Genomic DNA, 57,449 nt, shown 5'->3' on the forward strand with positions numbered 1-57,449 from the left:
GCTGACGAACGTGGCAAACGGCGCGCTGAACGCAACGAGCCTGGACGCGGTGAACGGCCAGCAGCTCAATGCGACGAACACGAATGTGTCGAACCTCGCGGGTGATGTGACGAACATCTCCGGTGACGTTACGAAGATCAAGGGTCAACTGGCTGACGCGGTGATCTACGACTCGTCGGCGCACGATTCGGTCACGCTGGGTGGCTCGGGCACCTCGCACGCGCCGGTCAAGCTGACGAACGTGGCGAACGCCGGTCTGACCGTATCGAGCCTCGACGCGGTGAATGGCTCACAGCTCTATGCATTGGGCGCGAAGACCGATGCCTCGGGCAACATCAGCAACGCGTTCGTGGCGTACGACGGCACGTCGATGAACACCGTGACGCTGGGCGGCTTGGGCACGTCGCACGCGCCGGTCGTACTGACGAACGTGGCGAACGGCGGTCTGACCGTATCGAGCCTCGACGCGGTGAATGGCTCGCAGCTCTATGCACTGGGCGCGAAGACCGATGCCTCGGGCAACATCAGCAACGCGTTCGTGGCGTATGACAACACGTCGATGAGCACGGTGACGCTGGGCGGCTCGGGCACGTCGCATGATCCAGTCAAGTTGGCCAACGTGGCGGCTGGCGAGGCGCCTACCGACGCGGTCAACGTGAAGCAGATGCACGACGCCGTCTTGACGGGCAACCCGTACATCGGCGGTTTCGGCGCGACCTGGAACACGTCTAGCGCGGCGACGGCCACGGCTCCCTATGCGGTTGCACTGGGTCTCGGCTCGGTGGCGGACGTAAGGAATACGATCTCCGTGGGTAACAGCGCTACCGGTCTGACGCGTCGAATCACCAATGTGGCCGCCGGTGAGAACGCCAATGACGCAGTGAACCTCGGTCAGATAGACGACTTGCTGGGTGTCACCACGACGAATACGCAAGCGGCGCTCAAGCAGTCCAATAGCCAGATGCTGATGGCTATCCAGAATGTCGACAACCAGCTCCAGTCGGTCAGCAAGCAGGTTCAGGCGGTTCAGGCCGTTCAATCGTCGGGTTCGATGGTCGGATCCACGGTTGGCGCGGCTTCGGGCAGTCCGTACTTCCAGGCCAACGGTGCGGATGACGGGAGCGACAACGCTAACGCTGCGGCGGACTACAGCGTGGCGATTGGTGCGGCGGCCACGGCAACGGGCGCGCTGTCTACCGCAATTGGCGCAGCCAGTTCGGCAGCCACGTCCGGCGCAACGGCAATCGGCTCCGGCGCGACTGCAACCGGACAGCAAGCGCTCGCGCTCGGTAGCGCCCTGGCGCTGGGGAACAATTCGCTTGCGTTGGGTAACGGTGCTATCGGCTCGCAAAACAACGCGGTCGCGGTGGGTTCCAATGCGCGGGCATATGGTCTGAATTCGCTCGCCTTCGGCAATACCTCGATCGCCAACGCCACGGACTCCATGACGTTCGGTACGATGGCGCAGGTCAATGCGACGGCCACCAACTCCATCGCACTCGGTCGCGCGACCAACGTCCTCAGTGGCGTCACGGATTCGGTTGCGCTGGGCTCGAGTTCGGTCGCAGACCGCATGAACTCGATTTCGGTGGGCTCGGCGAGCAAGCAGCGCCAGATCATCTACGTCGCGAAGGGTACGGCTGGCACCGATGCGGTGAACGTCAGCCAGTTGACGGATGCCGTCAGCGTATTCGGCTCTGGTGCAACGGTTGGCGCGGATGGCTCGATCGTGACCCCGACCTATAAGGTCGGCGACAAGACCTTCAACAACGTGGGTGATGCGCTTGCCGCGCTGAACAACGGTGGTGGTGGTGGTGGCGGTACGGATCCCGATGCGGTTCACTATGACGACTCGGCGATGACGAAGGTCACGCTGGGCGGGTCGGGTACGTCGCACGCGCCGGTCGCGCTGACGAACGTGGCGAACGGTGGGATGACCGCTTCGAGCGTCGACGCGGTGAACGGCTCGCAGCTCTATGCACTGGGCGCGAAGACGGACGACTCGGGCAACATCACCAACGCGTTCGTGGCGTACGACGACACGTCGATGGGCAAGGTCACGCTTGGCGGCGATGCGGATCACGCACCGGTTGTGCTGACGAACGTGGCGAACGGCGGCATGAACGCGTCGAGCGTTGACGCGGTGAACGGCTCGCAGCTCTATGCACTGGGTGCGAAGACGGACGCTTCGGGCAACATCGCGAACAAGTTTGTGGCATATGACGACACGTCGATGAGTTCGGTCACGTTCGGCGAGAGCACGACGCACGCACCGGTCGCGCTGCACAACGTGGCGAATGGCGCGGTGAGTGTGGCGAGCTTCGACGCGGTGAACGGTTCGCAGCTCTACGGTCTGGCCGACTCGACCGCCAAGGCACTGGGCGGCTCGACCACGGTGGGCACGAACGGTTCGATCGGTGCTCCGAGTTACGTGCTGTCGGGCGAGACCTATAGCAACGTAGGTGACGCGCTTGACGCACTGAGCAAGAACGGTGGCGGTGGCAACGATTCGATGGCCGTGCACTATGACGACAATTCGCTCTCCAAGGTGACGCTGGGTGGCACGGATCATAGCGGCACGGTTACGTTGACGAACGTGGCGAACGGCGGCATGAACGCGTCGAGCGTTGACGCGGTAAACGGCTCGCAGCTCTATGCACTGGGCGCGAAGACGGACGCCTCGGGCAACGTCACCAACGCGTTCGTGGCGTACGACGATACGTCGATGGGCAAGGTCACGCTTGGCGGCGATGCGGATCACGCACCGGTTGTGCTGACGAACGTGGCGAATGGCGCGCTGAACGCCACGAGCCTGGACGCGGTGAACGGCCAGCAGTTGAATGCGACGAACACGAACGTGTCGAACCTGGCGGGCGATGTCACGACCATCAACGGTCAGATCACGAACATCAACGGTCAGTTGGCAGATGCGGTGGCGTACGACACGTCGGCGCACGACACGGTGACGCTGGGCGGCTCGGGTCATGACGCAGTCAAGCTGACGAACGTGGCGAACGGCGCGCTGAACGCCACGAGCTTGGACGCGGTGAACGGCCAGCAGTTGAATGCGACGAACACGAACGTGTCGAACCTGGCGGGCGATGTCACGACCATCAACGGTCAGATCACGAACATCAACGGCAAGCTGGCAGATGCGGTGGCGTACGACACGTCGGCGCACGACACGGTGACGCTGGGCGGTTCGGGTCATGACGCGGTTACGCTGACGAACGTGGCGAATGGCGCGCTGAACGCCACGAGCCTGGACGCGGTGAACGGTCAGCAGCTCAATGCGACGAACACGAATGTGTCGAACCTGGCGGGCGATGTCACGACCATCAACGGTCAGATCACGAACATCAACGGTCAGTTGGCAGATGCGGTGGCGTACGACACATCGGCGCACGACACGGTAACGCTGGGCGGCTCAGATCATGATCCGGTCAAGCTGACCAACGTGGCGAACGGTGCGATGAGCGCCTCGAGCGTTGACGCGGTGAACGGTGCGCAGCTCTATGCACTGGGCGCGAAGACGGATGCTTCGGGCAACATCACCAATGCGTTCGTGGCGTACGACGACACGTCGATGGGCAAGGTCACGCTTGGCGGCGATGCAGATCACGCTCCGGTTGTGCTGACGAACGTTGCAGTTGGCAAGGTGAATGCCTCGAGTGTCGATGCGGTGAACGGTACGCAGCTCTACGGTCTTGCAAGCCAGACGGCCGGCGCGCTGGGCGCTGGTTCGACGGTCGATGCGAATGGTGCGCTCGTGAACCCGACCTATACGGTCGCCGGCGGGACCTACCACAACGTGGGTGACGCGCTCGACGCGCTGGCCGGTGTTGGCCCGGGCACGGATCCGTTGGCGGTGCACTATGACAGCGGATCGTGGAATTCGGTGACGCTGGGCGGTTCGGGTCACGCTCCGGTCCTGCTGACCAACGTGGCGAACGGCGGGATGAACGCATCGAGCGTCGACGCGGTGAACGGTGCGCAGCTGTACGCACTTGGCGCCAAGACCGACGCATCGGGCAACATCACCAACGCGTTCGTGGCTTACGACGATACGTCGATGGGCAAGGTCACGCTGGGCGGTGCGGATCACGCTCCGGTCGTGCTGACCAACGTGGCGAACGGCGCGCTGACCGTCTCGAGCCTCGACGCGGTGAACGGCTCGCAGCTCTACGCACTGGGCGCGAAGACCGACGCATCGGGCAACATCATCAACGCGTTCGTGGCGTACGACGACACGTCGATGAACTCGGTGACGTTCGGTGGTTCGGGCCATGCGCCTGTCGTGCTGCATAACGTGGCAAACGGCGTGGACTCGAACGACGCGGTCAACGTTGCGCAGCTCGAAGCGATGGGCGCGAGGATCGACGGCTCGGGCAACGTGATGAACGGCTTCGTTGCCTACGACGATTCGACGATGAGCACGGTCACGCTTGGCGGCGGCAAGGACAAGCCGGCTGTTCTCATCACGAACGTCAAGGCGGGTCAAGTCTCGGCAAGCAGCAGCGACGCCGTGAACGGCGCCCAGCTCTACGCCGCGGGCTCCAGCACGGCCAGCGCGCTGGGTGGCGGTTCGACGGTCAACGCCGATGGCTCGATTTCGGCTCCGACGTATGCCTTGGCTGAAGGCACGTTCAACAACGTGGGTAGCGCGATCTCGAACATCGACGGCCGTGTGACGAACATCGCGAAAACGGTGACGAACATCGAAGGTCAGGTTGCGAACGCGGTCCAGTACGACTCGTCGGCACACGACAAGATTACGCTGGGCGGTACGGACTCCACGACTGCGGTTGCGTTGACCAACGTAGCGAACGGCGCGCTGAATGCCGACAGTCTCGACGCGGTGAACGGTTCGCAGCTCTACGCGACGAACGTCGAGGTCGCCAACCTGAACCAGCAGATCCAGAACATCAACGTCAGCGGTTCTGAGTATCTGTCGACCAACACGACGAGCGGTGCGGCTTCGGCCACGGGCACCAACTCGATCGCGGCGGGCGGTGGTGCGATTGCTTCGGGTGCGAGCTCGACGGCGATTGGCGACAGCGCGAAGGCCACGGGCAACAACTCGGTTGCGCTGGGTGCGAACTCGGTGGCGGACGAGGACAACACCGTGTCCGTGGGTTCGGAGGGCAACGAACGTCGCATCACCAATGTGGCGAACGGCGTCAACCCGACCGACGCGGCGAACATGGGTCAGTTGCAGAGCGGCTTGAATGCGCTCCAGAGCAACGTGAACTCCGTGGCGCGCACCGCATACAGCGGCGTGGCGGCGGCAACGGCGCTCACGATGATCCCGGACGTCGATCAGGGCAAGACCATCGCGGTGGGTGTCGGTACGGCGAACTTCCAGGGCTACCAGGCCGTGGCGTTGGGCGCATCGGCTCGCATCACCCAGAACCTCAAGGTGAAGCTGGGCGGTGGTTATGGTTCGAGCGGCGGCGCGACCTTCGGCGGCGGTATGTCGTACCAGTGGTAAGCGCCTGAGGGCGAACCGGACGCGGCGCGGTACGGCCGCTTCCGGTCAGCCGGAATCATGGTTTGCGTTCGGGCGTGTGGTTCGCGCCCGGACACAAAGCGACAAAGCGGACTCTTTCGGGAGTCCGCTTTTTTTGCGTCGACGCTTTTTAGCGCGAGAGAGGGCGCAGCGAATGCAGCGGTTCGGGTTTAGCCGTTCGGGTCCAGCCTTCGCCGCGCGATGATGTCTTTCGCGTCGGCGAGCTTTTCAGCGAGTTCGGGGCCGCGTTGGAGCGCCACGCCCACCGCGAGGATGTCGCCGATCGCGAGATGCGAGGTGCGTGAAGTCATCGGCGAAAAGACGTCGGTGTCCTCGTCGACGTTTGCGTGCAGGCCTACGCTCGCGAGCCGCGCGAGCGGCGATGTGCCATGCGTGATCGCGATGACCTTCGCGCCACGGCCGAGCGCCGTGCGCGCGGCGTCCACGATGTCGCGCGTACGTCCCGTGTTCGAGATCGCCACGACCACGTCGCCGGGCCCGAGCAGCGCCGCCGACATCAGGAACGTGTGCGGGTCGGCGTACGCGACGCTCGGCATGCCGAGGCGAAAGAACTTGTGCTGCATGTCCTGCGCGGCGATGCCCGAGCCGCCCGCGCCATAGAACTCGATGCGCGCAGCGTTGGCGAGCAGGTCGATGGCCGCGGCGAGCGAGTCGGTCGAGAGGTTGTTACGCACCTGCACGAGCGCGCCGATGGTCCGGTCCAGCACCTTCGCCGCGACGCCCGGCACCGGTTCGTTCGGACTCACGTCGCGATAGACGGCCGGATGTTCCGTTGGCAGGTCGGCGGCAACGGCCTGGGCGAGGCGGATCTTGAACTCCCGGAATCCCGAGAACCCTAGCGCATGGCAGAACCGCGCGATGGTCGGCTGGCTCACGCCCGCGCGCTCGGCGACCTCGGTCATCGAAAGGTCGAGCACCTCGCGCGGCGCTTCCACCACGTAATCGGCGAGCTTGCGCTCCGAAGGGCGCAATTGCTCGCGCATGGCTTTCACCTGGGACAGCAGCATCGGGAAACTCGCACTATGCTGAAAGATCCGTGGACTATAGCGGATCGGACGTTATGTACAAAAACTACAGGATCGTCGTTTGCTTCTCTCCGGGTTGGTTGTGCAGCGTCGCGCGAGTCCCGTCAGTAATAAGACTAGGCGTTCGTGTAACGTTGCGCCCCCAGGGTCTAACCGGGATTGTCTGCTTGTAGTTTTTCTACTAACATCGCGCCATCGCTGTCTGGAGCGCCGCAGGCGCGCCTGATCTGGCCCCGAGCGTCCCCGCCGAGACAAGAAGGAAGGAGATTCGATGGTTTCCCCGCATTCTCAGTTGATGAAGGTCACGCAGCGCGTGATCGAGCGCAGCAAGCCGACCCGCGAGGCCTATCTCGCGCGCATTGCCGCCGCTCAGGATCGTTTCCCGGCGCGTGGCGCGCTCTCGTGCGCGAATCTTGCGCACGGTTTCGCCGGCCTCGAAGGCCGCGACAAGATCTCGATCAAGTCGATTCGCGAGCCGAACATCGGCATCGTCTCGGCTTATAACGAGATGCTCTCGGCGCACGCGCCCTACAAGGATTTCCCCGACATCATCAAGAAGGCGGCCCGCGAAGGCGGCGGCGTGGCGCAGTTCGCGGGCGGCGTGCCGGCGATGTGCGACGGCGTCACGCAGGGCAACGCCGGCATGGAGCTGTCGCTGTTCTCGCGCGAGGTGATCGCGATGAGCACGGCCGTGGCGCTCACGCACAACATGTTCGATGCGGCGCTGTGCCTGGGCGTGTGCGACAAGATCGTGCCGGGCCTCGTGATCGGCGCGTTGCAGTTCGGCCATCTGCCCACCGTTTTCGTGCCCGCCGGCCCGATGACGAGCGGCATCTCGAACGACGACAAGGCCAAGGTACGCCAGCAGTTCGCCACCGGCCAGTGCGACCGCGCGGCGCTGCTCGAATCGGAGGCGGCCGCCTATCACGGTCACGGCACCTGCACGTTCTACGGCACGGCCAACAGCAACCAGATGCTCATGGAGATCATGGGCCTGCATCTGCCGGGCTCCGCTTTCATCCATCCCCATACGCCGCTGCGCGACGAGCTGACCGCCGCTGCGGCGCGCCGGGTGCTCGAACTCACCGTCGAGCGCGGCAACTACACGCCGATCGGTCACGTGGTTGACGAAAAGGCCGTGATCAACGGCATCGTCGCGTTGATGGCCACGGGCGGCTCGACCAATCACACGCTGCACCTCGTGGCGATGGCGCGGGCGGCGGGCATCATCATCGACTGGAACGATTTCGACGTGCTTTCGGACGCCGTGCCGCTGCTCGCGCGCGTGTACCCGAACGGCAAGGCCGACGTGAACCACTTCCACGCGGCGGGCGGCATCGCCTTCCTCGTGCGCGAACTGCTCGACGGCGGGCTGCTGCACGAAGACGTGAACACTGTAGCGGGCAAGGGCCTGCGTCATTACACCGAAGAGCCGAAGCTCATCGACGGCAAGCTCACGTGGGTTTCGGCCGTGGAAAAAAGCGCTGACGAGTCCGTTCTGCGTCCGCTCGCGACGCCGTTCCAGCCGGACGGCGGCCTGCGCCTGATGCAGGGGCGCCTGGGTCGCGGCGTCATCAAGGTGTCGGCCGTGGCGCCGGAGCGCCGCAAGGTGCGTGCGCCCGCCATCGTGTTCGATTCGCAGGAAGCCGTGCAGGAAGCGTTCGATCACGGCGAGCTGGAGCGCGATTTCGTGGCTGTCGTGCGCTTCCAGGGCGCGCGCGCGAACGGCATGCCGGAGCTGCACCGCCTCACGCCGCTGCTCGGCGTGTTGCAGGACAAGGGCTTTCATGTGGCGCTCGTCACCGACGGGCGCATGTCGGGCGCGTCGGGCAAGGTGCCGGCCGTGATCCACGTTTCGCCGGAAACGCTGCTGCACGGGCCGATCGGCAAGGTGCGCGACGGCGATATGATCGTGATCGACGCCGTGGAAGGCTTGCTCGACATCGAAGTGGACGCCGCCGAGTGGGAAGCGCGCCCGGTCGCGCAGCCCGCGCACCAGGATCTCAACGAAGTGGGCTTCGGCCGCGAGCTGTTTGGCGTGTTCCGCGCCGCCGCCGCACCGGCCGAGCTGGGCGCAACGGTGTTCGGGCCGCTCGTCGGCGAGCAGGCCGCGACTGCGCCGGCCGCACCGCTCACGCACGCGACGAACGCCGCGGCCCACGCCGCGAACTGATTTCATCATCAAGGAGCCTGAACATGGCAAATAGCACAGTGGCCGACATCGTCCGCCTGGGTCCCGTCATTCCGGTGCTCGCCTTCGACACGCCGGAGCAGGGCGAGCACGTTTCGCGCGCGCTGCATGCGGGCGGCGTGAAGGTGCTGGAAATCACGCTGCGCACGAAGGCCGGTCTCGAAGCCATCGAGCGCGCCGCGAAAATCGCGCCGGACATCGTCGTGGGCGTGGGCACGATCACGAAGCCCGAGCACTGCGCACTCGCGAAGCAGGCCGGCGCGCAGTTCGGCGTGTCGCCGGGCCTCACGCGCGAGATCCATCAGGCGTCGCTCGACGCGGGCCTGCCGCTCCTGCCGGGCGTGATGACGCCGACCGACATCATCGTCGCGATGGAGCTGGGTTACGAGATCGTGAAGTTCTTCCCGGCAGTGCCGGCCGGCGGTCTGAACATGCTGCAAGCGTTCCATGGCCCGTTCCCGACGCTCAAGTTCTGCCCGACGGGCGGCATCAGCGCCGAATCGGCGCCGACCTTCCTCTCGCTGCCGAACGTGGTGTGCGTGGGCGGTTCGTGGCTCACGCCGAAGGCGGCGCTCGCTTCGCAGAACTGGGACGAAATCACGCGTCTCGCGCATGCCGCGAGCGAGCTGTCGCGCCCGGTGCGCTGATACCGCTTCGCTTGACCCCGCGCCGCATGTTGCGGCGCAACGATGACCGGAACGCTGCGCCCGCGAGTCTGGGGGCATACGAGCCGCGCAAACGGCGCCTTTCAGGCGCGCCTTGCGCGGCTCGCTCGTCTTTCCAGCACGCTGCGCCAAAAGTCGTTATAACCTCTACAATCCCCGGCCCGGCGACGGCCGGCCCCTTTCGCACCGCGTGGATTCCACGTGTGCCGCCGCCGCGCACGCGTCACCGCACCGGGCGAAAGGACATCGAACAACTACCTGGAGAAGAGCCTCATGGGAGTGGCCCACGGCAGCATGCTGCTGATTTACGCGCTCGTCGCGATCGCTGCGCTGATCCTGCTGATCACGCGCTTCAAGGTTTATCCGTTTCTCGTCCTGATCATCGTTTCGCTGCTGCTCGGCCTGGCCGTCGGCATGCCGATGGATCAGATCGTCAAGTCGTTCGAAACCGGCAACGGCAACACGCTTGGCCACATCGCCATCGTGGTGGGCCTCGGCACGATGCTCGGCAAGATGATGGCCGAATCGGGCGGCGCCGAGCGCATCGCCACGACGCTCATCCGCTGGTTCGGCGAGAAGAACATTCACTGGGCCATGATGGTCGTCGCGATCATCGTCGGCTTGCCGGTGTTCTTCGAAGTCGGCTTCGTGCTGCTGATTCCGATCGCGTTCAACGTCGCCAAGCGCACCGGCAAGTCGCTGCTGCTGATCGGCTTGCCGATGGTGGCGGGTCTCTCCGTCGTGCACGGGCTGATTCCGCCGCACCCGGCCGCGCTCCTCGCCGTGCAGGCGTATCACGCCGACATCGGCAAGACCATCGCTTACGGCCTGATCGTAGGCGTGCCCACGGCGATCATTGCCGGGCCGCTGTTCGCGCTCTTCATTCACCGCTTCATCAAGCTGCCGGAGAGCAATCCGCTGTCCGAACAGTTCGTGAGCAAGGCCGATCCCAAGCCCGATAGTGAACTGCCGAGCTTCGGCGTGACGCTCTTCACGATCCTGCTGCCCGTGATCCTGATGCTGGTGGGTAGCTGGGCCGATCTCGTGTTCACGCCCAAGACGCTGCCGAACAATCTGTTGCACTTTATCGGCACCTCGGACGTCGCCCTGCTGATCGCCGTGCTGGTAAGCTTCTGGACCTTCGGCGCGCAACGCGGCTTCACGCGCGAGCAGATCCAGAAGTTCTGCGGCGACTGTCTCGCGCCGATCGCGGGCATCACGCTGATCGTCGGCGCGGGCGGCGGCTTTGGCCGCGTGCTGATGGACAGCGGCGTATCGAAGCAGATCGTCGAGCTGGCGCAGAACGAGCATCTGTCGCCGCTTCTGCTCGGCTGGCTCGTCGCCGCGCTGATCCGTCTTGCCACGGGTTCGGCCACGGTCGCCATGACCACGGCATGCGGCATCGTCGCGCCGATCGCGTCGGCCAGCGGCATGACAGTGAAGCCGGAGCTGCTCGTGCTCGCTACGGGCTCGGGCTCGCTGATCTTCTCGCACGTCAACGACGGCGGATTCTGGCTGATCAAGGAGTATTTCGGCATGACCGTGGGTCAGACGTTCAAGACCTGGTCGCTGCTGGAAACGATTATTTCGCTGCTGGGCCTTGGCCTCACATTTGCCTTGGCAGCGGTGGTGTAGAACTGGAGCGGTAAATGATCCTGATAGCGATGGGCGTGTCGGGCGCCGGCAAGACACGCATCGGCGAAATGCTCGCCGAGCGCCTCAAGTGCGACTTCACCGATGGCGACGCTTTTCACAGCGAAGCCAACAAGAAGAAGATGCACGACGGCATCCCCCTCACCGACGACGACCGCTGGCCGTGGCTGCGTACGATTCGCGCCGCGATCGAGGAGAAGCAGCGCGCGCACGAAACGGCCGTTTTCACGTGCTCGTCGCTCAAGCGCTCGTATCGCGACATCCTGCGCGGCAACGATCGCGACGTGTGCTTCGTGTACCTGAAGGGCTCGTTCGACGTGCTGCACGAGCGCCTCGCTTCGCGCACCGGCCACTTCTTCGACCCGTCGCTGCTGCAAAGCCAGCTCGAGACGCTCGAAGCGCCGGGCCCGGATGAGGCGATCGAGGTGAGCATCGAACTCTCGCCCGAGCAGATCGTCGACGAGGTGATGAAGCAACTGGAAGTGCGCCGCGCGCAGCGATAACGCGTTGGCGGCGGTAAACGAAAAAAGCGCTCGATTCAATCGAGCGCTTTTTTTATGGCCTGGCCGTATGGCGATTACGAAATGCGCTTCGCCAGTTCCACGGCCTTGCCGACGTACGACGCGGGCGTCATGTCGAGCAGACGCTTCTTCGCGTCTTCAGGAATCGCGAGACCGCTCACGAACGTCTGCAACGCTTCGCGCGTGATGCCCTTGCCGCGCGTGAGTTCCTTCAACTGCTCGTACGGGTTCTCGATGCCGTAGCGGCGCATCACCGTCTGCACCGGCTCGGCCAGCACTTCCCACGTTGCGTCGAGGTCGTCGTTCAGGCGCTGCGGGTTCACTTCGAGCTTGTCCAGGCCGCGGATCAGCGCGTCGTACGACAGCAGCGAGTAGCCGAACGCCACGCCGATGTTGCGCAGCACGGTCGAGTCGGTGAGGTCGCGCTGCCAGCGCGAGACCGGCAGCTTGTCGGCCAGGTGGCGCAGCGTGGCGTTGGCGAGGCCGAGGTTGCCTTCCGAGTTTTCGAAGTCGATCGGGTTGACCTTGTGCGGCATGGTCGACGAGCCGATTTCGCCAGCCTTCGTCTTCTGCTTGAAGTAGCCGAGCGAGATGTAGCCCCACACGTCGCGATCGAGGTCGAGCAGGATCGTGTTCGCGCGCGCGACGGCGTCGAACAGTTCCGCCATGTAGTCGTGCGGTTCGATCTGGATCGTGTACGGGTTGAACGTGAGCTTCAGGCGCTCTTCAACGACCTTCTTCGAGAATGCTTCCCAGTCGAATTCCGGATATGCCGAGAGGTGCGCATTGAAGTTGCCGACCGCGCCGTTCATCTTGCCGAGCAGTTCGACCTTCTCGATGCGCGTGATCGCGCGCGCGAGACGCGCCGCGACGTTGGCGATTTCCTTGCCGAGCGTCGTCGGGCTGGCCGGCTGGCCGTGCGTGCGCGAGAGCATCGGCTGCTCGGCGTGCGTGTGCGCGAGCGTCACAAGGCGCTGATGCACCGAGCGCAACGCCGGCAGGATCACGTGCTCGCGGGCGCCCGCGAGCATCAGGCCGTGCGACGTGTTATTGATGTCTTCCGAGGTGCAGGCGAAGTGGATGAATTCGCTTGCGCGCTCCAGTTCCGGCTGACCCTTCACCGACTCCTTGAGCCAGTACTCCACGGCCTTCACGTCGTGGTTCGTCACGCGCTCGATGTCCTTGATGCGCGCGGCGTCGTGCGCCGTGAAGTTCTCGGCGAGCTTGAGCAGGAACTGCTCCGACGCTTCCGAGAAGCGCGGCACCTCCGCGAAACCCGCCTGCGAGAGCGCGATCAGCCAGTGGATTTCCACGGTCACGCGGTTGCGCATGAATGCGGCTTCCGAGAGCCAGTCGCGCAGGGCTTCGGTTTTCGAGGCATAGCGGCCGTCGAGCGGGGAGAGCGCGTTGAGCGCGAAGAGGGTATCGGGACGAGTGTCGGACATGATGGGGACGTAACGTGGGGCGTTACGCTCAGTAGGACTCAGTTGGCGGTCGGTTGCGGTCGGATTGACGACGGCGGGAACCGCGTATTTTAGCACCTCGCCGACAGGGCCCGAGGGCGGGGCTGTCAGGCATGGCTTAGCGCGGGTGTGCGATGCGCCCTGAGGCGTTCCGTCGCGCCGGCCGCTTAACGAGATCGGGGGTTTTGAGACGGGTATAGAGTGCGATCACGTCAAAAGTTTGCGCTTAATCAAATGTTTGCTGCCATGTCTTCCAATGCTTCCGCTCTCGCTTCCACCCTCTCTTCCGAGCAGGCCGCGGCCCTGGTCGACGCCGGTCTCGCCTACCACCGCGCGGGCCGGATCGACGACGCAAGCGACCTTTACGAGTCCGCACTCGACGCGCAGCCCGATCATCCCGGCGCGCTGCACTATCTCGGTGTGATCGCGCTCGGCCGCGACGACCTGGCGCAAGCCGCTGCCCTGATCGACCGCGCTCTCACGCAAGCGCCGGACAACGCCGAATACCAGGCCAACCGCGGCGTGGTCGCCGCGCGCCAGGGCGACCACACGGGCGCCGCCGCGTGGCAGCGCAAGGCGCTGGCTATCGCGCCCGATTTCGCGAACGCGCACAACAACCTCGGCAATGCGCTGATGGAACTCGGCGATCGCGCGGACGCCGCGCAGCACTACCGTCGCGCGCGCGCGCTGGAGCCGAATTCGGCGCATTTTGCGTTCAACCTCGGGCGCGCGCTCGAAGCGGCCGGGCAAAAGGCCGACGCGCTGGAGGAATTCCGCGCGGCCGCGGCGCTCGACCCGCGCGACCCGAATACGCTGATCCATATGGGCCGGCTGCTGCGCGGCATGGAAAAGCACGCCGAAGCCGCCGCCTGCTTCGAGCCCGTCATCGCGCGCGACCCCGACAACGTGCTCGCGCTCTTCGAACTCGGCTACGCCTACGATGCGATGCACCGCTATGAAGAGGCGATTCCGCTTTACCGCCGCGCGATCGAGCTCAAGCCCGACGGGGCGGGCGTCATCAACAATCTCGCCTTTGCACTAACGGCGCTCGCGCGTTACGACGAAGCGGAAGTCGAATATCGCCGCGCGCTGGAACTGAACCCCGGCTTGCCGGAATCGGGTTTCCAGCTGGGCATGCTGATGCTCAGGCGCGAGGACTATGCGGACGGCTGGCCGCTGTTCGAAAACCGCAAGATCACCACTATCGGCAAACCCAATTACCCCAAACGGCCTGGCGCCGAATGGCAAGGCGAGCCGCTCGCGGGCAAGCGTTTTCTGATCTGCCGCGAGCAGGGCGTGGGCGACCAGATCCAGTTCGTGCGCTATGCGGGCCTGCTCGCGCAGATGGGCGCGCAGGTCGACGCGTGGGTCGCCCCGGAACTGGCGACGCTCGCCGCGACGGTGCCGGGCGTGGCGCGCGTGCTCGACGCCGCGCCGAGTGACGAAGCCTTCACGTCGGAATACGACTACAGGTGCGACGTGATGAGCCTCCCGCTCAAGTTCCCCGGCCGGCCGATCCACGCCGCGACGCCTTACATGCGCGCCGACCCCGTGCAGGCCGTTGCGTGGCGCGCACGCGTGAATGCGCTGTCCGGCGCCGCGCGTCGCCGCATCGGGCTCGTGTGGGCGGGCAACCCGCGCCACCATTTCGACGCGTTCCGCTCCGTGCCGCTCGAGTCGCTCCTGCCGCTTGCCGAACTCACCGGCAACGCCTGGTTCGCGATCCAGAAGGGACAGGGGGCCGCGCAACTCGCGCGAGTCGCGGGGCGCTGGCCGATGGACGCGCTCGGCGACGATCTGCACGACTTCGCGGCCACGGCGGCGCTTATCGCGGCGCTCGACCTCGTCATTACCGTCGACACCTCGGTGGCGCACCTCGCCGGCGCGCTCGGCAAGCCGGTGTGGGTGCTGCTGGCCGCGCAGCCCGACTGGCGCTGGGGCAAGGATCGCGTCGATTCGGTCTGGTATCCGTCGGCGCGCGTGTTCCGCCAGTCCACGCTCGGCGACTGGAGCGGCGTGGTCGCGCAAGTGCAAGCCGCGCTCGGCACGGCGTCCCGTTAAGCGTCTTCCAAAGCGTCCCGCCGGCACGGCGCGAAATTCGCCGCGCCGCCACCCGGCCGCGTGCGCGCGGGCCTAGAATGCGGACTTCTCATCCGCTTGCTGGCCCCGCATGGAACTCAAATGGCTCGAAGACTTCGTTTCGCTCGCGGAGACGCATAGTTTCAGCCGCTCGGCCGAGTTGCGCCACGTGACGCAGCCGGCCTTCTCGCGCCGCATCCAGGCGCTCGAAGCGTGGCTCGGCACCGAACTGATCGATCGTTCGGTTTATCCGACACGCCTCACCGCCGCGGGCCAGGTTTTCTACGAGCAGGCGCTCGCGATGCTCTCGCAGTTTCACGAGGCGCGCACGCTGCTGCGCGGCCATACGGCCACGCCCGCCGCGACCATCGAGTTCGCGGTGCCGCACACGCTATCGCTCACGTACTTTCCCCGCTGGCTCCAGCACATCGAGGCGAAGCTCGGCCGCATCCACACGCGCCTGCGCGCGCTCAACGTGCACGACGCCGTGCTCTCGCTCGTGGAAGGCGGCTGCGACCTCGTGATGGGCTACCACCACCCGAGCCATCCGGTGACGCTCGACCCCGCGCGATACGACACGCTTACACTCGGCATCGAGTCGATCAGTCCGTACTCCGCATCGCAGCGGGCAGGGCGCGCGCGTTACACGCTGCCGGGCACGCCCGATGCGCCCGCACCGTATCTCTCGTACACGCCGAACGCCTATCTGGGCCGCATGACCGAGGTGATCGTCGCCAACGCACCGGCGCGGCTCTATCTGGATCGCGTGTACGAAACCGATATGGCCGAAGGCCTCAAGGCGATGGCGCTGGCCGGTCACGGCATCGCCTTTCTGCCGCACAGCGCGGTGGAGGACGCGGTGGCGCAGGGACATCTGATCCGGCTCGATCGCGGCACGCGCGGCGTGCCCGAGGGGCAGTTCACGCTCGACATGGAAATCCGCCTGTATCGCGACAAACTCGCGACGCAAGGCGACGACGCGCGCCAGGCGCTCGTGCGCGAACTGTGGGAAGCCGTGAGCGCGGAGCTTGCGCAACGCGAGGGCGCGGCGGCGCGCGGCGGCCGCGCAGGCTGACGAAGCGCCAACCTGAACGCACTGTAAGGCGCAGGACGATGCGAAACGGCGGCGCCCGCAACGGGAGCGCGGCTCTCGCGTGGCACATCCATCGACACCGCATTGATGTATTTCGCGCGCAGCAACAATCGCGTGATGATCACCATCAATCGTGCAAACAGTCAGGTTATTTCAGCCTGTAAGGCCGGAAACACGGCGCCCGCGACACGTTTTTTCGACTTCGGGGACGTTATGCACGAAAAGCATAACGGGATGATCAAACGGCATTGGATTTCACGTGGGCGTTTTCTGACAATGGCACCACTTGTTCGATCGGAGCGTTCATGTCTTCCCAATTGCAGTCGGTTCCCTCCTATCTCCACGCCGACGATCTCGGCCCGTGGGGCAACTATCTTCGTCAGGTCGATCGCGTCGCGCCGTATCTCGGCTCGCTCTCGCGCTGGCTCGAAACGCTCAAGCGCCCCAAGCGCATCCTGATCGTCGATTGCCCCATCGAACTCGATAACGGCACCGTTGCGCACTTCGAAGGCTATCGTGTCCAGCACAACGTTTCGCGCGGTCCCGGCAAGGGCGGCGTGCGTTATCACCAGGACGTTACGCTCTCCGAAGTGATGGCGCTGTCCGCGTGGATGTCGGTGAAGAACGCTGCGGTGAACGTGCCGTACGGCGGCGCGAAGGGCGGTATCCGCGTCGATCCGCGCACGCTTTCGCGTGGTGAGCTCGAGCGCGTCACGCGCCGCTACACCAGCGAAATCGGCATCATCATCGGACCGAACACCGACATTCCCGCGCCGGACGTCAACACGAACGAGCAGATCATGGCGTGGATGATGGACACCTACTCGATGAACCAGGGCCAGACGGCCACGGGCGTCGTGACGGGCAAGCCCATTTCGCTCGGCGGCTCGCTCGGCCGTCGCGAGGCCACGGGCCGCGGCGTGTTCGTCGTGGGCTGCGAAGCGGCGCGCCGCACGGGTCTTTCGATCGACGGCGCACGCATTGCCGTGCAGGGCTTCGGCAACGTGGGCGGCATTGCCGCGCGCCTCTTCCAGGAAGCGGGCTCGAAGATCGTCGCGGTGCAAGACCATACCGGCTCGCTCTATAACTCGAGCGGCATGAGCGCGGAAGCGCTGCTCGAGCACGTCGCGAAGACGGGCGGCGTGGCGGGCTTCGCGGGCGCCGAAGTGATGGCGAACGACGAATTCTGGACCGTCGAAACCGACATCCTCATTCCGGCCGCGCTGGAAAACCAGATCACGGAAAAGAACGCGGGCAAGATCCGCACGAAGATCATCGTGGAAGGCGCGAACGGCCCGACCACGACGGCAGCCGACGACATCCTGCACGACAAGGGCGTTCTCGTGATTCCCGACGTCGTGGCGAACGCGGGCGGCGTGACGGTTTCGTACTTCGAGTGGGTGCAGGACTTCTCGAGCTTCTTCTGGACCGAGCACGAGATCAACGAACGTCTCGAGCGCGTGATGCGCGAAGCCTTTACGGCGGTGTGGCAGGTTTCGAGCGAGCAGAAGGTCTCGATGCGTACGGCGGCGTTCATCGTTGCATGTAAGCGCATTCTGATGGCGCGCGAAATGCGCGGCCTGTATCCCTGACCAGCAGGAGAAAGGGCGCCGCGCGCGGCCGGTAAAGGCGCGCGCCGGGGCCCGAACTGGCATCAGTGCCAGTGACAGTTTTTGCGCTGCACATCAAGGCGCAGAGAAGGCGGACGCTCTCCACAAGGGGGCGTCCGCCTTCGCACATCTGGAGGGGAAAATGCGCTGCGCGCGTTGCGCCAGGGTCACTCTTGATTCTTTCAAAATAATTACTTTGCTACACTCAATGAGTTACCTGCAACGTATTGCAACGGAGAAAAAAATGCAGATCAAAAAGACCGCCACAATCCTCGCGCTCCTGGGTTTCGCCGCCACCGGCGCCTTCGCGCAGGAATCGGGCACGCTCAAGAAAATCAAGGACACGGGCGTCATTTCGCTGGGTCACCGCGAGTCGTCCATTCCGTTTTCGTACTACGACGACAAGCAGAATGTGATCGGCTATTCGCAGGACTACGCAGAAAAGATCGTCGAGGCGGTCAAGCAGAAGCTCAACATGCCCAACCTCAAGGTCAAGCTCGTGCCGATCACGTCGCAAAACCGCATTCCGCTCGTGCAGAACGGCACGGTGGACATCGAGTGCGGCTCGACCACGAACAATGCGGAACGTCAGCAGCAGGCTGCCTTCACGAACACGATCTTCGTGATCGGCACGCGGCTCATGACGAAGAAGGATTCGGGCGTCAAGGACTTCGCCGACCTGAAGGGCAAGACCGTCGTGACGACGGCGGGCACGACGTCCGAGCGCCTCCTGCGCAAGATGAACCAGGACAAGAGCATGGGCATGAACATCATCAGCGCGAAGGACCACGGCGAGTCGTTCATGACGCTCTCCACGGGTCGCGCGGTGGCGTTCATGATGGACGACGCGCTGCTCGCGGGCGAGCGCGCGAAGTCGAACAATCCGGGCGACTTCGTGATCGTCGGCCAGGCGCAGTCGCGTGAAGCGTATGGCTGCATGATGCGCAAGAACGACCCCGAGTTCAAGAAGATCGCCGACGACGCGATCGCCAAGGTGCAGACCTCGGGCGACGGCAACGCGATCTACAAGAAGTGGTTCGAGTCGCCGATTCCGCCGAAGGGCCTGAACCTGAACTTCCCGATGAGCGACGACATGAAGGCGCTGTTCAAGAATCCGAACGACAAGGCAATCGACTGATCGGCGACCGGGTTCGTCCCGCACCCGGCTTGTAACTGGAACGGAACGGAAGAAGGCCGCCTTCTTCCGTTCTTTTTTCCTGGAGTTCTTTCATGTCCTATCACTGGAACTGGGGCATTCTGCTGAGTCCGGTTTCCACCGGCGAACCCACCACCTATCTCGGCTGGCTCATCTCGGGCCTCTGGGTCACGGTCACGGTGTCGCTCGCCGCGTGGGTGATCGCGCTCGTCGTGGGATCGTTCTTCGGCGTGCTGCGCACGGCGCCCAATAAATGGGCCTCGGGAGCGGGCACGGTCTATGTGGCCGTGTTTCGCAACATCCCGCTGATCGTGCAGTTCTTCGTCTGGTATCTCGTGATACCGGAACTGCTGCCGCCCGCGCTCGGCAACTGGTTCAAGCAGTTGCCGCCCAACGCGCAATTCTTTTCGTCGTCCATTCTGTGTCTGGGCCTTTTCACCGGCGCGCGCGTGTGCGAGCAGGTGCGCTCGGGCATCAACGCGTTGCCGCGCGGCCAGCGCGCAGCCGGCCTCGCGATGGGCTTCACGCAGTGGCAAACGTATCGCTATGTCCTGCTGCCGGTCGCGTACCGCATCATCGTGCCGCCGCTCACCTCCGAGTTCCTCAACATCTTCAAGAACTCGGCGGTCGCCTCGACGATCGGCCTGCTCGATCTCTCGGCCCAGGCTCGCCAGCTCGTCGACTACACGGCGCAGACCTATGAGTCGTTCATCGCGGTCACGCTCGCGTACGTGCTCATCAATCTCGTGGTGATGGCGCTCATGCGCTGGGTCGAGTCGAAGTCCCGGCTCCCCGGCTACATCGGAGGCAAGTGATGCATCATTTCGACTGGAGCGGTATTCCAGGCGCGCTGCCCACGCTGTGGACGGGCGCGATCGTCACCTTCAAGATCACGCTGTGCGCGATCGTGATCGGCATTCTGTGGGGCACGCTGCTCGCGCTCATGCGCCTGTCGAGCGTGAAGCCGCTCGAATGGTTCTCGAAGGGCTACGTCACGATCTTCCGCTCGATCCCGCTCGTGATGGTTCTGCTGTGGTTCTTCCTGATCGTGCCGCAGGTGCTGCAAAGCGTGCTGGGCCTCTCGCCCGACATCGACATTCGCCTTGCCTCGGCAATGGTCGCGTTCTCGCTGTTCGAGGCCGCGTACTATTCGGAGATCATCCGCGCCGGCATCCAGGCGGTGCCGCGCGGGCAGGTGAACGCGTCGTTCGCGCTCGGCATGCGCTACGGCCAGGCGATGCGCTACGTGGTGCTCCCGCAGGCGTTTCGCGCGATGGTGCCGCTTTTGCTCACGCAGGCCATCGTGCTCTTTCAGGACACCTCGCTCGTGTACGTGATCAGCCTTGCGGACTTCTTTCGCACGGCCACCAATATCGGCGATCGTGACGGCACCACGGTCGAGATGGTACTGTTCGCGGGCGCATGCTATTTCGTGGTTTGCGTGGTCGCGTCGAGCCTTGTGAAAGGTCTTCAGAAAAAGGTCGCAAGATGATTTCAATTAAGAACGTTTCGAAGTGGTACGGCCAGTTCCAGGTGCTGACCGACTGCACGACGGAAGTGAAGAAGGGTGAGGTCGTGGTGGTGTGCGGGCCCTCGGGCTCGGGCAAATCCACGCTCATCAAGACCGTCAACGGGCTCGAACCGTTCCAGCAGGGCGAGATTCTCGTGAACGGCCAGTCGGTGGGCGACAAGCGCACCAATCTCTCGAAGCTGCGCGCGAAGGTGGGCATGGTGTTCCAGCACTTCGAACTGTTCCCGCATCTGTCGATTACCGAGAATCTCACGCTCGCGCAGATCAAGGTGCTCGGCCGCGGCAAGGACGAGGCCACGCAAAAGGGCCTGAAGCTGCTCGATCGCGTGGGTCTGCGCGCGCATGCCGACAAATTCCCCGGCCAGCTTTCGGGCGGTCAGCAGCAGCGCGTGGCGATCGCGCGCGCGCTGTCGATGGACCCGATCGCCATGCTGTTCGACGAGCCGACCTCGGCGCTCGACCCCGAGATGATCAACGAGGTGCTCGACGTGATGGTGGAGCTGGCCCAGGAAGGCATGACCATGATGTGCGTGACGCACGAAATGGGCTTTGCGAAAAAGGTCGCGCACCGCGTGATCTTCATGGACCAGGGGCTCATCGTCGAGGACGACCAGAAGGAGGCCTTCTTTGCGAGCCCGAAGTCGGATCGCGCGAAGGACTTTCTCGCGAAGATCCTGCACTGAGGGGCGCTCGCGCGTCAGCCGTTATCGCCTGGGAGTCGCAAGAAAAAAAGCCGCGCAAGTTGCGCGGCTTTTTTCGTTTCCGGCGTGTGCCTTGGGCGTGAGCCTTGCGCGAGCCTCACTCGCCCCAGGTCTGCAAGGCTTCCACGGCCTCCGGGGCAAGCTCGCCGGGCTGCGCCGCGCGTGGCGCGCTTGCGGACGCATCGAGGCAAGGGTTGGAGAGCTTGTCGAGCACCTTTTGCGGAACCGGCACGCTGGTTTGCGCGATCACGTCGCCGTGCTGGAACATCATCAGGTCGCCGGGGGCGAAGCGGGTCCAGACTTCGTTGTCGGTGAGCGGCGCGGTGGCGATCACGGCCACGCGGTCCTCGGGCGTCGTGTACTTGGCGAAGTCGATGGACACGTCGGCGTCGACGAGATGCGCCGTCGAGAACGGCCAGCGCCGCACCAGATAGTAGAGATGCGTCGAGCAATGTGCGAACAACGCCTGGCCGTTCGACATCAGGAAGTTGAACACACCGAACTGCGTGATCTCGCGCGTGAGCGATTCGAGCGCGGCGAACAGCTCGTCGAGCGGTGGCTGGGCGCCGGGGAACGCCTTGCGCAGACCTTGCAGCAGCACGCAGAACGCGCGCTCGCTGTCGGTCGTGCCGACCGGCTGGTACACGCCCGACATCACCGGATTGAAGTCCTGAAGGTCGCCGTTATGCGCAAAGATCCAGTGCCGGCCCCACAGTTCGCGCTGGAACGGGTGACTGTTCTCCAGTGCGCAACTGCCTTGCGTGGCCTTGCGGATATGCGCAATGGTGTTGCGCGACTTGATGGGGTAGTGCTTGACCATCTCGGCGATGGGCGAGCGCGCCGAAGCCTCGTTGTCGATGAAGAGGCGGCAGGCCTTGTCCTCGAAGAACGCGATCCCCCAGCCGTCGGCGTGGTGATCGGTGGCGCCGCCGCGCGCCGCGAATCCTGTGAAGGAGAACGTGACGTCCGTCGGCGCGGCGCAGTTCATTCCGAGAAGTTGGCACATGGTGCTGATGGTGCGTGATGCAACTAAGGCGGCTACGCTCGCAGACGGGGCCGCTGGGTCGTTACATGAACCGGTACAATGATGATTTTCCAAGCATATCACCGGCCCGCAGCTCGCCAATACGAAATTTGTCGGATGCATTGCAGGTTTGCGTCGAAGGGCGCACGCCGGCGTGCAGGCGTCGCGAATTGTCGTGTGCACGCGACGGTGCGCACAGCGCCCGCCTTGATCCCGCATCGGTCAGCGCCGTGCTTGTTCCCGTGATATGCCCGGAATTTCCGGCAGCCTGCGCGCGTTCCGGCGAGCGCACCGCCGTTCATTCATTCGTAGCCGCGCTGATTCCTGCCATGAACGCTTCTTCCCCCACGACTCTCACGCTCGCCCGCCCCGACGACTGGCACCTGCACGTGCGCGACGGCGCCATGCTCGCGGCGGTGCTGCCGCACACCGCGCGCCAGTTCGGCCGCGCGATCATCATGCCGAACCTGAAGCCGCCCGTGACGACCACGGAGCAGGCCGCCGCCTACCGCGAGCGCATTCTCGCGGCGCTGCCGGCGGGCTCGACGTTCGAGCCGCTGATGACGCTTTATCTCACCGACAACATGCCGCCCGAGGAAATCCGCCGCGCGAAGGCGAGCGGCTTCGTGCACGGCGTGAAGCTGTACCCGGCGGGCGCGACGACGAACTCGGACGCCGGCGTGACCGACATCCGCAAGTGCGCGAAGACGCTCGAGGCGATGCAGGAAGTGGGCATGCCGCTGCTCGTGCACGGTGAAGTGACGAGCGCCGACATCGACCTGTTCGACCGCGAGAAGGTCTTTATCGACCGCGTGATGACGCCGCTGCGTCGCGACTTCCCGGCGCTCAAGGTGGTGTTCGAACACATCACGACGAAGGACGCGGTCGACTACATCCGTGCCGATAACGCGGCGCCTGGTCTGCTCGGCGCGACGATCACCGCGCATCACCTGCTGTACAACCGCAACGCGATCTTCCAGGGCGGCATCCGTCCGCACTACTACTGCCTGCCCGTGCTCAAGCGCGAAACGCACCGCGTCGCGCTCGTCGAGGCCGCAACCTCGGGCGATCATCGCTTCTTCCTCGGCACCGACAGCGCGCCGCATGCGAAGGGCCTGAAGGAACACGCGTGCGGCTGCGCGGGCTGCTACACGGCGCTGCACGCGCTCGAGCTCTATGCCGAGGCGTTCGAGAATGCGGGCGCGCTCGACAAGCTCGAAGGCTTCGCGAGCTTCTACGGCGCGGACTTCTACGGTCTGCCGCGCGCGAGCGAAACGGTCACGCTGCACCGCGAGACCTGGACACTGCCCGCCGAAGTCGAAGCGGGCGGCACGCCCATCGTGCCGCTGCGCGGCGGCGAGACGATCGGCTGGAAGCTCGCTTGAGCGAGGCGGGGCCGGGTGTGGCTGCGGGCGCAACGGTCGCTGCGGTCGCGGCAATCGATGCGCACGCACCGATGCCAGCGCCGCGTCGCACCTTGCCCGCGGGCAGTTTCGCCGACATCGACTGGGCGCGTCCCTGGTTCGCGCAACACGAAGCGCGCGGGCGGCGCTGGCAGCAGGCCGCGCTGGCGGGTTACGCGCCGTATCTCGACGAGCTGAACGCCGACGCGCGCGCCAGCGTTCAGTTCACGGGGCGCGGGCAGCGTCTTGGCTTCATTGCCCAGGACGACCTGCCCGAAGGCGCGGCCTACGAGGCGCACATCGCCGCGACGGGCTGTGTGCCCACGCGCCACAATCTCCACGACTTCTTCAACGCGCTCGCGTGGTTTGCGTTTCCGCGCATCAAGGCGACGCTGAACGCGCGCCAGGCCGCGGCCATCGACGTGCTGGGCGTGGGCCCGACGCGCGGCGGCGTGCGCGATGCGCTCACGTTGTTCGACGAGAATGCGGTGCTGTACGTGTCGTCGGACCCGGCGCTCATGGCGGCGCTGCGCGGCTTCGACTGGCGCACGTTGTTCGTGGCGCGGCGCTCGGCCTGGGAAACGCCGGCCCGGTTCGCAAGCGCGGGTGAGGGCGAGGGCAACGAGGGCGGCGCGCGCTGTGAAGTGCGCGTGTTCGGCCATGCGCTGCTCGAAAAGCTGATCGCGCCCTATGCGGCCTGCACGGCGCATGCGTGGGTGGTCGAGGTCCCCGAAGCCTATTTCACCTGGCCGCGCGCGCAACGCGACGCGCATCTGGACGAAACGGTGAGCGCCACGCTTGCCGCCGATGCCACGCCCGGTGCGCTCAACGGCCGCAGCTTTGCGCCGCTGCCGGTGCTGGGCATTCCGGGCTGGTGGCCGCAAAACGAAGATTCCGCTTTCTACGACGATGCCACGGTATTCCGTGCGGGCCGCCGCGCGCGCTAAACGTTCGGTGGCGATCGGCGGCATTCGGCAATCGATCCGGCCCCCGGCGCGACGCGCCCGCACGTGCTAAGATCGCGCCTCGCAAAGCAGGCCAGGCAGTCGCGGCCCCGAGATTTCGGTCGAGGGGGCGAGGAAAGTCCGGACTCCACAGGGCAGGGTGATGGCTAACGGCCATCCGTGGCGACACGCGGAACAGGGCAACAGAGAACAGACCGCCGATGGCCCGACTTCGGTCGGGATCAGGTAAGGGTGAAACGGTGCGGTAAGAGCGCACCGCGTCTGCGGTGACGTAGACGGCACGGTAACCTCCACCCGGAGCAATTCCAAGTAGGCAGGCGCGCATCTTCGGGATGCAGGATGGGGCCCCCATTCCGTCTGCGGGTAGGAAGCTTGAGCGCGTCAGCAATGGCGCGCCTAGAGGAATGGCTGCCACGCGCGGCGCGTCTTCGGACGCGGCGCGTGCACAGAATCCGGCTTATCGGCCTGCTTTGCAGCCTCATTCATGCAAAAAGCCGGCGCGGTTCATCGAAGAACCGCGCCGGCTTTTTCTTTTGCCGATCGCGTGAGCGTCGCCGGGCCTTAGGCCGCGACGATCTCGAACGTGTGCGTGATCTCGGCGGTCTTGCCGATCATGATCGACGCCGAGCAGTACTTGTCGTGCGAGAGGTTGATCGCGCGTTCCACGGTGGCCGGGTTCAGGTTCTTGCCGGTCACGGTGAAGTGGAAGTGGATCTTCGTGAAGACCTTCGGGTCCTCGCTCGCGCGCTCGGCCTTGAGCGTCACGTTGCAGCCGCTCACTTCCTGGCGGCTCTTCTTCAGGATCAGCACGACGTCATAAGCCGTGCAGCCGCCCGTGCCGAGCAGCACCATTTCCATCGGCCGCGGCGCGAGGTTGTGGCCGCCGCCTTCCGGCGCGCCGTCCATGTTGACGAGGTGACCGCTGCCCGTTTCGGCCGCGAACGCCATACCGTCCTGACCCATCCAGCTAACTTTGCATTCCATGCGTTTGCCCCTGCGCAAGTTCTCGATTCAGACGGCATTGTAGCCCGCACCTTACTGGTATGTCCGGGGGGCATCGCGGCGCACGATCCATGCGCCCCGCTTGAATGTTGCGACGCATCATCCGATGTGCAAGGCCAATTTCCCCTACGCAATTAGGGGTTTCGCTCTAGTCACGTCGCATGGTTTGCGCAGGATCGATCGGCAATGCCATGATTTTCCGTGCTTTTTCTGAAATCACCGAGGCTGCATTGCTTTTCACATTATGGTTTCAAATTTCGTAATGCAAATCCTCTTGCGTCGCACAAGGTCGATCCGTATAATTCGTTTCGTTGGTTGTCGTGTTTCACGACACCTCAGCATGTCTCCTCCACCCTCCTCCAAAAGGTGGATTAAGCCCGAACCAGTGCGTTCGGGTTTTTTTTATTCCCGCTTTCATTCGCTCAGCCGAGCCCACCAGCGCCGACTCCAGCGCATCCATGATGATGGGGGGATCGTCGGCCAGACCGACCCTGCGCTTGACCATTCCCTGAAATCCGGATTGATTGTGTGACGCGTCACTCGATCCAAAACAAGCGTCCGTCCGAATAAGGGCGATATGCGTCAAATAAACGCGAGATGACAGCAAGAAGCGCACAAATCGCCAGGTGGGGGCGGGCTTGGCACGCGCGCGGCACCAAAAACTTGGCTCCCGCGGATTTTTTCCTTTATAATCGTGGGTTTCCCGCATCCATGCCCGCGGGAAACTGGGGCAAGCCTTCATGGAATTTCATGGGGAACCTCAGCCAGGGAGAGCCTGCGCCGGCGCCAACGAGCGTCACCATACAAGCAGGACCGAATCAGGGCACAGCATATTTTTTGGATCGATCATGAAGACTTTTTCCGCCAAGGCACATGAAGTGCAGCGCGAATGGTACGTGATTGACGCGACGGATAAGGTTCTCGGCCGTGTCGCCAGCGAAGTGGCACGCCGTCTTCGCGGCAAGCACAAGCCTGAGTTCACCCCGCACGTCGACACTGGTGATTTCATCATCATCATTAACGCCGGCAAGCTGAAGGTCACGGGCAACAAGACCACGGACAAGAAGTACTACCGTCACTCGGGCTACCCGGGCGGTATCTACGAAACGACGTTTGGCAAGATGCAAGAACGCTTCCCGGGCCGCGCGCTCGAGAAGGCCGTGAAGGGCATGCTGCCGAAGGGCCCGCTGGGCTACGCGATGATCAAGAAGCTCAAGGTCTACGCAGACGCAACGCATCCGCACTCGGCTCAACAGCCGAAGGCGCTCGAGATCTAAGGGGAGCCCACATGATCGGTAACTGGAATTACGGTACGGGCCGCCGCAAGAGCGCAGTCGCTCGTGTCTTCATCAAGTCGGGCAAGGGCGAGATCATCGTCAACGGCAAGCCCATCGCCGACTACTTCTCGCGCGAAACGTCGCTCATGATCGTGCGTCAACCGCTGGAACTCACGAACCACGGCACGACGTTCGACATCAAGGTGAACGTGAACGGCGGCGGCGAAACCGGCCAGGCCGGCGCAGTTCGCCACGGCATCACGCGCGCGCTGATGGACTACGACGCGACGCTCAAGCCGGCACTGTCGCAAGCTGGCTTCGTCACCCGTGACGCACGTGAAGTGGAACGTAAGAAGGTCGGTTTCCACAAGGCACGTCGCCGCAAGCAGTTCTCGAAGCGTTAATTTCAGATTGGCGCTTTGGCCTGTGCCCCTCGCGGGGCACGGCGCTGCTGCAAAAGCCGTCCGCGCTGTCATGCGCCGGGCGGCTTTTTCACATCTGGCGCGCTGTTGTCGTGGGCGAGAAACCCTTGATTTTGTGGGCTTAAGCACGATCTGAGGAACAGCCCTACAATAGCGGCTAGAAGTTTTTCTGGAGAGTTCGAATGAGCACTGTCACCGAAACCACCGCGACCGAAATGCCCGGTCCCTTCGTTTTCACCGAAGCAGCGGCTGACAAGGTCAAGCAACTGATCGACGAGGAAGGCAACCCGGAGCTGAAGCTGCGCGTATTCGTGCAGGGCGGCGGCTGTTCGGGCTTCCAGTACGGATTTACGTTCGACGAGGCGGTCAACGAAGACGACACCGTGATGAACCGCAACGGTGTGCAACTTCTGATCGACTCGATGAGCTATCAGTACCTCGTCGGCGCCGAGATCGACTACAAGGACGATCTCAATGGCGCGCAGTTCGTCATCAAGAACCCGAACGCGACCACCACGTGCGGTTGCGGCTCGTCGTTCTCGGTCTGATCGAACGGCCTGGCTGAAATGAAAACGGGGCTTCGGCCCCGTTTTTTATTGGCGCGGCTATTGGTGCGGCGCGTGGCCGTCCTGCACGCTCAGCGCGGGTAGATCGCGCCGAGCACGCGCTCGCCCGCCGCCCCGGTCACGGCCGCCAGATTGCCCGGCTCGCGCGCCACGCAGCGCATGGCGAGCCACGCAAAGGCGAGCGGTTCGACCTGATGCGGCGGCACGCCGAGTGCCTCGGTCGTCATGACCGGCACCCCGGCCACGCCGCCCGTCTCGAGCGCTTTCTGGAGCGCCGCCATCAACGCGGGATTGCGCGCGCCGCCGCCGCAGACATACACCGCGCGGCAATCGCTCGCGTGGCGTTCGATTTCGCGCGCCACGCTCACGGCGGTCAGTGCGACGAGCGTCGCTTGCACGTCGGCGGGCGAGAGCGATTCGAAGCCCTTGAGCTTTTCGTCGAGCCACGCGGCATTGAAGAGGTCGCGGCCCGTACTCTTGGGCGGCTGCTGCTCGAAGAACGGCTCGTCGAGCAGGGCGTTCAACAGCGGCTGATGCAGATTGCCGCTCGCGGCGAACTTGCCGTTCTCGTCGTAAGGCTTGCCCAGATGCCGTTCGGCCCAGAGGTCGAGCAGCGCGTTGGCGGGGCCGCAGTCGAAGCCCCGCACGGCGCCCGTGGACGAAAGCACCGTGATGTTGCTGATGCCGCCAAGATTGCAGACTACGCGCGTTTCTTCCTGCGAGCCGAACAGCGTCGCGTGAAACGCGGGCACGAGCGGCGCGCCCTGGCCGCCCGAGGCGACATCGCGGCTACGGAAGTCGGCGATCACGTCGATGTGGGCGAGCTCCGCGAGCAGCGCCGGATTCTGGATCTGCACCGTGTAACCCTTCTCGGGCCGATGCCGCACGGTCTGGCCGTGCGCGCCGATCGCGCGCACGCCGTCGGCGCAAAGATTGCCCGCGCGCAGCAATTCGTGGCAGCACACCGCGTAGCGGGCCGCCAATGCATTGCCGGCGAGCGCCTCGCGCTCGATCTCGTTCTCGCCAGGCTGCTGCAACGAAAAGAGCGCCTCGCGCAGTCCCTGCGCGAAGCCCACGAACGCTTCGGCCAGCACCACCGGTCGCTGGCCCGCCTCGAAGCGCACGGCAATGCCGTCCACGCCGTCCATGCTGGTGCCCGACATCAGGCCGAAATACACGCCGTCGGCGGCGTGTGCGCTCTCGTTTCGTGCGTCGCGTGGCGCCACGTTGTACTCCTTTCGTGAATGCGGTTTCAGTCCCGTGCAGGAGATTATCGGGGCAATGTCGCTCAAACGTAAGCCGAATGGCTGACTGTTGCGGCCCCTCGCGCCGTGGGACGCTCTTTCTGGCCGCTCAAGGACGGGCGGCGCTGGAGCCCTGCGCGAGATCAACCTCTGCTTGCAATACGTTGACCTCACAATGGCGAATTCGTATAGTGTGGCTATACGCTATACGGAGGGCGCGTACCAAGGCCAACCGGCCCCGCCAGGCTCCAGACCCATTCATGTTCGATCTGCCTGGTCTGGAGAATCATGATCAAGTCGTGGAATCACAAAGGGCTGAAGGCGCTGTTCTTCACCGGCACCAAGGCGGGCATCCGGCCCGATCACATACCGCGTCTGAGGCGCCAACTGGCTCGGCTCGACGAGGCCGAGTCGCCGCATGACATGAACGTGCCGGGCTGGCGCTGCCATGCGCTGGACGGCCGTTTCGACGGGCACCATGCGGTCAGCGTCAACGGCAACTGGCGCTTGACCTTCGCGTTCGAAGGCCGCCACGCGATCCTCGTCGACTATCACGACTACCACTGACACCTGCTATTGACGATGACCACCGAGGCACGAGCAAGATGAACGACACGATACGCATGCACAACCCGCCGCACCCTGGCGAAACGTTGCGCGAGGACATCCTCCCCGAACTGGGGCTCACCGTGACCGAGGCCGCGGCGCAGCTCGGCGTCACGCGCGCCGCGCTTTCGCGCGTGCTCAACGGGCGCGCCGGCATCTCCCCCGAAATGGCGCTGCGCCTGGAGGCGTGGCTTGGCGCGGAAAACGGCGGCCGTGCCGACCTGTGGCTTGCCATGCAGATGGCCTACGACCTCTGGCAGGTGCGAGCGAAGGGCGTGCCGCGGGTGGAGCGCGCTCCCGCCCGTACGTGAGCCAGGCGCGAGTTTTGGTGCGCGCATGAGGCCGCAAACCTCGGCCAGGCGAGTCGAATCACGTAAAATCGCGGTCTAGACCCAGACTTAACGAGCGATACGATCGAAGCATGAGCACCGAGTCCACCTCCAGCAACGGCGCCAACAGCGGCGCCAACAGCGGCGCAAAAGACGCCTTTCCGGTCACCGACGAAGTCCGTCACGCGCTCGCAGTCACGAAGCGCGGCGTGGACGAGCTGCTGATTGAAGAAGAATTCGAGCAGAAGCTCGCCCGCAGCGCGGCCACGGGCAAGCCGCTGCGCATCAAGCTCGGTCTTGACCCGACCGCGCCCGACATCCACATCGGCCACACGGTCGTGCTCAACAAGATGCGCCAGTTGCAGGATCTCGGCCATACCGTGATCTTCCTGATCGGCGACTTTACCTCGCTGATTGGCGACCCGTCGGGCCGCAATGCCACGCGTCCGCCGCTCACGCGCGAGCAGATCGAATCGAACGCGAAAACGTATTTCGAGCAGGCCGCGCTCGTGCTCGACCGCGAAAAGACCGAGATCCGCTACAACAGCGAATGGTCGATGCCGCTCGGCGCCGACGGCATGATCAAGCTTGCATCGCGCTACACGGTTGCGCGCATTCTGGAGCGCGAGGACTTCACCAAGCGCTTCCAGGGCGGCGTGCCGATCTCGATCCACGAATTCCTCTACCCGCTCATGCAGGGTTACGACTCGGTCGCGCTGAACGCCGACCTGGAACTCGGCGGCACGGACCAGAAGTTCAACCTGCTCGTGGGCCGCGAACTGCAAAAGCAGTATGGCCAGGAGCAGCAGTGCATTCTCACGATGCCGCTGCTCGAAGGTCTCGACGGCGTCGAGAAGATGTCGAAGTCGAAGAACAACTACATCGGCATCAGCGAGAAGCCCAACGACATGTTCGGCAAGCTCATGTCCATTTCGGACACGCTGATGTGGCGTTATTTCACGCTGCTCTCGTTCCGTCCGATGGCGGAAATCGAAGGCTTCAAGCGCGAGATCGAGGCGGGCCGCAATCCGCGCGACTTCAAGGTGCTGCTCGCACAGGAAATCGTCGCGCGCTTTCACTCGCAGGGCGACGCCGAGCGCGCGCTCGAAGACTTCAACCACCGCGCGAAGGGCGGCGTGCCGGACGACATTCCGTCGGTCACGATTGCGGGTGCGCCGCTCGCCATCGGCCAGTTGCTCAAGCAGGCGGGACTCGTGCCCTCCACCAGCGAGGCGCTGCGCAACATCGAGCAGGGCGGCGTGAAGATCGACGGCGCCACTGTGTCCGACAAGGGCCTGAAGGTCGAGGCGGGCGAGTTCGTCGTGCAGGTGGGCAAGCGCCGCTTCGCGCGCGTGACGCTCACGGCATGATTGCGCTGATCCAGCGTGTGCGGCGCGCCGAAGTGCGCGTCGCGGCCGGCGACAGCGAGCGCGTGACCGGCGCGATCGGCCCGGGGCTGCTCGCGCTGGTTTGCGCGGAGCGCGGCGACACCGAAGCGAGTGCCGACAAGCTGCTCGCGAAGCTACTCGGCTATCGCGTGTTCAGCGACGCGGCGGGCAAAATGAACCTGCCGGTGCAAAACATCGACGGCAACGGCGGGGCGGGTGGCTTGCTGCTGGTTTCGCAGTTCACGCTTGCGGCCGATACGAACAGCGGCCTGCGCCCGAGCTTCACGCCGGCCGCGCCGCCCGACGAGGGGCGGCGTCTCTTCGACTATTTCGTCGCCGCCGCGCGTGAGAAACATCCCACCGTCGAGACCGGCGAGTTTGGCGCCGACATGCAGGTGTCGCTCGTCAACGACGGCCCCGTGACGTTCTGGCTGCAAGTGCGCAACTGAGCCATGCGCTTTTGACTATGACCACGCAGATCCTCTTCATCCGCCACGGCGAAACGGCCTGGAACCGCATCAAGCGGATTCAGGGGCATATCGACATTCCGCTCGCCGAAAGCGGCGTGGCGCAGGCGCAGCAGCTTGGCGCGCGCTTCGCGCAGGAAGCGCAGGCGGGCGCGCGGCTCGACGCAATCTGGTCCAGTGACCTGTTGCGCGCGCAACAGACTGCGCAACCCGTTGCCCAGGTGCTGGGCCTGCCGGTGCAACTCACCGAAGGCTTGCGCGAGCGCAACTACGGCGCCTTCCAGGGCCACGACAGCGACGAGATTTCCGAGCGCTTTCCCGACGAATACGCGCACTGGCAAACGCGCGACCCCGGCTTCGAGCCGCCCGAGGGCGAGTCGCAGCGCGAGTTCTACCATCGCGTGCTGCATGCGCTTGAGCCGATTCTCGCCATGCATCCGGGCGGCCGTATTGCCTGCGTCGCCCACGGCGGTGTGCTCGACTGCGTGTACCGCTTCGCGAACGGCCTCGCTCTCGACGAACCGCGCGCGTGGCAACTGCTCAATACGAGCGTGAACATCGTCGATTTCGAGCGCGATGGCTATGTCACGCAGGCGCGCGTCGTCGCATGGGGCGACGTGACCCATCTGGGCGGCGCGAGCGCCGACGACGGCTTCAAGCGCACGCCCGAAGCGGGGCGCTAAGCCGCCTCGCTACGAAGCGCGGCGTTCTGCCGCGCTTTTCTCTTCCTGCCTTTCCCCTGCGGCGCGCTGCTCGCGGCTGCGCTCCGCTCGTCCTTACCCGCTGCTTGCAGGTTCTTTCCAAAGCCCAACCACAAAGTTAAGCAGCCTGCTAACATTTGTCCGACCTTTGGGCCCGCTGGCCACCGGGCTATCCGCCCGGCCCTGCGTTGAAGAGGGACGCACGCGCAACAAGAGCGTGAGGCGGCGAGCCGAGGGTTGCATACGAACGGGTAGTTCCCAGAAAAAATCGCAGGAGAGAGTTCAATGACGTACAAGCTTCACAAGCTGCTGCCGGTGAGCGCGGCAGTTATCGCGTTCGCGGCCATGTCGGGCAATGCGTCGGCCGACCAGGTCGTCAAGATCGGCCACGTCGGTCCGCTCACGGGGGGCTCGGCCCACCTCGGCAAGGACAACGAAAACGGCGCACGCCTCGCCATCGAGGAAATCAACGCCAAGGGCCTCACGATCGACGGCCAGAAGGTCACGCTCGCGCTCGACGCCCAGGACGATGCTGCCGACCCGCGCCAGGCTACCCAGGTCGCGCAGAAGCTCGTCGACGACAAGGTCGCGGCCGTGATCGGCCACCTGAACTCGGGCGCGTCGATCCCGGCGTCGAAGATCTACAGCGATGCGGGCATCGTGCAGATCTCGCCGTCGTCGACCAATCCGTCGTACACGCAGCAGGGCTTCAAGACCACGTATCGCGTGGTCGCGACCGACGCCCAGCAAGGTCCGGCACTCGCCGACTACGCGGCCAAGAGCCTGAACGTGAAGACCGTGGCCGTGGTCGACGATTCGACCGCCTACGGCCAGGGCCTCGCGAACGAGTTCGAGAAGACCGCGAAGTCGCTCGGCATGAAGGTGCTCTCGCACGACGCGACCAACGACAAGGCCGTGGACTTCCGCGCGATTCTCACGAAGATCAAGGGCGAGAACCCCGACGCGATCATGTACGGCGGCATGGACGCCACCGGCGGCCCGTTCGCGAAGCAGGCCAAGCAGCTCGGCCTGCGCGCGAAGGTGCTGTCGGGCGACGGCGTGTGCACGGAAAGCCTCGCGCAGCTCGCGGGCCCGGCGACGGACAACATCGTCTGCTCGCAGGCCGGCATGGCGGTCGAGCGCATGAACGGCGGCGCGGCGTTCGCGGCGAAGTACGAGAAGCGCTTCGGTCACCCGATCGAATTCGACGCGCCGTTCACGTATGACGCGGTGTACATCATCGTCGACGCGATGAAGCGCGCGAACTCCACCGACCACGCGAAGATCCTCGCGCAAATCCCGACCACGGACTACAAGGGCGTGATCGGCGAGACGAGCTTCGACGCGAAGGGCGACCTCAAGCACGGCGTGATCTCACTGTACAACTACAAGGCAGGCAAGAAGACGCTGCTCGACGTGGTGAAGATGTAAGGACGCACGCGCCTCGATGCGCTGCAAATGAAGCGGCCAACCTGCGCGAGCGGGTTGGCCGCTTTTTTTATCGCGTGCCCTAGGGCTTATCGGCTTATTGCGTGGGCTTGGCGGCAGCAGCCCGCCGCCGCGCGCGTTTCGACACGCCGTTGACGAGGGCCCAGCGCAGCACCGGTGCGACGGCGCGCATGCCCGGCCGCACGACGGCGCGGCGCGCGAAGGCGAACGAGTCGAAGCCGAGCATCTGCTGCGCGAAGGGCGGCAACAGGTCGATGCCCGCATTGCGGATGAGCGCGCCGGCGGGGCGCATGGCCGGGCGCGGCGCGGGCGCCTCCATGAGCACGCGCACGACTTCGAACGTGCGCTCGCTCGCGACGAGTTCGGGCTGCATCGATTGCAGATACGCCGACACTTGCGCGCGCGACCGGGGTACGTTCACGGCACCGAGCAGTTCGGCAATCTGCGCGACTTCGGCGTAGTACTGATCCTGGGCCTCGCCCGGCAGCGCGGGGTTCACGTAGCGTATATACGCGCCGAGAAAGCTCGAGACCTCGGCCACGTGCACCCACGTCAGCAAGACGGGATCGCTCGCGCGGTAGGGGCGGCCATCGGGCGCGGTGCCTGTTACGGCCAGGTGGATCTGCTTCACGCGTTCGATCAAGGCCAGCGCGTCGGCGCGGCTGCCGTAGGTCGTGCCCGCGATGAAGGTCGCAGTGCGGCGCAGCCGCCCGAGTATGTCGGTGCGAAACGTGGAGTGGTCCCACACGCCGGCGAGCGCGAGCGGATGCAGCGCTTGCAGCAGCAACGCGCTGACGCCGCCCGCCATCATCGCGGCGAAATCGGCGTGGACCTTCCAGCAAACGGCGTCGGGGCCGAAGAGGCCGGGGTCGCCGGGCGGATTCGAATAATCGAGCTTCGGGCCGCTGCCCGTGGTGAGATGCGTGACGCTTTCAGCGAGCGTCATGCGCAGGCGGCGCGCGAGCTGGCCGGCGAAGCCGGTCGGCTCGGGAGCGTTGGGAGGACGGCCGGCGTGATCGGACATCGTGCTCTCGCTCGTGCTGCGTTGACGTTCGCGCGCCTTACGACGCGTCCGGGTCCCAGTCGCCGCCCGTCGATGCGTCGTCCGGCACCGTGAGGCCGAAGTGGCGGTAGCTGAGCTGCGTGGCCACGCGCCCGCGTGGCGTCCGCTGCAAATAGCCTTGCTGGATCAGGTACGGCTCGAGCACGTCCTCGATCGTGTCGCGTTCCTCGCCGATCGCGGCGGCGAGGTTGTCAACGCCCACCGGACCGCCGTCGAACTTGTGCAGGATCGCTTCGAGCAGCTTGCGGTCCATCAGGTCGAAGCCCACGGGGTCGACGTCGAGCATGCGCAGCGCGGCGTCGGCAACGTTCGCGGTGATCGCGCCATCGGCCTTCACTTCGGCATAGTCGCGCACGCGACGCAGCAGGCGGTTCGCGATACGCGGCGTGCCGCGCGAGCGGCGCGCGATTTCGAACGCGCCGTCAGGGTGGATCTGCGCGCCGAGCAGCGAAGCGGAGCGCTGCACGATGCGCGAGAGCTCACTCGCGTTGTAGAACTCCAGACGCGAGACGATGCCGAAGCGGTCGCGCAGCGGATTCGTGAGCATGCCCGCGCGCGTGGTCGCGCCCACCAGCGTGAACGGCTGGAGGTCGAGCTTCACGCTGCGCGCGGCCGGCCCTTCGCCGATCATGATGTCGATCTGATAGTCCTCGAGCGCCGGGTACAGGATTTCCTCGACAACCGGCGAGAGCCGGTGAATCTCGTCGATGAAGAGCACGTCGTTGGCTTCGAGATTGGTGAGCAGTGCCGCGAGATCGCCCGCGCGCTCCAGCACCGGGCCCGACGTCTGCCGCAGGTTGACCCCCATTTCGCGCGCGATGATGTGCGCGAGCGTGGTCTTGCCGAGGCCCGGCGGCCCGAACAGCAGCACGTGGTCGAGCGGTTCGGAGCGGCGCTTGGCGGCCTCGATGAAGATTTCGAGCTGACCGCGTACCTTTTCCTGGCCGACATATTCGTCGAGCTGGCGCGGGCGCAATGCGCGTTCGAACGCTTCCTCGCGTGACGAGGCGGGCGTGGCGGCGATCACGCGGTCGGCGCCGGCATGGTTGGCGGCGAGTTTGTCGGTTTCGATCATCCAACGATTGTACCGCGCGTACCGCGCGGTCTATGCAGCGGCGGGGCCGTCCCGCGCGCCGCGTCAGCGCTTGCAACTAACTGCCGGACCCGCGTGCGCGCGCGGGAATCAGACCTTGGAAAGCGCCTTGAGCGCGAGCTTGATGCCCTCGGAAACGCCGGTGCCGGCCGGCACGTTCTTGATCGCGGCGAGGCCTTCTTTCTCCGAATAGCCGAGCGCGAGCAGGGCGTTGAGGATGTCGTTCGCGTGGTCGGAAGGCGAAGCGGCGGCGGCCATCGCGCCGAGGTCCGCGCCGAGCTTGCCCTTGAGTTCGAGCAGCAGACGCTCGGCCGTTTTCTTGCCGATGCCGGGCACGCGCGTGAGGCGCGCCGCGTCCTGCTGCGTGACCGCCTGCGCGAGGTCGTTCACGCTCATGCCGGAAAGCACGGCAAGCGCCATGCGCGCGCCGATGCCGCTGATCTTGAGCAGCTCGCGAAACGTCGCGCGTTCCTCCTGCGTGCCGAAGCCGAAGAGCAGGTGCGCGTCTTCGCGAACGATCATCTGCGTGAGCAGCACGATTTTTTCGCCGGTGCCGGGCAGGTTGTAGAACGTGCTCATCGGCACGTCGACTTCGTAGCCGACGCCGTTGCAGTCGATGAGCAGGTGCGGCGGGTTCTTTTCCAGCAATACGCCGGCAATGCGACCGATCATGGCGGTTTCTGTGATGAGGGAAAGGTGGAGAGTGTAGCGGAGGGCAGGGCCGCGCGGAGCGCGCAGCCGGAACGTTGATCGTTCGGCCAGGGCGCTTATGCCCGTCTAGCCGCCGGGCATTCAGCCAATCAGACGCCCGCGCCGCACCCGCACGCCTTTCTTCGCGAGCGCCGGCGCGAGCCCGCCGAGCGTGGCCAGCGTATCGCCGCTGTGCGCATGGCAGATCGCCATGCCGAGCGCGTCGGCGGCGTCGGTGCCGGGCACGCCCGTGAGGGCGAGCAGGCGCACGACCATCTGCTGCATCTGTTCCTTGGTCGCGCGGCCATAGCCGACCACGGCCTGCTTGAGTTGCAGCGCGGTGTACTCGGCCACCGGCACGCCGCCCGAGACGAGTCCGCAAATGGCCGCGCCACGCGCCTGGCCGAGCAGGAGCGTCGACTGCGGATTGACGTTGACGAAGACCTTTTCGATCGCGGCCTGGTCGGGCGCGTGCTGGCGGATCAGCGTGGAGACGCCTTCGAAGATGGTGCCGAGGCGCGTGGGCAGATCGGCATCGGCGGTACGGATGACGCCGCTTGCGACGTACGTGAGCTGATGGCCGTGACGTTCGATCACGCCGAAGCCGGTGACGCGCAAGCCGGGGTCGATGCCGAGAATTCTCATGAAATGCGGGAAATGCGGATGTGCCTGCGATGGTACAACGAACGGCACAGATGCCGCGAGCCTTGAAGGCGCGGGCGACCCAGGCGTCCCGCGCAAAGAAAAAGCCCGCGAGACTGGCGTCCAGCGGGCTTTGCACAGGCGGCGCGTCACGTGCAGGTCACGCGCCGCATGCAACCGAATGAAACCAGAGCGGCGAAGATCAGTGACGGAAGTGGCGAATGCCCGTCATCACCATCGCGATGTTGTGCTCGTCGGCGGCGGCGATCACTTCGTCGTCGCGCATCGAGCCGCCCGGCTGGATCACGCAGGTCGCGCCCGCGTTCACCACCACGTCGAGGCCGTCGCGGAACGGGAAGAACGCGTCCGAGGCCACGGCCGTGCCCGCGAGCTTGAGGCCCGCGTTTTCCGCCTTGATGCTGGCGATGCGTGCCGAGTCCACGCGGCTCATCTGGCCCGCGCCCACGCCCATCGTCATGCCGTTCGCGCAGAACACGATGGCGTTCGACTTCACGAACTTGGCGACGCGCCATGCGAACATCAGGTCGTCCATTTCCTTCGGCGTGGGGTGGCGCTTCGTCACCACGCGCAGTTCGTGCGGCTGCACGTTCTTCGCGTCGAGCGATTGCACGAGCAGGCCACCGCCCACGCGCTTCAGATCGAACGCGTTATGGCCATCGCCGAGCGCGATTTCGAGCAGACGCACGTTCTGCTTCGCGGCGAACACGGTCTTCGCGGCATCCGAGAACGACGGCGCGATCAGCACTTCGACGAACTGCTTCGCCACGGCCTGGGCCGCCGCTTCGTCCACTTCGCGGTTGAACGCGATGATGCCGCCGAACGCCGAGGTCGGGTCGGTCTGGAATGCCTTCGAGTAGGCTTCAAGCGCGTTCGTGCCGATCGCCACGCCGCACGGGTTGGCGTGCTTGATGATCACGCAGGCGGGGGCGTCGAACGTCTTCACGCATTCCCATGCCGCGTCCGAGTCGGCGATGTTGTTGTACGAGAGTTCCTTGCCCTGGATCTGGGTGTAGTTCGCGAGCGCGCCGGCGGGCGTCGAGAGGTCACGGTAGAACGCGGCGCTCTGGTGCGGGTTCTCGCCGTAGCGCAGGTCCTGGACCTTGTCGAACGCGAGGTTCAGCACGGCCGGGTAGGTGTTGCGCGACTTGTGCTCGAGCGCTTCGGTCAGGCTCGTGAGGTAGTTCGTGATCGCGCCGTCGTATTGAGCGGTGTGCGAGAACACCTTGGTCGCAAGGCGGAAGTTCGTCGCGTAGCTCACGGTGTTGCCGTTCGCGCGCATCTCTTCCAGCACCTTCGCGTAGTCGGCCGGGTCGACCACCACGGTCACGTCGCGATGGTTCTTCGCCGCCGAACGCAACATGGTCGGGCCGCCGATATCGATGTTCTCGATCGCGTCTTCAAGCGTGCACTCTTCCTTCGACACCGTCTGGACGAACGGGTAGAGGTTCACGACGAGCAGGTCGATCGTCGGGATGTCGTGCTTTTCGAGCGCGGCCATGTGCTCGGGCAGGTCGCGGCGCGCGAGAATGCCGCCGTGGACCTTCGGGTGCAGCGTTTTCACGCGCCCATCGAGCATTTCCGGAAAGCCGGTGTAGTCGGCCACTTCGGTGACGGAAAGGCCCGCGTCCGCGAGCAGTTTCGCGGTGCCGCCGGTCGAGAGAATCTTGACGCCGAGGTCCGACAGCGACTTCGCGAAGTCGACGATGCCGGCCTTATCGGAAACGGAGATGAGCGCTTGCCTGATCATGATGAGTAACGAGGTAGATTGCCGAGAGATCGAGGGGGCCGCGCCGAAAGTCCAGTAAAACGCAGCGGCGTTACAGCAGGCCGTGCTGCTGGAGCTTCTTGCGCAGCGTGTTGCGGTTGATGCCGAGATACTCGGCGGCCAGCGACTGATTGCCGCCTGCCTGCTCGAGCACCACCTCGAGCATCGGTTTTTCGACGCACGCCATCACCATTTCGTAGACGTCGTGCGGATTGCTGCCGTCGAGATCCTGGAAATAAATGCCAAGACTCTCGCGGACGGATTTTTCGATGTTGTGCTTGCTCATGCTGCCAGTCGATCGGTTGATTCGCCGCCGTCGTTGCCGTCATCGCCGCTGTTGTTCTCGTCGTCGACGTAGACGAGGCGCTCGGAACGCGCCTTCTGCTCGTCGAAGAACTGGTTGACGGCGACGAGCTGCTCGCGCGTGGTGTCCAGCGTATTCATACGATGCCGGAACGTATTGGCGCCGCAAAGGCCGCGAGTGTACCAGCCGATATGCTTGCGCGCAGTACGCACACCCGTAAACTCGCCATAAAACGCGTAGTGGTCCTCCAGATGCTCATTCATGATCGACTGGATTTCGTCCACGCGCGGCGGCGGCAGCAGCTCGCCCGTCGCCAGGAAATGTTCGATTTCACGGAACAGCCACGGGCGTCCCTGCGCCGCGCGGCCGATCATGATGGCATCTGCGCCCGTGAGCGCGAGCACCTCGTGTGCCTTGCGGGGCGACGTAATGTCGCCGTTGGCGACCACGGGAATGCCCGCGGCGGCTTTGACCGCGGCAATCGTTTCGTACTCCGCTTCACCGTGATAGAGGTCGGCGCGCGTGCGGCCGTGCACGGTGAGCATGGCGATGCCGCAATCCTGCGCAATGCGCGCGATGGTGAGCGCGTTGCGGTTGTCGCGGTCCCAGCCGGTGCGGATCTTGAGCGTAACGGGCACGGCATCGGGGCCCACGCCCACGGCGTCGACCACGGCCTTGACGATGCGCGCGACGAGCGGCTCGTTTTGCAGGAGCGCCGAGCCGGCCGCAACGTTGCAGACCTTCTTGGCCGGGCAACCCATGTTGATGTCGATGATCTGCGCGCCGTTGGCTACGTTGTAGCGCGCGGCTTCGGCCATCATTTCCGGGTCGGCCCCGGCGATCTGCACGGAGATCGGCTCGACTTCGCCCGCGTGATTGGCGCGGCGCATGGTTTTTTCGCTTTTCCAGAGCTGCGCGTTCGAGGCGACCATCTCCGAAACCGCGTAGCCCGCGCCAAGGCGCTTGCACAACTGACGGAATGGCCGGTCGGTCACACCCGCCATGGGGGCGACGAACAGGTTATTACGCAGGGTGTGACGGCCGATAGTGAACATGACGCGCGTGCGAAGCCGGTTGCCGCGACCCGGATGAAATTCCGGCTGGCGCGGCGGGCGGCGTGTATTTGAAAAGGGGAAACGCGTATTTTAGCGTTAACGAGATGGCAGGTCGCGCTAAGCGGACCCTGGTCTTGTTTTGCGGCGGGGTGAAGCGCTTTAAAGCCCTTTAAAGAAATGTGATTCGACCCCGTGATGGCGCTGCTAACTCCGCTGCCCAAACATCATCTGCCGCGCGAGCGCCGTTTTCACGGGCGGCGCGAATTCCAGCGCGGTGAGCGCGAGCCCGCGCAGCGTGGCGAGCGGGCCGAAATCGACGGTGAACAGTCGCGCGAGCGTATCGGTCGCGCCGATCGTCATGCGCCGGTCGAACGCGCGGCGGCTCGCGAAATCGGCGAGCGCGCGCGGCGTCGCGCCATGCTGCGCGAGGGAATCGGTGAGTGCGTGGGCGTCGCGCAGGCCGAGATTGAGGCCCTGGCCGGCCACCGGATGCAGCGTCTGCGCCGCGTTGCCAACCGCCGCGATGCGGCCGTGACCCGAAACCAGCGCGTCGAGCGCGTTCAGGCCGAGCGGGAACGCCGCGCGCCCGTGGACCTGCGTGAAGCGCCCCATGCGCGGGCCGAACGCGACCCCGAGCTCGGCGAGGAAATCGGCGTCGTTCAGTTGCGCCCGGCGCTCGGCCTGCGCCGGCGAGCAGCACCACACGAGCGCGTAATCGGCGCCGCGCACGCCGCCCATCGGCAGCAGCGCAATCGGGCCTTCGTTCGTGAAGCGCTCCCACGCCACGTGCGGCTGCGGCGCGGACAGCGTGACCACGCCGACCAGCGCCGTCTGGCCATAGTCACGCGTGCGCTTGATGTCGCCGCGCGCCTGCGCGGGCGGGGCGCTGGCGGTGTCGCGGTTGTTGCTTGCGTCGCCTTCGTCGGCTTCGTCTTCCACCGGACGCTGCGCTTGCGGACGATACAGTCCGCCTTCGGCGTTCACGAGAATGCGCGTGCGCAAGCGCCGTTCGACGCCCGCGCTCAACACGGGCAGCGTCACGCCGTCGTGTTCGACGACCGGATCATGCGCCTGCGCGTGATGGAGCCAGTGCACGCCCGTGCCGCGCACGGCTTGCGCGAGCGACTGCACGATCGCGCCGTAGCGCGCGACATAGCCGAGCGCGGGCAGGTCGTAGTCGTGGCGGTCGATCAGCGTGCGCCCGAAATGGCCGCGCTGCGAAACATGGATGCGCTCGATGGGCGTCGCGTCGTGCGGCCACGCGAGCGCTTCGAGCAGCGTGCGGCTGCCCTGCGAGACGGCGATCGCGCGTGGGTCGCCGGCGCTGTCTTCGGGCTCGCGCGCGTCGATCAGCGCGATCGAAAGCCCTTGCGTGGCGCTGCGCCGAGTGAGCCAGCCCGCGAGCGCGAGGCCCACCGGACCCGCGCCGACGATCGTCACGTCGTGATCGAACGGCGTAGGCGCGTTCGCGCCGCCGGAAACTGCGTTCATGTCGTTTGCTTCGCTTCGTCTGGAGTCTTCGCGCGCGTCAGGCGCGGCCTTGTGCGTTCTGCATCAGCGCTTCGATTGCATCGGCGGCCACGGGCACGTCGCGCGTGATGAGTTCGCAACCGGTTTCGGTGACGATCGCGTCGTCCTCGATACGGATGCCGATGTCCCAGTAGCGCTCGGGCACGTCCTCGGCCGCGCGGACATAGAGGCCCGGTTCGATCGTCAGCGTCATGCCGGCTCGCAGCGTGCGCCAGGGCGGCGGGGCGTCGGGATTCTCCGCGCTTTTCGCTGCGCCGCGCTCGCGGTAATCGCCCGCGTCGTGCACGTCCATACCGAGCCAGTGCCCGGTGCGGTGCATGTAAAAACGCGCATAGGCGCGCTCGGCGATCACGTCGTCGACGCTCGCAAAGCGCTGCCGGTCGACGATGCCCGTATCGAGCAGCCCTTGTGCGAGCACGCGCACGGCGGCCTCGTGCGGCGCCTCGAAATTCACGCCGGCGCGCGTGGCGTCGATGGCGGCTTGCTGCGCGGCGAGCACGATGTCGTAAAGCTCGCGCTGCGCGCTCGTGAAGCGGCCGCCCGCAGGGAACGTGCGTGTGATGTCGGAGGCGTAACCGTTCAGCTCGCACGCGGCGTCGATGAGGATGAGGTCCCCCTCGCGCGCCACGGCGTTGCCTGCCGGATAGTGCAGCACGCAGGCGTTCGCGCCCGCAGCGACGATCGAGCCGTAGGCCGGCGCCTGCGCGCCGTGCTTGCGGAACGTATAGAGCAGCTCGGCTTCGATTTCGTATTCGCGCATGCCGGGGCGGCAGGTTTGCATCGCGCGCACGTGGGCGAGTGCCGAGATTTTCCCGGCGCGCCGCATCGTGTCGAGTTCGTGCGCGTCCTTGATCACACGCATGTCGTCGAGAAGCGGCAGCAGGTCGTACGCGGCGGCGGGGGCAGTGACGCCGCTGCGTCCTTGCGCGCGCACCGCGTCGATCCAGCGCTTCACCTGCGCATCGAAGCGCTCCGAGCCCGCGAGCGCGTAATGCAGCGCCGGGCGGTTCGCGATGAGCTGCGGGATGCGCGTGTCGAGTTCGTCGAAGGGGAATGCGGCGTCGAAGCCGAACGCCTCGCGTGCGCCGTCGGGTCCGTAGCGAAAGCCTTCCCACGTTTCGCGCTCGACGTTCTTCGCGCGGCAGAACAGGACCGCGGCGGGCTGGTTCTCACCCGCGTTCGCGTCGAGCACGAGCAGCGCCTCGGGCTCCGTGAAGCCGGTGAGGTAGTAGAAGTAGCTGTCGTGCCGGTAGGGATAATCGGCGTCGCGGTTGCGCAGCGCTTCGGGCGCGGTCGGCACGAGCGCGACGCCGCCGCCTTGCGCGCGCAGCGCGGCCAGCACGCGTTCGCGGCGCGCGCGATAGAGCGCGGCGCCGCCGTCGGGGCCGTGCTGCACGTCGGCAGCGGGGTGGGTTTCGCCAGTGGCGGCCGGGGCGGTTTGCCTGAGGGTCGACGGGTTCGAGTCCATGCTGTGATTGTAGCGCCTCACTACAAAGGGACGCGGCCAGTGCCGTTGTCGTCTTTCGCTGACATTAGCTGTCGGAAAAAAGCTGACGAAAATCAGACTACGCGTCAGAAAAAGGTGAATACCACGTATACTTCGGCCGGATTCCAGAAAAGGCAGGTGCGATGAAACTTATCGGTTCGCTCGGCAGCCCGTATGTCCGCAAGGCGCGGATCACGCTCGCCGAAAAGAAAATCGACTACAAGCTGGTGCTCGAAAACGTGTGGACCGCGGAAACCGCGATCCACGATTTCAACCCGCTCGGCAAGGTCCCGTGTCTCGTGATGGACGACGGCGAGGCCGTGTTCGACTCGCGCGTGATCTGCGAATACGTCGACATGCTGTCGCCCGTGGCCAAGCTCATTCCGCCCGCGGGCCGTGAGCGCATCGAAGTGCGTTGCTGGGAAGCGCTCGCCGACGGCATGCTCGACGCGACCGTGCTGATTCGCCTCGAAGGCACGCAGCGCACGCCGGAGCAGCGCAACGAAGCCTGGGTGAAGCGCCAGGAGCGCAAGATTCATGAAGGCCTCGACGCGATGGCGAAGGGGCTGGGCGGCAACACGTGGTGCGCGGGCAACCGCTATTCGCTCGCCGATATCGCCGTGGGTTGCGCGCTCGGCTATCTCGACTTCCGCGTGCCGGATCTGAACTGGCGCGAGACGCATCCGAATCTCGCGCGCCACTACGAGAAGCTCTCGCAGCGCCAGTCGTTCATCGACACGGTGCCGCAAAACTAACGGGCTTCTAACGTGACAACGCCCGGCGCGGCATGGCATTGCCCCCGGGCGTTCGCAGCAGGACGCGCGCCAGGCGCGCCCTCTGACTCCTGATTCGCCGCGCCCCCTCATTGCGGCGGCGCGATCGCCATGTCTCAGGCGATCTTTTCCTCGGCCGGCGCAAACGAATCGCTGCGCGCAACCGGCCACCACTTCTCATACAGCTGATAACGATAGCGGCCTTCGAGCAGATCGCCGGGCTTCAGGTATCTGAGCAGTTCCGACATCAGCTTCACTTCATACGACGACACGCGCCGCACGATGTGATGCGCACGCAGATCCGACGGGCTGGAGAGACCGGCGGCCTGGATCAGCTCCTGGAGCGCATGCAGCGTGTTGTGATGGAAGTTGAAGACGCGCTCGCCCTTGTCGGGCACATTCAGCGCACGCTGGCGCACGGGGTCTTGCGTGGCGACGCCGGTCGGGCAGCGGTCGGAGTGGCACTTCTGTGCCTGGATGCAGCCCACGGCGAACATGAAGCCGCGCGCGGAGTTGACCCAGTCCGCGCCGATCGCGAGCGTGCGCGCGATGTCGAATGCAGTGATGATCTTGCCGCTCGCGCCGATCTTGATCTTGTCGCGCAGGCCGATGCCCACCAGCGTGTTGTGCACGAGCAGCAGGCCTTCCTGGAGCGGCGTGCCGATATGGTCGGTGAATTCGAGCGGCGCGGCGCCCGTGCCGCCTTCGGCGCCGTCCACGACGATGAAGTCGGGCAGGATGCCGGTTTCGAGCATGGCCTTGGCGATGCCGAAGAACTCCCACGGATGCCCGATGCACAGCTTGAAGCCCGTGGGCTTGCCGCCCGAGAGCTTGCGCAGACGCTCGACGAATTCGAGCAGACCGCGCGGCGTGGAGAATTCCGAATGGCGCGCGGGCGAGACGCAGTCCTTGCCGATAGGAATGCCGCGTGTTTCGGCAATCTCCGGCGTGACTTTCGCCGCGAGCAGCATGCCGCCGTGGCCGGGCTTCGCGCCTTGCGAGAGCTTCACTTCAATCATCTTCACCTGCGGTTCGCCCGCGAGGCGCTGGAACTTCTCGGCGCTGAAGGTGCCGTCTTCATTGCGGCAGCCGAAGTAGCCCGAGGCGATTTCCCAGATGATGTCGCCGCCGTTCTCGCGGTGATACTTCGACATCGAGCCTTCGCCCGTGTCGTGCGCGAAGCCGCCTTTTTTCGCGCCCATGTTGAGCGCGCGGATCGCGTTGGCGGAGAGCGCGCCGAAGCTCATCGCCGAGATGTTGAAGATCGACATCGAATAGGGATGCGCGCGGTTGCCGCCCACGAGTACGCGAAAGTCGCTGCCTTCGAGCTTGGTGGGCGCGAGCGAGTGGCTGATCCACTCGTGGCCCACGGCCTTCACGTCGAGCTCGGTGCCGTACGGGCGGCTGTCGACGGCGTTCTTCGCGCGCTGGTAGACGAGGCTGCGCTGGGCGAGCGAGAAGGGCTTTTCGTCGGTGTCGTCCTCGACGAAGTACTGGCGGATCTCGGGCCGCACGAACTCGAACAGAAAGCGCAGATGGCCCCAGATCGGATAGTTGCGCAGGATCGCGTGACGCTCCTGGAACATGTCGTAGATGCCGAGCGCAACGAGCAGCGCGGGCACGATCACGCAGTACCACGACAGATGATGGAGCGCCGCGGCGGCGACGCAGGCTGCAAGCAGCAGCACCGCGCCCCACATGGCGAGATAACGTCGGGAAAACATTGGGGGGAACTCCTCGAACTTGATTTGATGCGCGCGCCTGCATCCTCTCGTAAAGGGGCGGTGCGCGTCAGCCGCGCGGGTTGCCGGGCGCGGCTTGCGGGAATGATGCCGCAAGTTCGTGAATCTGGCCGGGAATCGGGCAGGGTGCTTGAGGGATCTGCGGGCAAGGCGAAAAAGTCTGACGTAAAAAAAGCGGCGCCTTGCGCGCCGCCTTGTTATTCCTTACGTTTGGCCTGCCGTGGCCGGCGTCATGCAGCCGTTGTTGACGGTGCCGCTGCCGCAGGCTTCTTGCGCGCCACGCGCTTCTTTTTCTTCGGCGCTTCGGGCGGCGGCACGGCCGGGATGTGCGGCTCGAGCGTGGTCACCGCTTCGATGATGCCGCCGCCCAGGCACACGTCGCCGTCATAGAGCACCGCCGACTGGCCGGGCGTCACGGCCCATTGCGCGTCGGGAAAGCGCAGCGTGAACTGGCCCGCGCCGAATTCGTCGGCCGTGTGGAACGAGCAGGGCGCGTCGGCCTGGCGATAGCGCGTTTTCGCGCCGCACGCATGATCCTGCGCGGGCGGTTCGCCCGCCACCCAGCTCACGTTGCCCGCGCGCAGTTCGTGCGCGAGCAGCCACGGATGGTCGTGGCCCTGCACGACATAGAGCGTGTTCGACGCCATGTCTTTGCCCGCCACGAACCATGCTTCGCCGCTGCCGTCCTTGCTGCCGCCGAGGCCAATGCCCTTGCGCTGCCCGAACGTGTAGAACGCCAGGCCGATGTGCTCGCCCACGACCTTGCCGTCGGGCGTCATCATCGGGCCGGGCCTGGTCGGCAGATAGCGGTTCAGGAAGTCGCGGAACGGCCGCTCGCCGATGAAGCAGATTCCTGTGGAATCCTTCTTTTTCGCGTTCGGCAAACCGATTTGCTCGGCGATCTCGCGCACCTTCGTCTTGGGAATCTCGCCGAGCGGGAACATCGTCTTCGAAAGCTGTGCCTGGTTCAGGCGATGCAGGAAGTACGACTGGTCCTTCGTATGGTCGAGCGCCTTCAGCAGTTCGAAACGACCGTCACGCTCGGGGTTCTGGCGCACGCGCGCATAGTGGCCCGTGGCGATCGTTTCCGCGCCGAGCGACATGGCGTGGTCGAGGAAGGCCTTGAACTTGATCTCGGCGTTGCACAGCACGTCCGGGTTCGGCGTGCGGCCCGCGGAATACTCGCGCAGGAACTCCGCGAACACGCGGTCCTTGTACTCGGCGGCGAAGTTCACGGCTTCCACGTCGATGCCGATCAGGTCCGCGACCGACACGACGTCGATCCAGTCCTGACGCGTCGAGCAGTACTCGCCGTCGTCGTCGTCTTCCCAGTTCTTCATGAAGAGGCCGACGACGTCGAACCCCTGCTCCTTGAGCAGCCATGCGGTAACCGACGAATCGACGCCGCCCGACATGCCTACCACCACTTTACGTTTGCTCATTGCCTTGCTGCCTTGTTCAGCGCTTGGGTCCCGCGCCTGTTTTGGGCGCCGTCGCGTGCGTCTGGACGAAATCCAGCGGCACGCGCTTGCCTGCGAGGTAATCGTCGACGCAGCGCATCACGAGCGGCGTGCGATGACGCTCGCTCGCCGCGCGCAACTCGTCTGCGCTCATCCACACCGTGCGGACGATGTCCGGGTCGAGGGCGCGGTTTTCCGGCTCGGCCGCGACACTGCCGCAGTACGTGAAGCGCAGATACGTCGCGCCGCTCTCGCCCGGCTTGCCGAAATGCGTCATGTACACGCCGACGAGCGCCTCGGGCGTGAACGCGTACGCGGTTTCCTCGAGCGTTTCGCGCACCACGGCCTCGTGCAGCGTCTCGCCCGCTTCCAGATGCCCGGCGGGCTGGTTCAGGCGCAGGCCGGCGCCCGTGTGCTCCTCGACGAGCAGAAAACGCCCGTCGCGCTCGACGATCGCGGCCACGGTGACGTGGGGTGCCCAGGTTTCCTCATTCATGGGCCGGTATTTTACCGGCACGCCGCAAACGGTGCCCGGGGCCGGATCGTTTGCCAACCTGACGGGATGGCTGCCGGTCCCACATGCCTGGTTCTCCCGACCGTCCGGTCGGACGGCGCGGGATGTTGTGTGCAACGCACAAAAGCGGGCAATTCCCGCTATAAGCGCGCTGCTGCTTTCGGTTAAAGTGGTGCCGACGTTTTGCCGTTGCAATGGATGCCGGCGCTTCAACGCCGTTTTGCCGGCCTCCCTTCGCTCGAATCGAGCCAGAACAGATAGAACAAGAAGGCGAGGAGGAAACAACAATGCATATTGGAGTGCCTGCCGAGACGCGGGCGAACGAAACCCGCGTGGCCGCGACGCCGGAGACAGTCAAGAAGTACGTCGCACAGGGCCATACGGTCACGATCCAGGCGGGCGCCGGCACTGGCGCGAGCTATCCCGACGAGGCCTATACGGCCGTTGGCGCGCAGGTTGCCGACGCCGCCACGGCGTTTGGCGCGGAACTCGTGCTCAAGGTCCAGTCGCCCACCGTCAGCGAACTGCCGTTCATGAAGCGCGGCGCCGTGCTGGTCGGCATGCTCGATCCCTTTAACGCGGAGAACGCCGCGAAGCTTGCCGAGGCGGGCGTCACCGCCTTCGCGCTGGAAGCCGCGCCGCGCACCACGCGGGCGCAAAGCCTGGACGTGCTGTCCTCGCAGGCCAATATCGCCGGCTACAAGGCGGTGCTCGTGGCGGCGAACCTCTATCCGCGCTTCATGCCGATGCTGATGACCGCCGCCGGTACGGTGAAAGCCGCGCGCGTGCTGATTCTCGGCGCGGGGGTGGCGGGCTTGCAGGCCATCGCCACGGCGAAGCGCCTGGGCGCGGTGATCGAAGCCTCGGACGTGCGCCCGGCGGTAAAAGAGCAGATCGAGTCGCTCGGCGCGAAATTCCTCGACGTGCCCTACGAAACCGATGAGGAGCGCGAAGCAGCGGAAGGCGTGGGCGGCTATGCGCGCCCCATGCCGCCCTCGTGGCTCACGCGCCAGTCGGCGCTGGTGCACGAGCGCGCGAAGCAGGCCGACATCGTCATTTCGACCGCGCTGATTCCGGGCCGCGATGCGCCGACGCTCCTGCCCTCTGAAACCGTGCAGGCGATGAAGCCCGGCTCGGTGGTCATCGACCTCGCGGCAGGGCGCGGCCCCGTTGCCGATCAGGCCAGCGGCCGACGCGGCGGCAACTGCCCGCTCACCGAGGCCGACAAGGTGGTGATGCAGCACGGCGTGCAGATCTGCGGTTACACGAACCTTGCCTCGATGGTCGCCGCCGACGCCTCGGCGCTCTACGCGCGCAACCTGCTCGACTTCCTGAAGCTCATCGTCACGAAGGAAGGCGCGCTCAACATCGATCTCGCGGACGACATCGTCGCGGCCACGCTGCTGGCCCGTGACGGCGCTGTCGCGCGCAAGGCATGACGAGGAGGAGAACAAGAATGGAAGTCATCAACCATACCGTCATCAACCTGATCATCTTCGTGCTGGCTGTGTACGTGGGCTATCACGTGGTCTGGAACGTCACGCCCGCGCTGCATACGCCGCTCATGGCCGTGACCAATGCCATCTCGGCGATCGTGATCGTCGGCGCAATGCTCGCCACGGGCCTCACCGTGGGCGGCGCGGGCAAGTTCTTCGGCACGTTTGCCGTGCTGCTCGCGGCCGTGAACGTGTTCGGCGGGTTCCTCGTTACGAGGCGGATGCTGGAGATGTTCCGCAAGAAGGAACCGAAGAAGCTTCCGGCCAAGGAGGGCGCATAAATGAGCATGAATGTCGTTACGCTCCTTTATCTGGTGGCGTCGGTCTGCTTCATCCAGGCGCTCAAGGGGTTATCCAATCCCAAGAGCGCACGCGCCGGCAACCTGTTCGGCATGGTCGGCATGGCCATTGCCATTCTCACCACGCTTGCGCTGATCGCGAAGGAGTCCGCACAGTTCGGCTCGAACCTCGGGCTGGGGCTTGCACTGCTGTTCGGCGCGCTCGTGGTGGGCGGCGGGCTTGGCGCTTTTGTCGCGGCGCGCGTCGAGATGACGAAGATGCCGGAACTGGTCGCGGCCATGCACTCGCTGATCGGTCTTGCGGCGGTGTGCATTGCGTATGCGGTCGTTTCCGAGCCTGCCGCGTTCGGGCTGGTGGCCGAGGATGCGCCGTATCCGGGCTTCCTGCCGTACGGCAACCGCATCGAACTGTTCATCGGCACGTTCGTCGGTGCGATCACGTTCTCAGGCTCAGTGATCGCCTTCGGCAAGCTCTCGGGCAAGTACAAGTTCCGCCTGTTCCAGGGCGCGCCCGTGGTCTACCCCGGCCAGCATCTGATCAACCTGATGCTCGCGCTCGGCATGATCGGCTTCGGCGTCCTGTTCTTCATCACGCAGTCGTGGCTGCCGTTCATCATCATGACGTTGATCGCGTTCGCGCTGGGCGTGCTCATCATCATCCCGATCGGCGGCGCGGACATGCCCGTGGTCGTGTCGATGCTGAACTCGTACTCGGGCTGGGCGGCGGCGGGCATCGGCTTCTCGCTGAACAACGCGATGCTGATTATCGCGGGGTCGCTGGTGGGCTCGTCGGGCGCGATTCTCTCGTACATCATGTGCCACGCGATGAACCGCTCGTTCTTCAACGTGCTGCTGGGCGGCTTCGGCGGCGAGGCGAGTGCGGCGACGGCGGGCGGCGCGCAGGAGCAGCGTCCGGTGAAGTCGGGTTCGGCCGATGACGCCGCGTTCATGCTCGGCAACGCCGAAAGCGTGGTGATCGTGCCGGGCTACGGTCTTGCCGTGGCGCGCGCGCAGCATGCGTTGAAGGAACTGACGGACAAGCTCGTAGAGAAGGGCGTGGACGTGCGTTACGCGATCCACCCCGTAGCGGGCCGCATGCCGGGCCACATGAACGTGCTGCTCGCGGAAGCGGAAGTGCCCTACGACATGGTGTACGAGATGGAGGACATCAACAACGAGTTCGGCCAGACCGACGTGGTGCTCGTGCTGGGCGCGAACGACGTGGTGAACCCCGCGGCGAAGAACGACCCGAAGTCGCCGATCGCGGGCATGCCGATCATCGAGGCGTACAAGGCGCGCACGATCCTCGTGAACAAGCGCTCGATGGCGGCCGGTTACGCGGGTCTCGACAACGAACTCTTCTACATGGATAAAACCATGATGGTGTTCGGCGACGCGAAGAAGGTGATCGAGGAGATGGTGAAGGCGGTGGAGTAAGCGCTGCCGGCTTCGAACCTACGCCAAAGGCGCGCAGCGATGCGCGCCTTTTTCGTTGGCGAGCGCTTGAATGCTTCACAGCGAAGGCGCATTCACGCGCCGCAGATAATCGGCGAGACGCCGTCCGCTCACGTCGGGAAACGGCTCGAGCACGTCCACGTTTTCCATGCGCGCGATATTGAAATTGCGGAAGTCCTCGCGCATTTCGCACCATGCGCCCACGGTCCATTGCGCGCCCCAGTACACGAGGCCAAGCGGCCAGATGCGCCGCTCCGTATGCGCGCCGATGCGGTCGCAGTAGGCGAAGCGCACGACGAGCCGCGTATCCACGGCGCGATGCAGCGCGTCGAGCTTGTCCGAGAACGTGGGGTCCATGTGATACGCGGGCGCGAACACGGCAAGCCGTTCCAGCACGGCGCGCTTTTCCGCGGGCATCGCGGCGGCGATCTTCGCGAGTGCGCCCCGAGCGCCGCTCGCGAGCGCCGCACCGCCCCACGATTCGGCCATGCGCGCACCCACGGCGAGCGCCGTGAGTTCGTCGGCGGTGAAGGTGAGCGGCGGCAGGCTCGCCGTGCGCGCGAGCCGGTAGCCGATGCCCGCTTCGCCCTCGATCGGCACGCCCGAGAGTTGCAGGTCGCGCACGTCGCGATACACCGTGCGCGGCGAGACTTCGAGCCATTCGGCGAGTTGCTGCGCGGTGGTGAGGCGCCGGCCGCGCAGCAGTTCGGCGATGCGAAAGAGGCGGTCGGCGCGACGGGTCATGGCAGGGTGGGTGCGAGGTCGGACGCGGTGAGCGGCATAAGGACGATAAGCACGTTAGGCACCGTAAGCACTTTGGGCACTTTGGGCACGATAGGCACGAGAAACACCATAAGCCCTTTAGCCGCGAATGATACCGCCGCCCGCGCGCCGCGGTTCGCGCTTAACCGAGCTTGGGCGCGTGCAGGCCCACGCGGTTGCCTTCGGTGTCGATGAAGAAGCCGATATAACCGAAGTTGTTCGGCAACTCGACGGCCGGCCCCTGCTGCTTGCCGCCCGCCTTCTGCACGCGGTCGAGCACGGCCGTGACCGAGGGCTGCGCGTTCAGATACACGAGCACGCCCTTCGGGTCAGGCTTGGCGTCGTGCGGATTGAACACGATGCAGCCTCCGGTTTCCGTTTCGGTGTGCGCGAAAAGCGCCATGGGCACGCCGCCGACCACCTCGCGTTGCAGTGCGGTGTCGAAAGCGGTTTCGTAAAAGCGGGCGGCGCGCTCCAGGTCGTGCGCGGGGATTTCGAACCACGAGATCACACGGGACAGATCGGTTGACACGGTACACTCCTCGTAAGCTACGGCGGACGGTAGGTGGCGGCAGCCGGGCGGCGGCGGCCTCGCCGGATGGCGTAGAAGCAGTGTGCAGGGGGCCTGCTGACAGCGTGCTGTCAGTAGCCTTGCCGGGCGTCGCGACGCGCGTTTCGAAGGTTTTCGAGAGAGAGGCGGCGGCGTATCTGGTGTAATCGCGGGGTCCGCTTGCGGGTTGCAAGCCGCTCCAAACGCCTACGCACACGTATGTCACCCACCGTTTCGATCATCACTCCCACGGGCAACCGCGAGCCCTTCCTGCCGGCCATCTGGCGCTGCATCGAGCGGCAGCGCGTGGCGTGGGAGTGGCTCATCCTCGACGACAGCCCGCAGCCCAGCGAGTTTCTCCGCGCGCTGTCGCAGACCGATGGGCGCGTGCGCTACTACTGGTCGAAAACGCGCATGTCGATCGGCGCCAAGCGCAACTTTCTCGTGAACGAATCGCGCGGCGCGCTGATCGCGCACTTCGACGACGACGACCATTACGCGTCACACTATCTCGCGGGCATGGTGCGGATGCTGGAGGACAACGGCGCGGACCTCATGAAGCTCTCGACGTTCTGGATGTACGCGCCGCACACGCAGTTCTTCGGCTACATGGACCTGAATGCGCGCGTGGGGCTGCATTACATGCTGACCGGCAACAGCGTTGCGACGGTCGAATTCCACGACAAGATGAAGATCGGCGCGGACTTCATCCTCTTCTATGGCTTCTCGTACGTGTATCGCAAGGCGCTATTCGACGTGGCGCGCTTCGACGAGGTCGATTTGTGCGAAGACGAGAGCTTCATTCGCCGCATCGTCGAGGCGGGCCGCACGGTGCTTGCCGCCGACGACAAGCAGGCGAGCTGCCTGCACCTGATCCATCCGGCTTCGACCTCGCGCTGCTTCTCGCGCTATTCGATGCCGGCGTTCACGCTGCCGAAGATGTTTCCGGAGTACGAAGGGTATCCGCTGGCGGTTTAGCGCCGCGCTGAGGGGCGCGTGGCGGCGAGAGCGTTGCTCGCCGCCACGCGTTTGCGAACGTCAGTTCGCGTCGCCGTTGCCGTTGTCCTTGCCGGCGGCGGGATTCGCGCCGCCGCTGGCGGGACGCTGGCGCACGCTGCCCGCGATCAGGTCGAAGCGGAACAGGCGGCATTCGAGCGCGCCGTTGTAGAGCGGCGTCTTGGCGGCTTCACGCAGGCGCAACTGGCCCGGCAGCTTGCGGTCGGACGTGAGGACGAATGCGCGCCAGCCGGTGAAGCGCTGCTTGAGCGCGTCGCCGAGCGCCTGGAAGAACTCGGCGTCGGGCGCTTCGTCCTTGGCACGGCGAAAACCTTCGTCGTCGTCACCGCGCAACTCGCGCGCCGTGGGGCGCGCCTCGCCGCGCGCATTGCGCCCGCGCACCTCGATCCGCTCGCCATACGGCGGATTCGCCACCAGAACGCCGGGCGCGTCGCTGGGCGGCGTCATGTTGCGTGCGTCGAGCTGCTTGAGCGGCACGTTGCCGAAGCCCGCGCGCTTGAAGTTCGCGCGTGCCTTTTCCAGCATGACATCGGAGATGTCGCTACCGAAAATCAGCAGATCGCGCGGCTTGCTCTGCGCGGCGTTGCGCGCCGTGTTGGCCTCGCTCTTGAGGTGGCGCCACGCGGCCATGTCGGCCTGCTTGAGCGACTCGAAACCGAAGCGGCGATCGAGCCCCGGCGCGATGTCCTGCGCGACCTGCGCGGCTTCCGCAAGGAAGGTGCCGCTGCCGCACATCGGGTCATAGAGCGGCGTGCCGGCCGTCCAGCCCGTGAGGCGCAGGATGCCCGCGGCGAGATTCTCGCGCAGCGGCGCCGCGCCCTTGTCCAGACGCCAGCCGCGCTTGAAGAGCGGCTCGCCCGAAGTGTCGAGATAAAGCGTGCACTCGTTCGCGGTGAGGAAGGCGAAGACGCGCACGTCGGGATACGCGGTGTCGATGCTCGGACGCGCACCCGCCTTGTCGCGCATGCGGTCGCAGATCCCGTCCTTCACGCGCAGCGTGGCGAATTCGAGGCTGCGCAGCGGCGACTTGATCGCAGTGATATCGACGCGCAGCGTCTCGTCCGGCGTGAACCACTGGTCCCAGCGCTGTTCGCGCGCGAGCTCATAGATGTCCTGCTCGCTGCGGTAGGGGCGCTGGGCGATTTTCAGGAGCACGCGGCTCGCGATGCGCGAATGCAGGTTCGCGGCGATGCCGCCGGCCCAGTTGCCGCGAAAGTGCACGCCGCCGGGCACCTCGGCGCCGACCTGGAGCGCGCCGGGCGGCAGGCGCCGTTGCGCGGTTTCGGCCAGTTCGGCGGCGAGCGCGGCTTCGAGGCCGCGCGGGCAGGGAGCAAAGAAATCGAGAGACATGAAGAAGGATGGGACGCTGCGGGGAAGGCGCTATTGTACGCGGGTTGCGCGGGGCGCCTGGGATGGGTGGTCGTTGCTGCGGCGCTCGGGGTAGGGCGTACCCCGCTGCGCTTATCCGGCGGGCGGCTTGAACACATGCGCCTTATCGGAACCATCGGAGATCTTCGCGGCGGATACCCGTGTCGCGGGCGACCCGTGCCGTGGCACGGGCGCGCGCAATCACATCTGGCGAGTGGGCGATAAACGCCGGCCGCCGTCACGGAGTGGAACCTGAGTGGAACCCATTGGCTCAGACGGATCGTCAGTCAATTTCCCGCTTTATCGCTTTATTTGCTACTAACCTATCTCAATCCACTCCCTTTCGCATCGGCCACACGAGATCGATCGGGCGCCGCACGATGCGCCGCCAGACCACGCGCATGAGCGGCCGCACGTCCTTGCGGCGCAGGTCGCGCGAGCGCAGCGCCATCTGTAGGGCGAGCGCGAAGCTCACCGCGACGTTGAGCACCGCCATGCTGGCGACGCCCGCGACGGCCCACCACAGTTCGCCCGAGCGCAGCGCGCCGGGGCCGAGCACGCCCAGCGCCACGCCGATCGAGCCCGCCGAGAGCGTCACGTGGCGCACCTCGTAATGGAACGCGATAGCCGAAACCACGGCAGGCACGATGCCGAGCATCATGCCGAGCACGACGTTGCCCCACACGCCGGCCGCGTTCACGCGGCAAAAGCGCGCGAGGCGCGCCGCGCCCGCGACGCCGAGCGTCATGCGCAGCCGCCGGTTCCACGCGAGCGCGTCCTCCACGCGGTGCAGCACGAACCAGTTGTCGGCCCATCCCGCGAACAGGCTGGAGAGCCACAGCAGCACGCCGGTCAGCGCGGCATAGAACGGCGTGGGCCCGGCGAGCGAGAACGATTGCAGCGTCGAGTGCGCCTTGGCGGGCGAGATCAGCTCGGCGTGAAAGAGCCAGCCGCACAGCAATTGCACGGCGAGGCACGCCGGAAACACGAGCAGCACATTGCCCAGCACGGCCGCCGCCTGAGTGCGCATGAGCGCCACCACGGTCGAGGCGAAGCGCGCCCGGCCCGGCGGTTCCTTCGCGTCGTCGAGCTCGCGCGCGAGGGTGGGCGCGGTCATCGCGGGCTGCTTGGTCGCGAGCGAGAAGTGGCAGAAGTGCATGACGAGGAAGCTCAGCGCGTAGTTGAACCCCGCAAACACGCCCTCGATCATCGACGGCAAATGGGCGCCCGTGATGCCGAACTTCACATACACCGTCACCGCCGTCACGAGCCCGCCGCCCGCGGCCATGCGCAGCATCGCGAGGTATTCGGCGCGGTCGCGCGCGATGTAGTGCTCGCCCGTGTCGGCGGAAAGCTCGACCACCTTGCGCGAGAGCAGCGCGAAATTGCTGCGCAGCAGGTGCGCGATGCTCTGGCTTTCCTGGTTCGCTTTCACGAGGTCGGCCACGAGGCGCGCCTGCAACGGGGCGTCGCCGGCGGCCATCCATGCGTCGAGCAGGCGCTCCGCGCGCACGATCCGCATGCGCATGCGCTCGACCTGGAACACCGTGTCCACGCGCACGCCGTTGCGGTAGAGGTGGGCGAAGACGTCGTTGGTGGCGCGGCGGCAGTCGTCGAGCAAGAGGCGCAGCCACGTCACTTCGTGCAGCAGACGGGCGGCGTCGCCCTCGTCGCGCGCATTTTCCACCGAGAGCATCGCGCGCGTGAGGCGGTAGAACGGCAGGCGCTCGACGGCCACGTGCGCGTCGTCGATCGAAAGGCGGCCGCGCACCGTCGGCGAAAGGCCCGTGGAGCTGATCTGGCAGGTGAGGTTGTGCAGCGCGGTCAGCAGGTCGAGCGAAAACTCGCCGGGCTGCGGCGTGGAGGCGGGCGCGGGTGCTTCGACCGGTTCGGCGGCCAGCGCTTTGAGCCGCGCGAGCAGTTCCGGCGGCAGCGTGGCGATCCATTCGGGGTCGAGCGTTGCCGGGAACATCAGCGTGACGAGCGCGGCGAGGTCGCGCCGGTTCGGCGCGGGCGGAATGAGCTGCGCCTGCAAGCGGCCCACGAGCGCGCCGAGCAGACCCGAATGCACCGGCATGCCCGCGTCGCACAGCAGCGAAATGCTGTCGCTCTCGCGCAGCAGCTTGCGCAGCATCGCGCCGACGTTGGCCTTCCAGGCTGGGTTGCGATCGAGCACGTGCAGCAGGTAGCGCACGCGCGCATGTTCGGGCGGTGCGCGGTGCGCCGGGGCGTCGGCTTGCGCGCCGGAGTCCGGCTGATCGAGCTGGCCGCGCCGGTGGATCCAGTGCGCGAGTTCGATCAGC

General features: G+C 65.5%; 49 protein-coding genes and 1 other RNA gene (1 of these 50 cut by a window edge). 29 read left to right on the forward strand and 21 right to left on the reverse strand.

What is annotated here, in order from left to right; all coding sequences use genetic code 11:
- Window positions 1-10: 10 nt before the first annotated feature.
- Complete coding sequence (locus C7402_RS46725) at window positions 11-5,491, forward strand: YadA-like family protein (protein WP_116609590.1); 5,481 nt, start codon at window positions 11-13, stop codon at window positions 5,489-5,491.
- A 188-nt stretch (window positions 5,492-5,679) separates the two neighbouring features.
- Here the strand turns inward: C7402_RS46725 and C7402_RS03325 are convergent, their stop codons facing one another.
- Entirely contained in the window at window positions 5,680-6,537 is an 858-nt protein-coding gene (locus C7402_RS03325) for a MurR/RpiR family transcriptional regulator (RefSeq protein ID WP_112171948.1), read from the reverse strand.
- A 289-nt stretch (window positions 6,538-6,826) separates the two neighbouring features.
- Here C7402_RS03325 and edd point away from each other — a divergent pair, with 289 nt between their 5' ends.
- The 4 genes from edd to C7402_RS03345 all read left to right on the forward strand — a co-directional run bounded on the left by edd (window position 6,827) and on the right by C7402_RS03345 (window position 11,567).
- Complete coding sequence (edd, locus tag C7402_RS03330; RefSeq protein ID WP_116609591.1) at window positions 6,827-8,728, forward strand: phosphogluconate dehydratase; 1,902 nt, start codon at window positions 6,827-6,829, stop codon at window positions 8,726-8,728.
- Between the two features lie 23 nt (window positions 8,729-8,751).
- A complete protein-coding gene (gene eda / locus C7402_RS03335; protein ID WP_116609592.1) occupies window positions 8,752-9,393 on the forward strand; it encodes a bifunctional 4-hydroxy-2-oxoglutarate aldolase/2-dehydro-3-deoxy-phosphogluconate aldolase in 642 nt (213 codons plus the stop codon).
- 291 nt (window positions 9,394-9,684) lie between these two features.
- Window positions 9,685-11,046 carry a GntP family permease gene (locus C7402_RS03340; RefSeq protein WP_116609593.1) on the forward strand — a complete coding sequence of 454 codons (1,362 nt, stop codon included), beginning with the start codon at window positions 9,685-9,687 and terminating at the stop codon, window positions 11,044-11,046.
- Between the two features lie 14 nt (window positions 11,047-11,060).
- Window positions 11,061-11,567, forward strand: a complete 507-nt coding sequence (locus C7402_RS03345; RefSeq protein WP_116609594.1) for a gluconokinase — start codon at window positions 11,061-11,063, stop codon at window positions 11,565-11,567.
- Window positions 11,568-11,641: 74 nt separating this feature from the next.
- Here the strand turns inward: C7402_RS03345 and purB are convergent, their stop codons facing one another.
- On the reverse strand, window positions 11,642-13,030 hold the full coding sequence (purB, locus tag C7402_RS03350) for an adenylosuccinate lyase (protein ID WP_112171943.1): 1,389 nt from the start codon (window positions 13,028-13,030) through the stop codon (window positions 11,642-11,644).
- A gap of 264 nt (window positions 13,031-13,294) precedes the next feature.
- Between purB and C7402_RS03355 the strand changes: the two genes are divergently transcribed.
- The 7 genes from C7402_RS03355 to C7402_RS03385 all read left to right on the forward strand — a co-directional run bounded on the left by C7402_RS03355 (window position 13,295) and on the right by C7402_RS03385 (window position 21,200).
- On the forward strand, window positions 13,295-15,109 hold the full coding sequence (locus C7402_RS03355; protein WP_165841768.1) for a tetratricopeptide repeat protein: 1,815 nt from the start codon (window positions 13,295-13,297) through the stop codon (window positions 15,107-15,109).
- Window positions 15,110-15,218: 109 nt separating this feature from the next.
- Window positions 15,219-16,202: a LysR family transcriptional regulator gene (locus C7402_RS03360; RefSeq protein WP_112171941.1), complete on the forward strand. Its 984-nt coding sequence runs from the start codon at window positions 15,219-15,221 to the stop codon at window positions 16,200-16,202.
- Between the two features lie 323 nt (window positions 16,203-16,525).
- Complete coding sequence (locus tag C7402_RS03365) at window positions 16,526-17,812, forward strand: Glu/Leu/Phe/Val family dehydrogenase (protein ID WP_069268469.1); 1,287 nt, start codon at window positions 16,526-16,528, stop codon at window positions 17,810-17,812.
- Window positions 17,813-18,074: 262 nt separating this feature from the next.
- On the forward strand, window positions 18,075-18,968 hold the full coding sequence (locus C7402_RS03370) for a glutamate/aspartate ABC transporter substrate-binding protein (RefSeq protein WP_116609596.1): 894 nt from the start codon (window positions 18,075-18,077) through the stop codon (window positions 18,966-18,968).
- Window positions 18,969-19,060: 92 nt separating this feature from the next.
- On the forward strand, window positions 19,061-19,801 hold the full coding sequence (locus C7402_RS03375; RefSeq protein WP_112171939.1) for an amino acid ABC transporter permease: 741 nt from the start codon (window positions 19,061-19,063) through the stop codon (window positions 19,799-19,801).
- Entirely contained in the window at window positions 19,801-20,478 is a 678-nt protein-coding gene (gltK, locus tag C7402_RS03380; RefSeq protein ID WP_112171938.1) for a glutamate/aspartate ABC transporter permease GltK, read from the forward strand. Before C7402_RS03375 ends, gltK begins: the two co-directional genes overlap by 1 nt.
- The gene (locus C7402_RS03385) at window positions 20,475-21,200 is read left to right on the forward strand and encodes an amino acid ABC transporter ATP-binding protein (RefSeq protein WP_112171937.1); all 726 of its coding nucleotides are present in this window, start codon (window positions 20,475-20,477) and stop codon (window positions 21,198-21,200) included. Before gltK ends, C7402_RS03385 begins: the two co-directional genes overlap by 4 nt.
- A 115-nt stretch (window positions 21,201-21,315) precedes the next feature.
- Here the strand turns inward: C7402_RS03385 and C7402_RS03390 are convergent, their stop codons facing one another.
- Window positions 21,316-22,224: a class II glutamine amidotransferase gene (locus tag C7402_RS03390; RefSeq protein WP_116609597.1), complete on the reverse strand. Its 909-nt coding sequence runs from the start codon at window positions 22,222-22,224 to the stop codon at window positions 21,316-21,318.
- 347 nt (window positions 22,225-22,571) lie between these two features.
- On the opposite strand from C7402_RS03390, the gene pyrC reads away from it, so the two are divergent.
- From pyrC to rnpB, 3 genes are all read left to right on the forward strand, one after another.
- On the forward strand, window positions 22,572-23,627 hold the full coding sequence (pyrC, locus tag C7402_RS03395; protein WP_116609679.1) for a dihydroorotase: 1,056 nt from the start codon (window positions 22,572-22,574) through the stop codon (window positions 23,625-23,627).
- Complete coding sequence (locus C7402_RS03400) at window positions 23,624-24,592, forward strand: DUF3025 domain-containing protein (RefSeq protein ID WP_425273760.1); 969 nt, start codon at window positions 23,624-23,626, stop codon at window positions 24,590-24,592. The genes pyrC and C7402_RS03400 overlap by 4 nt, the downstream gene beginning before the upstream one ends.
- An 83-nt stretch (window positions 24,593-24,675) precedes the next feature.
- Window positions 24,676-25,086, forward strand: an RNA gene (rnpB, locus tag C7402_RS03405) — RNase P RNA component class A.
- Window positions 25,087-25,171: 85 nt separating this feature from the next.
- On the opposite strand, the gene C7402_RS03410 is transcribed toward rnpB, so the two are convergent.
- Window positions 25,172-25,594, reverse strand: a complete 423-nt coding sequence (locus tag C7402_RS03410) for an OsmC family protein (RefSeq protein ID WP_103702197.1) — start codon at window positions 25,592-25,594, stop codon at window positions 25,172-25,174.
- Between the two features lie 866 nt (window positions 25,595-26,460).
- Here C7402_RS03410 and rplM point away from each other — a divergent pair.
- From rplM to erpA, 3 genes are all read left to right on the forward strand, one after another.
- Window positions 26,461-26,889, forward strand: coding sequence for a 50S ribosomal protein L13 (gene rplM / locus C7402_RS03415; protein ID WP_027795838.1), 429 nt, complete (start codon window positions 26,461-26,463; stop codon window positions 26,887-26,889).
- Between the two features lie 11 nt (window positions 26,890-26,900).
- Window positions 26,901-27,293 carry a 30S ribosomal protein S9 gene (gene rpsI, locus C7402_RS03420; protein WP_112171935.1) on the forward strand — a complete coding sequence of 131 codons (393 nt, stop codon included), beginning with the start codon at window positions 26,901-26,903 and terminating at the stop codon, window positions 27,291-27,293.
- Between the two features lie 200 nt (window positions 27,294-27,493).
- Entirely contained in the window at window positions 27,494-27,859 is a 366-nt protein-coding gene (gene erpA, locus C7402_RS03425) for an iron-sulfur cluster insertion protein ErpA (protein ID WP_112171934.1), read from the forward strand.
- 89 nt (window positions 27,860-27,948) lie between these two features.
- Here the strand turns inward: erpA and C7402_RS03430 are convergent, their stop codons facing one another.
- Window positions 27,949-29,103 (reverse strand): anhydro-N-acetylmuramic acid kinase, encoded by a 1,155-nt coding sequence (locus tag C7402_RS03430; protein ID WP_279635534.1) that lies wholly within the window; start codon window positions 29,101-29,103, stop codon window positions 27,949-27,951.
- Between the two features lie 306 nt (window positions 29,104-29,409).
- On the opposite strand from C7402_RS03430, the gene C7402_RS03435 reads away from it, so the two are divergent.
- From C7402_RS03435 to C7402_RS03460, 6 genes are all read left to right on the forward strand, one after another.
- Entirely contained in the window at window positions 29,410-29,688 is a 279-nt protein-coding gene (locus C7402_RS03435) for a type II toxin-antitoxin system RelE/ParE family toxin (protein WP_112171933.1), read from the forward strand.
- A gap of 38 nt (window positions 29,689-29,726) precedes the next feature.
- Entirely contained in the window at window positions 29,727-30,038 is a 312-nt protein-coding gene (locus C7402_RS03440; RefSeq protein ID WP_116609598.1) for a HigA family addiction module antitoxin, read from the forward strand.
- A 110-nt stretch (window positions 30,039-30,148) separates the two neighbouring features.
- On the forward strand, window positions 30,149-31,426 hold the full coding sequence (gene tyrS, locus C7402_RS03445; protein ID WP_112171931.1) for a tyrosine--tRNA ligase: 1,278 nt from the start codon (window positions 30,149-30,151) through the stop codon (window positions 31,424-31,426).
- Window positions 31,423-31,893 carry a D-aminoacyl-tRNA deacylase gene (gene dtd, locus C7402_RS03450; RefSeq protein ID WP_116609599.1) on the forward strand — a complete coding sequence of 157 codons (471 nt, stop codon included), beginning with the start codon at window positions 31,423-31,425 and terminating at the stop codon, window positions 31,891-31,893. The genes tyrS and dtd overlap by 4 nt, the downstream gene beginning before the upstream one ends.
- A 17-nt stretch (window positions 31,894-31,910) precedes the next feature.
- Window positions 31,911-32,594 carry a histidine phosphatase family protein gene (locus C7402_RS03455; RefSeq protein WP_112171929.1) on the forward strand — a complete coding sequence of 228 codons (684 nt, stop codon included), beginning with the start codon at window positions 31,911-31,913 and terminating at the stop codon, window positions 32,592-32,594.
- Window positions 32,595-32,897: 303 nt separating this feature from the next.
- Window positions 32,898-34,043, forward strand: a complete 1,146-nt coding sequence (locus C7402_RS03460) for a branched-chain amino acid ABC transporter substrate-binding protein (protein WP_116609600.1) — start codon at window positions 32,898-32,900, stop codon at window positions 34,041-34,043.
- Window positions 34,044-34,137: 94 nt separating this feature from the next.
- On the opposite strand, the gene C7402_RS03465 is transcribed toward C7402_RS03460, so the two are convergent.
- The 9 genes from C7402_RS03465 to C7402_RS03505 all read right to left on the reverse strand — a co-directional run bounded on the left by C7402_RS03465 (window position 34,138) and on the right by C7402_RS03505 (window position 43,692).
- Window positions 34,138-35,085: an oxygenase MpaB family protein gene (locus C7402_RS03465; protein WP_112171927.1), complete on the reverse strand. Its 948-nt coding sequence runs from the start codon at window positions 35,083-35,085 to the stop codon at window positions 34,138-34,140.
- 37 nt (window positions 35,086-35,122) lie between these two features.
- Window positions 35,123-36,199, reverse strand: a complete 1,077-nt coding sequence (gene ruvB, locus C7402_RS03470; RefSeq protein WP_112171926.1) for a Holliday junction branch migration DNA helicase RuvB — start codon at window positions 36,197-36,199, stop codon at window positions 35,123-35,125.
- A 108-nt stretch (window positions 36,200-36,307) separates the two neighbouring features.
- Complete coding sequence (gene ruvA, locus C7402_RS03475; RefSeq protein WP_112171925.1) at window positions 36,308-36,889, reverse strand: Holliday junction branch migration protein RuvA; 582 nt, start codon at window positions 36,887-36,889, stop codon at window positions 36,308-36,310.
- Window positions 36,890-37,009: 120 nt separating this feature from the next.
- Entirely contained in the window at window positions 37,010-37,552 is a 543-nt protein-coding gene (gene ruvC, locus C7402_RS03480; RefSeq protein WP_112171924.1) for a crossover junction endodeoxyribonuclease RuvC, read from the reverse strand.
- Between the two features lie 199 nt (window positions 37,553-37,751).
- The gene (purH, locus tag C7402_RS03485) at window positions 37,752-39,317 is read right to left on the reverse strand and encodes a bifunctional phosphoribosylaminoimidazolecarboxamide formyltransferase/IMP cyclohydrolase (RefSeq protein WP_116609601.1); all 1,566 of its coding nucleotides are present in this window, start codon (window positions 39,315-39,317) and stop codon (window positions 37,752-37,754) included.
- A 70-nt stretch (window positions 39,318-39,387) separates the two neighbouring features.
- Window positions 39,388-39,621, reverse strand: coding sequence for a Fis family transcriptional regulator (locus C7402_RS03490; RefSeq protein WP_112171922.1), 234 nt, complete (start codon window positions 39,619-39,621; stop codon window positions 39,388-39,390).
- Window positions 39,618-40,694 carry a tRNA dihydrouridine synthase DusB gene (gene dusB, locus C7402_RS03495; protein ID WP_116609602.1) on the reverse strand — a complete coding sequence of 359 codons (1,077 nt, stop codon included), beginning with the start codon at window positions 40,692-40,694 and terminating at the stop codon, window positions 39,618-39,620. Before dusB ends, C7402_RS03490 begins: the two co-directional genes overlap by 4 nt.
- A 204-nt stretch (window positions 40,695-40,898) precedes the next feature.
- Window positions 40,899-42,185, reverse strand: a complete 1,287-nt coding sequence (locus C7402_RS03500) for a UbiH/UbiF/VisC/COQ6 family ubiquinone biosynthesis hydroxylase (RefSeq protein ID WP_116609603.1) — start codon at window positions 42,183-42,185, stop codon at window positions 40,899-40,901.
- Between the two features lie 37 nt (window positions 42,186-42,222).
- A complete protein-coding gene (locus C7402_RS03505; protein WP_116609604.1) occupies window positions 42,223-43,692 on the reverse strand; it encodes an aminopeptidase P N-terminal domain-containing protein in 1,470 nt (489 codons plus the stop codon).
- A gap of 161 nt (window positions 43,693-43,853) precedes the next feature.
- On the opposite strand from C7402_RS03505, the gene C7402_RS03510 reads away from it, so the two are divergent.
- Entirely contained in the window at window positions 43,854-44,465 is a 612-nt protein-coding gene (locus C7402_RS03510) for a glutathione S-transferase C-terminal domain-containing protein (RefSeq protein ID WP_112171916.1), read from the forward strand.
- A 134-nt stretch (window positions 44,466-44,599) separates the two neighbouring features.
- On the opposite strand, the gene C7402_RS03515 is transcribed toward C7402_RS03510, so the two are convergent.
- From C7402_RS03515 to C7402_RS03525, 3 genes are all read right to left on the reverse strand, one after another.
- Complete coding sequence (locus C7402_RS03515; protein ID WP_116609605.1) at window positions 44,600-46,207, reverse strand: FMN-binding glutamate synthase family protein; 1,608 nt, start codon at window positions 46,205-46,207, stop codon at window positions 44,600-44,602.
- A gap of 248 nt (window positions 46,208-46,455) precedes the next feature.
- Complete coding sequence (gene mnmA, locus C7402_RS03520) at window positions 46,456-47,667, reverse strand: tRNA 2-thiouridine(34) synthase MnmA (RefSeq protein ID WP_116609606.1); 1,212 nt, start codon at window positions 47,665-47,667, stop codon at window positions 46,456-46,458.
- Between the two features lie 16 nt (window positions 47,668-47,683).
- Window positions 47,684-48,181: an NUDIX hydrolase gene (locus C7402_RS03525; protein ID WP_116609607.1), complete on the reverse strand. Its 498-nt coding sequence runs from the start codon at window positions 48,179-48,181 to the stop codon at window positions 47,684-47,686.
- Window positions 48,182-48,486: 305 nt separating this feature from the next.
- Between C7402_RS03525 and C7402_RS03530 the strand changes: the two genes are divergently transcribed.
- Genes C7402_RS03530 through C7402_RS03540 form a run of 3 tightly spaced genes read left to right on the forward strand, consistent with a single transcriptional unit; the run spans window position 48,487 to window position 51,431 of the window.
- Window positions 48,487-49,638 carry a Re/Si-specific NAD(P)(+) transhydrogenase subunit alpha gene (locus tag C7402_RS03530; RefSeq protein ID WP_116609608.1) on the forward strand — a complete coding sequence of 384 codons (1,152 nt, stop codon included), beginning with the start codon at window positions 48,487-48,489 and terminating at the stop codon, window positions 49,636-49,638.
- 17 nt (window positions 49,639-49,655) lie between these two features.
- Window positions 49,656-49,976: an NAD(P) transhydrogenase subunit alpha part 2 gene (locus C7402_RS03535; protein ID WP_112171911.1), complete on the forward strand. Its 321-nt coding sequence runs from the start codon at window positions 49,656-49,658 to the stop codon at window positions 49,974-49,976.
- Complete coding sequence (locus C7402_RS03540; RefSeq protein ID WP_116609609.1) at window positions 49,977-51,431, forward strand: NAD(P)(+) transhydrogenase (Re/Si-specific) subunit beta; 1,455 nt, start codon at window positions 49,977-49,979, stop codon at window positions 51,429-51,431.
- Window positions 51,432-51,506: 75 nt separating this feature from the next.
- On the opposite strand, the gene C7402_RS03545 is transcribed toward C7402_RS03540, so the two are convergent.
- A complete protein-coding gene (locus C7402_RS03545; RefSeq protein ID WP_116609610.1) occupies window positions 51,507-52,193 on the reverse strand; it encodes a helix-turn-helix transcriptional regulator in 687 nt (228 codons plus the stop codon).
- Between the two features lie 160 nt (window positions 52,194-52,353).
- Window positions 52,354-52,743, reverse strand: a complete 390-nt coding sequence (locus C7402_RS03550; protein ID WP_112171908.1) for a VOC family protein — start codon at window positions 52,741-52,743, stop codon at window positions 52,354-52,356.
- Window positions 52,744-52,980: 237 nt separating this feature from the next.
- Between C7402_RS03550 and C7402_RS03555 the strand changes: the two genes are divergently transcribed.
- Window positions 52,981-53,739 (forward strand): glycosyltransferase family 2 protein, encoded by a 759-nt coding sequence (locus tag C7402_RS03555; RefSeq protein ID WP_116609611.1) that lies wholly within the window; start codon window positions 52,981-52,983, stop codon window positions 53,737-53,739.
- A gap of 60 nt (window positions 53,740-53,799) precedes the next feature.
- Here the strand turns inward: C7402_RS03555 and C7402_RS03560 are convergent, their stop codons facing one another.
- On the reverse strand, window positions 53,800-55,128 hold the full coding sequence (locus tag C7402_RS03560; protein ID WP_116609612.1) for a THUMP domain-containing class I SAM-dependent RNA methyltransferase: 1,329 nt from the start codon (window positions 55,126-55,128) through the stop codon (window positions 53,800-53,802).
- 346 nt (window positions 55,129-55,474) lie between these two features.
- Window positions 55,475-57,449, reverse strand: the 3' portion of a protein-coding gene (locus tag C7402_RS03565) for a site-specific recombinase (protein WP_116609613.1). It continues 122 nt past the right edge of the window; the window shows 1,975 of its 2,097 coding nt (coding positions 123-2,097); the start codon falls outside the window, past its right edge — the gene reads right to left on this strand; the stop codon is at window positions 55,475-55,477.

Source organism: Paraburkholderia unamae (genome assembly GCF_003096875.1).
GTDB lineage: Bacteria > Pseudomonadota > Gammaproteobacteria > Burkholderiales > Burkholderiaceae > Paraburkholderia > Paraburkholderia unamae.

Bases quoted from the DNA above. Each gene is read 5' to 3' on its own strand.
- C7402_RS03325 (WP_112171948.1), bottom strand. From the start codon at position 6,537: ATGCTGCTGTCCCAGGTGAAAGCCATGCGCGAGCAATTGCGCCCTTCG.
- edd (WP_116609591.1), top strand. From the start codon at position 6,827: ATGGTTTCCCCGCATTCTCAGTTGATGAAGGTCACGCAGCGCGTGATC.
- eda (WP_116609592.1), top strand. From the start codon at position 8,752: ATGGCAAATAGCACAGTGGCCGACATCGTCCGCCTGGGTCCCGTCATT.
- C7402_RS03340 (WP_116609593.1), top strand. From the start codon at position 9,685: ATGGGAGTGGCCCACGGCAGCATGCTGCTGATTTACGCGCTCGTCGCG.
- C7402_RS03345 (WP_116609594.1), top strand. From the start codon at position 11,061: ATGATCCTGATAGCGATGGGCGTGTCGGGCGCCGGCAAGACACGCATC.
- purB (WP_112171943.1), bottom strand. From the start codon at position 13,030: ATGTCCGACACTCGTCCCGATACCCTCTTCGCGCTCAACGCGCTCTCC.
- C7402_RS03355 (WP_165841768.1), top strand. From the start codon at position 13,295: ATGTCTTCCAATGCTTCCGCTCTCGCTTCCACCCTCTCTTCCGAGCAG.
- C7402_RS03360 (WP_112171941.1), top strand. From the start codon at position 15,219: ATGGAACTCAAATGGCTCGAAGACTTCGTTTCGCTCGCGGAGACGCAT.
- C7402_RS03365 (WP_069268469.1), top strand. From the start codon at position 16,526: ATGTCTTCCCAATTGCAGTCGGTTCCCTCCTATCTCCACGCCGACGAT.
- C7402_RS03370 (WP_116609596.1), top strand. From the start codon at position 18,075: ATGCAGATCAAAAAGACCGCCACAATCCTCGCGCTCCTGGGTTTCGCC.
- C7402_RS03375 (WP_112171939.1), top strand. From the start codon at position 19,061: ATGTCCTATCACTGGAACTGGGGCATTCTGCTGAGTCCGGTTTCCACC.
- gltK (WP_112171938.1), top strand. From the start codon at position 19,801: ATGCATCATTTCGACTGGAGCGGTATTCCAGGCGCGCTGCCCACGCTG.
- C7402_RS03385 (WP_112171937.1), top strand. From the start codon at position 20,475: ATGATTTCAATTAAGAACGTTTCGAAGTGGTACGGCCAGTTCCAGGTG.
- C7402_RS03390 (WP_116609597.1), bottom strand. From the start codon at position 22,224: ATGTGCCAACTTCTCGGAATGAACTGCGCCGCGCCGACGGACGTCACG.
- pyrC (WP_116609679.1), top strand. From the start codon at position 22,572: ATGAACGCTTCTTCCCCCACGACTCTCACGCTCGCCCGCCCCGACGAC.
- C7402_RS03410 (WP_103702197.1), bottom strand. From the start codon at position 25,594: ATGGAATGCAAAGTTAGCTGGATGGGTCAGGACGGTATGGCGTTCGCG.
- rplM (WP_027795838.1), top strand. From the start codon at position 26,461: ATGAAGACTTTTTCCGCCAAGGCACATGAAGTGCAGCGCGAATGGTAC.
- rpsI (WP_112171935.1), top strand. From the start codon at position 26,901: ATGATCGGTAACTGGAATTACGGTACGGGCCGCCGCAAGAGCGCAGTC.
- erpA (WP_112171934.1), top strand. From the start codon at position 27,494: ATGAGCACTGTCACCGAAACCACCGCGACCGAAATGCCCGGTCCCTTC.
- C7402_RS03435 (WP_112171933.1), top strand. From the start codon at position 29,410: ATGATCAAGTCGTGGAATCACAAAGGGCTGAAGGCGCTGTTCTTCACC.
- C7402_RS03440 (WP_116609598.1), top strand. From the start codon at position 29,727: ATGAACGACACGATACGCATGCACAACCCGCCGCACCCTGGCGAAACG.
- tyrS (WP_112171931.1), top strand. From the start codon at position 30,149: ATGAGCACCGAGTCCACCTCCAGCAACGGCGCCAACAGCGGCGCCAAC.
- dtd (WP_116609599.1), top strand. From the start codon at position 31,423: ATGATTGCGCTGATCCAGCGTGTGCGGCGCGCCGAAGTGCGCGTCGCG.
- C7402_RS03455 (WP_112171929.1), top strand. From the start codon at position 31,911: ATGACCACGCAGATCCTCTTCATCCGCCACGGCGAAACGGCCTGGAAC.
- C7402_RS03460 (WP_116609600.1), top strand. From the start codon at position 32,898: ATGACGTACAAGCTTCACAAGCTGCTGCCGGTGAGCGCGGCAGTTATC.
- C7402_RS03465 (WP_112171927.1), bottom strand. From the start codon at position 35,085: ATGTCCGATCACGCCGGCCGTCCTCCCAACGCTCCCGAGCCGACCGGC.
- ruvB (WP_112171926.1), bottom strand. From the start codon at position 36,199: ATGATCGAAACCGACAAACTCGCCGCCAACCATGCCGGCGCCGACCGC.
- ruvA (WP_112171925.1), bottom strand. From the start codon at position 36,889: ATGATCGGTCGCATTGCCGGCGTATTGCTGGAAAAGAACCCGCCGCAC.
- ruvC (WP_112171924.1), bottom strand. From the start codon at position 37,552: ATGAGAATTCTCGGCATCGACCCCGGCTTGCGCGTCACCGGCTTCGGC.
- purH (WP_116609601.1), bottom strand. From the start codon at position 39,317: ATGATCAGGCAAGCGCTCATCTCCGTTTCCGATAAGGCCGGCATCGTC.
- C7402_RS03490 (WP_112171922.1), bottom strand. From the start codon at position 39,621: ATGAGCAAGCACAACATCGAAAAATCCGTCCGCGAGAGTCTTGGCATT.
- dusB (WP_116609602.1), bottom strand. From the start codon at position 40,694: ATGTTCACTATCGGCCGTCACACCCTGCGTAATAACCTGTTCGTCGCC.
- C7402_RS03500 (WP_116609603.1), bottom strand. From the start codon at position 42,185: ATGAACGCAGTTTCCGGCGGCGCGAACGCGCCTACGCCGTTCGATCAC.
- C7402_RS03505 (WP_116609604.1), bottom strand. From the start codon at position 43,692: ATGGACTCGAACCCGTCGACCCTCAGGCAAACCGCCCCGGCCGCCACT.
- C7402_RS03510 (WP_112171916.1), top strand. From the start codon at position 43,854: ATGAAACTTATCGGTTCGCTCGGCAGCCCGTATGTCCGCAAGGCGCGG.
- C7402_RS03515 (WP_116609605.1), bottom strand. From the start codon at position 46,207: ATGTTTTCCCGACGTTATCTCGCCATGTGGGGCGCGGTGCTGCTGCTT.
- mnmA (WP_116609606.1), bottom strand. From the start codon at position 47,667: ATGAGCAAACGTAAAGTGGTGGTAGGCATGTCGGGCGGCGTCGATTCG.
- C7402_RS03525 (WP_116609607.1), bottom strand. From the start codon at position 48,181: ATGAATGAGGAAACCTGGGCACCCCACGTCACCGTGGCCGCGATCGTC.
- C7402_RS03530 (WP_116609608.1), top strand. From the start codon at position 48,487: ATGCATATTGGAGTGCCTGCCGAGACGCGGGCGAACGAAACCCGCGTG.
- C7402_RS03535 (WP_112171911.1), top strand. From the start codon at position 49,656: ATGGAAGTCATCAACCATACCGTCATCAACCTGATCATCTTCGTGCTG.
- C7402_RS03540 (WP_116609609.1), top strand. From the start codon at position 49,977: ATGAGCATGAATGTCGTTACGCTCCTTTATCTGGTGGCGTCGGTCTGC.
- C7402_RS03545 (WP_116609610.1), bottom strand. From the start codon at position 52,193: ATGACCCGTCGCGCCGACCGCCTCTTTCGCATCGCCGAACTGCTGCGC.
- C7402_RS03555 (WP_116609611.1), top strand. From the start codon at position 52,981: ATGTCACCCACCGTTTCGATCATCACTCCCACGGGCAACCGCGAGCCC.
- C7402_RS03560 (WP_116609612.1), bottom strand. From the start codon at position 55,128: ATGTCTCTCGATTTCTTTGCTCCCTGCCCGCGCGGCCTCGAAGCCGCG.